Annotated in this window: 53 protein-coding genes, 1 tRNA gene and 3 pseudogenes (2 of these 57 cut by a window edge); 31 read left to right on the top strand and 26 right to left on the bottom strand. The window is 68.0% G+C overall.

The genetic code is table 11. The features are described from left to right. The 5 genes from scpB to C8258_RS32350 all read left to right on the top strand — a co-directional run. Window positions 1-551, top strand: the 3' portion of a protein-coding gene (gene scpB / locus C8258_RS20555; RefSeq protein WP_233225225.1) for an SMC-Scp complex subunit ScpB. 55 nt of this gene lie to the left of the window's left edge; the window shows 551 of its 606 coding nt (coding positions 56-606); its start codon lies off the left edge, out of view; the stop codon is at window positions 549-551. 755 nt (window positions 552-1,306) lie between these two features. Beyond that, window positions 1,307-2,116 (top strand): pseudouridine synthase, encoded by an 810-nt coding sequence (locus C8258_RS33685; RefSeq protein WP_369974784.1) that lies wholly within the window; start codon window positions 1,307-1,309, stop codon window positions 2,114-2,116. A 98-nt stretch (window positions 2,117-2,214) separates the two neighbouring features. After that, window positions 2,215-2,883: a (d)CMP kinase gene (cmk, locus tag C8258_RS20545; RefSeq protein ID WP_233225224.1), complete on the top strand. Its 669-nt coding sequence runs from the start codon at window positions 2,215-2,217 to the stop codon at window positions 2,881-2,883. Beyond that, window positions 2,880-4,322 (top strand): ribosome biogenesis GTPase Der, encoded by a 1,443-nt coding sequence (gene der / locus C8258_RS20540; protein WP_106956587.1) that lies wholly within the window; start codon window positions 2,880-2,882, stop codon window positions 4,320-4,322. Before cmk ends, der begins: the two co-directional genes overlap by 4 nt. Window positions 4,323-4,327: 5 nt before the next feature. Continuing rightward, window positions 4,328-4,777: a hypothetical protein gene (locus C8258_RS32350; RefSeq protein WP_146161288.1), complete on the top strand. Its 450-nt coding sequence runs from the start codon at window positions 4,328-4,330 to the stop codon at window positions 4,775-4,777. 199 nt (window positions 4,778-4,976) lie between these two features. On the opposite strand, the gene C8258_RS20535 is transcribed toward C8258_RS32350, so the two are convergent. Then, window positions 4,977-5,585, bottom strand: coding sequence for a TetR/AcrR family transcriptional regulator (locus C8258_RS20535; protein WP_106956586.1), 609 nt, complete (start codon window positions 5,583-5,585; stop codon window positions 4,977-4,979). 73 nt (window positions 5,586-5,658) lie between these two features. Between C8258_RS20535 and C8258_RS20530 the strand changes: the two genes are divergently transcribed. The 3 genes from C8258_RS20530 (at window position 5,659) to C8258_RS20520 (ending at window position 8,865) form a co-directional block, all read left to right on the top strand. Then, window positions 5,659-6,888: an FAD-dependent monooxygenase gene (locus C8258_RS20530; protein ID WP_106956585.1), complete on the top strand. Its 1,230-nt coding sequence runs from the start codon at window positions 5,659-5,661 to the stop codon at window positions 6,886-6,888. A 205-nt stretch (window positions 6,889-7,093) separates the two neighbouring features. After that, window positions 7,094-8,155, top strand: a complete 1,062-nt coding sequence (locus tag C8258_RS20525; RefSeq protein ID WP_106956584.1) for an alpha/beta hydrolase family protein — start codon at window positions 7,094-7,096, stop codon at window positions 8,153-8,155. 212 nt (window positions 8,156-8,367) lie between these two features. Further along, a complete protein-coding gene (locus tag C8258_RS20520) occupies window positions 8,368-8,865 on the top strand; it encodes a DoxX family protein (protein ID WP_369974783.1) in 498 nt (165 codons plus the stop codon). Window positions 8,866-8,890: 25 nt separating this feature from the next. Here the strand turns inward: C8258_RS20520 and C8258_RS20515 are convergent, their stop codons facing one another. Next, window positions 8,891-10,054 (bottom strand): MFS transporter, encoded by a 1,164-nt coding sequence (locus C8258_RS20515; RefSeq protein ID WP_106956583.1) that lies wholly within the window; start codon window positions 10,052-10,054, stop codon window positions 8,891-8,893. 63 nt (window positions 10,055-10,117) lie between these two features. On the opposite strand from C8258_RS20515, the gene C8258_RS20510 reads away from it, so the two are divergent. Further along, entirely contained in the window at window positions 10,118-10,453 is a 336-nt protein-coding gene (locus tag C8258_RS20510) for a MerR family transcriptional regulator (protein ID WP_036500823.1), read from the top strand. Here the strand turns inward: C8258_RS20510 and C8258_RS20505 are convergent. Next, window positions 10,450-10,650, bottom strand: a complete 201-nt coding sequence (locus tag C8258_RS20505; RefSeq protein ID WP_106956582.1) for a ferredoxin — start codon at window positions 10,648-10,650, stop codon at window positions 10,450-10,452. The two genes, C8258_RS20510 and C8258_RS20505, sit on opposite strands and share 4 nt — an antisense overlap. 24 nt (window positions 10,651-10,674) lie before the next feature. After that, window positions 10,675-10,764 (bottom strand): annotated as a pseudogene (locus C8258_RS20500) (SDR family mycofactocin-dependent oxidoreductase); the annotation flags it as partial. 409 nt (window positions 10,765-11,173) lie between these two features. On the opposite strand from C8258_RS20500, the gene C8258_RS20495 reads away from it, so the two are divergent. Then, complete coding sequence (locus C8258_RS20495) at window positions 11,174-12,787, top strand: MFS transporter (protein ID WP_106956581.1); 1,614 nt, start codon at window positions 11,174-11,176, stop codon at window positions 12,785-12,787. Window positions 12,788-12,853: 66 nt separating this feature from the next. On the opposite strand, the gene C8258_RS20490 is transcribed toward C8258_RS20495, so the two are convergent. After that, window positions 12,854-15,022 (bottom strand): bifunctional diguanylate cyclase/phosphodiesterase, encoded by a 2,169-nt coding sequence (locus C8258_RS20490; protein WP_063820357.1) that lies wholly within the window; start codon window positions 15,020-15,022, stop codon window positions 12,854-12,856. A gap of 116 nt (window positions 15,023-15,138) precedes the next feature. Between C8258_RS20490 and C8258_RS20485 the strand changes: the two genes are divergently transcribed. Continuing rightward, window positions 15,139-15,945 (top strand): SAM-dependent methyltransferase, encoded by an 807-nt coding sequence (locus tag C8258_RS20485; RefSeq protein ID WP_106956580.1) that lies wholly within the window; start codon window positions 15,139-15,141, stop codon window positions 15,943-15,945. Between the two features lie 47 nt (window positions 15,946-15,992). Then, window positions 15,993-16,427, top strand: a complete 435-nt coding sequence (locus C8258_RS20480) for a protease inhibitor I42 family protein (protein ID WP_146098785.1) — start codon at window positions 15,993-15,995, stop codon at window positions 16,425-16,427. Between the two features lie 78 nt (window positions 16,428-16,505). Here C8258_RS20480 and abc-f read toward each other — a convergent pair whose 3' ends face one another. Continuing rightward, complete coding sequence (gene abc-f / locus C8258_RS20475; protein WP_106956579.1) at window positions 16,506-18,164, bottom strand: ribosomal protection-like ABC-F family protein; 1,659 nt, start codon at window positions 18,162-18,164, stop codon at window positions 16,506-16,508. A gap of 306 nt (window positions 18,165-18,470) precedes the next feature. On the opposite strand from abc-f, the gene C8258_RS20470 reads away from it, so the two are divergent. From C8258_RS20470 to C8258_RS20460, 3 genes are all read left to right on the top strand, one after another. Beyond that, window positions 18,471-18,905: a DoxX family protein gene (locus C8258_RS20470; RefSeq protein WP_106956578.1), complete on the top strand. Its 435-nt coding sequence runs from the start codon at window positions 18,471-18,473 to the stop codon at window positions 18,903-18,905. A gap of 150 nt (window positions 18,906-19,055) precedes the next feature. Further along, the gene (locus tag C8258_RS20465) at window positions 19,056-21,767 is read left to right on the top strand and encodes an AAA family ATPase (protein WP_106956577.1); all 2,712 of its coding nucleotides are present in this window, start codon (window positions 19,056-19,058) and stop codon (window positions 21,765-21,767) included. Window positions 21,768-21,895: 128 nt separating this feature from the next. After that, on the top strand, window positions 21,896-22,927 hold the full coding sequence (locus C8258_RS20460) for an alpha/beta fold hydrolase (protein ID WP_106956613.1): 1,032 nt from the start codon (window positions 21,896-21,898) through the stop codon (window positions 22,925-22,927). An 80-nt stretch (window positions 22,928-23,007) separates the two neighbouring features. Here C8258_RS20460 and C8258_RS20455 read toward each other — a convergent pair whose 3' ends face one another. Next, window positions 23,008-23,649: a helix-turn-helix domain-containing protein gene (locus C8258_RS20455; protein ID WP_106956576.1), complete on the bottom strand. Its 642-nt coding sequence runs from the start codon at window positions 23,647-23,649 to the stop codon at window positions 23,008-23,010. Between the two features lie 132 nt (window positions 23,650-23,781). Between C8258_RS20455 and C8258_RS20450 the strand changes: the two genes are divergently transcribed. Then, a complete protein-coding gene (locus tag C8258_RS20450; protein ID WP_106956575.1) occupies window positions 23,782-24,591 on the top strand; it encodes a class I SAM-dependent methyltransferase in 810 nt (269 codons plus the stop codon). A gap of 4 nt (window positions 24,592-24,595) precedes the next feature. Here C8258_RS20450 and C8258_RS20445 read toward each other — a convergent pair whose 3' ends face one another. From C8258_RS20445 to C8258_RS20435, 3 genes are read right to left on the bottom strand one after another with little or no spacing between them, the layout of a single operon-like run. After that, entirely contained in the window at window positions 24,596-25,795 is a 1,200-nt protein-coding gene (locus C8258_RS20445) for an RNA polymerase sigma factor (protein ID WP_106956574.1), read from the bottom strand. Window positions 25,796-25,807: 12 nt separating this feature from the next. After that, the gene (locus C8258_RS20440; RefSeq protein ID WP_106956573.1) at window positions 25,808-26,152 is read right to left on the bottom strand and encodes a YciI family protein; all 345 of its coding nucleotides are present in this window, start codon (window positions 26,150-26,152) and stop codon (window positions 25,808-25,810) included. Between the two features lie 10 nt (window positions 26,153-26,162). Beyond that, on the bottom strand, window positions 26,163-26,744 hold the full coding sequence (locus C8258_RS20435) for a dihydrofolate reductase family protein (protein ID WP_106956572.1): 582 nt from the start codon (window positions 26,742-26,744) through the stop codon (window positions 26,163-26,165). A 213-nt stretch (window positions 26,745-26,957) separates the two neighbouring features. Between C8258_RS20435 and C8258_RS20430 the strand changes: the two genes are divergently transcribed. Beyond that, window positions 26,958-27,557, top strand: coding sequence for a helix-turn-helix domain-containing protein (locus C8258_RS20430; RefSeq protein WP_106956571.1), 600 nt, complete (start codon window positions 26,958-26,960; stop codon window positions 27,555-27,557). Window positions 27,558-27,572: 15 nt separating this feature from the next. On the opposite strand, the gene C8258_RS20425 is transcribed toward C8258_RS20430, so the two are convergent. Then, entirely contained in the window at window positions 27,573-28,940 is a 1,368-nt protein-coding gene (locus C8258_RS20425; RefSeq protein ID WP_106956570.1) for a DUF2254 domain-containing protein, read from the bottom strand. Window positions 28,941-29,102: 162 nt separating this feature from the next. Here C8258_RS20425 and C8258_RS20420 point away from each other — a divergent pair, with 162 nt between their 5' ends. The 4 genes from C8258_RS20420 to C8258_RS20400 all read left to right on the top strand — a co-directional run bounded on the left by C8258_RS20420 (window position 29,103) and on the right by C8258_RS20400 (window position 33,008). Further along, entirely contained in the window at window positions 29,103-30,377 is a 1,275-nt protein-coding gene (locus C8258_RS20420) for an MFS transporter (RefSeq protein ID WP_233225221.1), read from the top strand. Between the two features lie 8 nt (window positions 30,378-30,385). Further along, on the top strand, window positions 30,386-30,757 hold the full coding sequence (locus C8258_RS20415) for a metalloregulator ArsR/SmtB family transcription factor (protein WP_106956568.1): 372 nt from the start codon (window positions 30,386-30,388) through the stop codon (window positions 30,755-30,757). A gap of 142 nt (window positions 30,758-30,899) precedes the next feature. Then, window positions 30,900-32,297: a hypothetical protein gene (locus C8258_RS20410; RefSeq protein WP_199195781.1), complete on the top strand. Its 1,398-nt coding sequence runs from the start codon at window positions 30,900-30,902 to the stop codon at window positions 32,295-32,297. Between the two features lie 288 nt (window positions 32,298-32,585). Then, window positions 32,586-33,008 carry a hypothetical protein gene (locus tag C8258_RS20400; protein WP_106956566.1) on the top strand — a complete coding sequence of 141 codons (423 nt, stop codon included), beginning with the start codon at window positions 32,586-32,588 and terminating at the stop codon, window positions 33,006-33,008. A 423-nt stretch (window positions 33,009-33,431) separates the two neighbouring features. Here C8258_RS20400 and C8258_RS33305 read toward each other — a convergent pair. The 8 genes and pseudogenes from C8258_RS33305 to C8258_RS20360 all read right to left on the bottom strand — a co-directional run. Next, window positions 33,432-33,782, bottom strand: a pseudogene (locus tag C8258_RS33305) (class I SAM-dependent methyltransferase); the annotation flags it as partial. A gap of 171 nt (window positions 33,783-33,953) precedes the next feature. Beyond that, window positions 33,954-35,567: a SulP family inorganic anion transporter gene (locus C8258_RS20390; RefSeq protein WP_106956612.1), complete on the bottom strand. Its 1,614-nt coding sequence runs from the start codon at window positions 35,565-35,567 to the stop codon at window positions 33,954-33,956. 2 nt (window positions 35,568-35,569) lie between these two features. Beyond that, on the bottom strand, window positions 35,570-37,405 hold the full coding sequence (locus tag C8258_RS20385; RefSeq protein ID WP_199195780.1) for a phosphoenolpyruvate carboxykinase (GTP): 1,836 nt from the start codon (window positions 37,403-37,405) through the stop codon (window positions 35,570-35,572). A gap of 110 nt (window positions 37,406-37,515) precedes the next feature. After that, window positions 37,516-37,815, bottom strand: a complete 300-nt coding sequence (locus C8258_RS20380; protein WP_039782632.1) for a metalloregulator ArsR/SmtB family transcription factor — start codon at window positions 37,813-37,815, stop codon at window positions 37,516-37,518. A 131-nt stretch (window positions 37,816-37,946) separates the two neighbouring features. Then, complete coding sequence (locus C8258_RS20375) at window positions 37,947-38,324, bottom strand: VOC family protein (protein ID WP_106956564.1); 378 nt, start codon at window positions 38,322-38,324, stop codon at window positions 37,947-37,949. Between the two features lie 641 nt (window positions 38,325-38,965). Beyond that, the gene (locus C8258_RS20370; RefSeq protein WP_106956563.1) at window positions 38,966-39,664 is read right to left on the bottom strand and encodes a cutinase family protein; all 699 of its coding nucleotides are present in this window, start codon (window positions 39,662-39,664) and stop codon (window positions 38,966-38,968) included. A 202-nt stretch (window positions 39,665-39,866) separates the two neighbouring features. Further along, on the bottom strand, window positions 39,867-41,066 hold the full coding sequence (locus tag C8258_RS20365; protein WP_106956562.1) for a CdaR family transcriptional regulator: 1,200 nt from the start codon (window positions 41,064-41,066) through the stop codon (window positions 39,867-39,869). 82 nt (window positions 41,067-41,148) lie between these two features. Next, window positions 41,149-43,473, bottom strand: a complete 2,325-nt coding sequence (locus C8258_RS20360) for a LuxR C-terminal-related transcriptional regulator (RefSeq protein WP_199195779.1) — start codon at window positions 43,471-43,473, stop codon at window positions 41,149-41,151. A gap of 428 nt (window positions 43,474-43,901) precedes the next feature. Between C8258_RS20360 and C8258_RS20355 the strand changes: the two genes are divergently transcribed. Continuing rightward, window positions 43,902-43,975, top strand: a tRNA-Pro gene (locus C8258_RS20355). Here the strand turns inward: C8258_RS20355 and C8258_RS32345 are convergent. Beyond that, complete coding sequence (locus tag C8258_RS32345; RefSeq protein ID WP_146161287.1) at window positions 43,967-44,344, bottom strand: hypothetical protein; 378 nt, start codon at window positions 44,342-44,344, stop codon at window positions 43,967-43,969. The two genes, C8258_RS20355 and C8258_RS32345, sit on opposite strands and share 9 nt — an antisense overlap. Window positions 44,345-44,490: 146 nt before the next feature. Here C8258_RS32345 and C8258_RS20350 point away from each other — a divergent pair, with 146 nt between their 5' ends. Next, window positions 44,491-44,760 carry a hypothetical protein gene (locus C8258_RS20350; RefSeq protein WP_106956561.1) on the top strand — a complete coding sequence of 90 codons (270 nt, stop codon included), beginning with the start codon at window positions 44,491-44,493 and terminating at the stop codon, window positions 44,758-44,760. Window positions 44,761-45,209: 449 nt separating this feature from the next. Beyond that, window positions 45,210-46,517, top strand: coding sequence for a cytochrome P450 (locus C8258_RS33300; protein WP_233225219.1), 1,308 nt, complete (start codon window positions 45,210-45,212; stop codon window positions 46,515-46,517). Between the two features lie 233 nt (window positions 46,518-46,750). On the opposite strand, the pseudogene C8258_RS33515 reads toward C8258_RS33300, so the two are convergent. Beyond that, window positions 46,751-46,816 (bottom strand): annotated as a pseudogene (locus C8258_RS33515) (TetR family transcriptional regulator); the annotation flags it as partial. Between the two features lie 346 nt (window positions 46,817-47,162). On the opposite strand from C8258_RS33515, the gene C8258_RS20335 reads away from it, so the two are divergent. The 3 genes from C8258_RS20335 to C8258_RS20325 all read left to right on the top strand — a co-directional run bounded on the left by C8258_RS20335 (window position 47,163) and on the right by C8258_RS20325 (window position 48,877). Continuing rightward, entirely contained in the window at window positions 47,163-48,062 is a 900-nt protein-coding gene (locus C8258_RS20335; protein WP_106956560.1) for an alpha/beta fold hydrolase, read from the top strand. Between the two features lie 28 nt (window positions 48,063-48,090). Next, window positions 48,091-48,522 (top strand): pyridoxamine 5'-phosphate oxidase family protein, encoded by a 432-nt coding sequence (locus C8258_RS20330; protein WP_106956559.1) that lies wholly within the window; start codon window positions 48,091-48,093, stop codon window positions 48,520-48,522. A gap of 118 nt (window positions 48,523-48,640) precedes the next feature. Beyond that, window positions 48,641-48,877 carry a hypothetical protein gene (locus C8258_RS20325; RefSeq protein WP_106956558.1) on the top strand — a complete coding sequence of 79 codons (237 nt, stop codon included), beginning with the start codon at window positions 48,641-48,643 and terminating at the stop codon, window positions 48,875-48,877. 90 nt (window positions 48,878-48,967) lie between these two features. Here C8258_RS20325 and C8258_RS20320 read toward each other — a convergent pair whose 3' ends face one another. Further along, window positions 48,968-50,359 carry an MFS transporter gene (locus C8258_RS20320; RefSeq protein ID WP_106956557.1) on the bottom strand — a complete coding sequence of 464 codons (1,392 nt, stop codon included), beginning with the start codon at window positions 50,357-50,359 and terminating at the stop codon, window positions 48,968-48,970. 383 nt (window positions 50,360-50,742) lie between these two features. Between C8258_RS20320 and C8258_RS20315 the strand changes: the two genes are divergently transcribed. Both C8258_RS20315 and C8258_RS20310 read left to right on the top strand, forming a co-directional pair. Further along, a complete protein-coding gene (locus C8258_RS20315) occupies window positions 50,743-51,429 on the top strand; it encodes a hypothetical protein (protein WP_146161286.1) in 687 nt (228 codons plus the stop codon). 433 nt (window positions 51,430-51,862) lie between these two features. Beyond that, window positions 51,863-52,300 carry a low affinity iron permease family protein gene (locus C8258_RS20310; RefSeq protein ID WP_369974781.1) on the top strand — a complete coding sequence of 146 codons (438 nt, stop codon included), beginning with the start codon at window positions 51,863-51,865 and terminating at the stop codon, window positions 52,298-52,300. A 142-nt stretch (window positions 52,301-52,442) separates the two neighbouring features. On the opposite strand, the gene C8258_RS20305 is transcribed toward C8258_RS20310, so the two are convergent. After that, window positions 52,443-52,763, bottom strand: coding sequence for a multidrug efflux SMR transporter (locus tag C8258_RS20305; protein ID WP_106956555.1), 321 nt, complete (start codon window positions 52,761-52,763; stop codon window positions 52,443-52,445). Window position 52,764: 1 nt separating this feature from the next. Next, a complete protein-coding gene (locus C8258_RS20300) occupies window positions 52,765-53,412 on the bottom strand; it encodes an FMN-dependent NADH-azoreductase (RefSeq protein WP_106956554.1) in 648 nt (215 codons plus the stop codon). A 105-nt stretch (window positions 53,413-53,517) separates the two neighbouring features. On the opposite strand from C8258_RS20300, the gene C8258_RS20295 reads away from it, so the two are divergent. After that, window positions 53,518-54,123, top strand: coding sequence for a TetR/AcrR family transcriptional regulator (locus C8258_RS20295; protein WP_106956553.1), 606 nt, complete (start codon window positions 53,518-53,520; stop codon window positions 54,121-54,123). A 33-nt stretch (window positions 54,124-54,156) separates the two neighbouring features. Here the strand turns inward: C8258_RS20295 and C8258_RS20290 are convergent, their stop codons facing one another. Beyond that, window positions 54,157-54,381, bottom strand: coding sequence for an isochorismatase family protein (locus C8258_RS20290; RefSeq protein ID WP_106956552.1), 225 nt, complete (start codon window positions 54,379-54,381; stop codon window positions 54,157-54,159). A 272-nt stretch (window positions 54,382-54,653) separates the two neighbouring features. Between C8258_RS20290 and C8258_RS20285 the strand changes: the two genes are divergently transcribed. After that, the gene (locus tag C8258_RS20285) at window positions 54,654-55,589 is read left to right on the top strand and encodes a glycosyltransferase family 39 protein (RefSeq protein WP_106956551.1); all 936 of its coding nucleotides are present in this window, start codon (window positions 54,654-54,656) and stop codon (window positions 55,587-55,589) included. A gap of 113 nt (window positions 55,590-55,702) precedes the next feature. Here C8258_RS20285 and C8258_RS20280 read toward each other — a convergent pair whose 3' ends face one another. Beyond that, window positions 55,703-56,665, bottom strand: the 3' portion of a protein-coding gene (locus C8258_RS20280; RefSeq protein WP_233225218.1) for a CdaR family transcriptional regulator. The gene runs 309 nt beyond the window's last position; the window shows 963 of its 1,272 coding nt (coding positions 310-1,272); its start codon lies off the right edge, out of view — the gene reads right to left on this strand; it ends in the stop codon at window positions 55,703-55,705.

Below are 56,665 nucleotides of genomic sequence, written 5' to 3'. Positions count from 1 at the left end.
AACTGCTCGCGGCGGCGGTCGACGACGCACCCGCTCGGGTCGAGCAGGTTTTGCGGGAGATGTCGGCGGAATGGACTGCGCGGGGGAGCGGAATCGACCTGCGGTACGTGGGCGACGGGTGGCGTCTGTACACCCGGACCGAGTACGCGCCCTACGTCGAACGTATGCTGTTGGACGGGGCGCGGTCCAAGCTCACCAGGGCCGCTTTGGAAACGTTGGCGGTTATCGCCTATCGTCAACCGGTTACGCGAGCACGAGTGAGTGCCGTGCGCGGGGTGAACGTCGACGGCGTGATCCGCACCCTGGTGGCGCGGGGACTGATCGCCGAGGCGGGCGCCGACGTCGACACCAACGGCACCCTCTACGTCACCACCGAACTGTTCCTGGAACGGATCGGGCTCGCGTCGCTGGCGGAACTCCCGTCGCTGGCGCCCCTGCTACCGGGCGTCGACCTGATCGACGAGATCAACGAGAGCCTGGATACCGACCCCCGGTACACCAAGCTGAAGAAACCCGCCGAATCGGATATCGATCTCGGCACCGAGGATTGACCGGATCCGCAGCGGATCCTGTCGACTGATCAGAGGACCACGTGAATACACCCGCTCGCCGAGATGGCACACCGGACCGCAGGAAAAGACAGAGTGACCCGCCCCGCGGCGGCGGACGCACGGCACGAGGGGCGGCCGGCCGCTCCGACGACGGACGCGGCGGATCGCGCGGCGACCGGTACGGGCGCCGGGAGGACAGCTACGGCCGCGGCGGCGACACACGCGGAGCACGCTCCGGCCGTGCGGACGACCGTTACGGCCGTGGGGGCGACAGCTTCAGCCGGGGTGGTGACCGCCCAGGCCGAGGGGACGATCGTTACGGCCGTGGGGGTGACAGTTACGGGCGTGGCGGTGACCGCTCCGGCCGGGGAGAGGATCGATACGGCCGCGGAGGCGACAGCCACGGGCGTAGTGGCGATCGCTCCGGTCGTGGGGACGACCGTTATGGCCGCGGAGGCGACAGCTACGGGCGCGGTGGTGACCGCTCCGGCCGCGGAGACGATCGCTACAACCGCGGCGGCGAGAGCTACGGCCGCAGCGGCGACAGCGCCGGACGTGGTTCACGGCCCGAAGGTGGCTACGGCCGAGGCGATCGGTCCGCTCGCGGCCAAGCGGCCGGTGACTCGCGCTACGGCCGCGGCGATGCCCGCCCGTCGCGCGGCGATTCGCCCGCCGGATCGCGGGACCGCGGCGCCGCCGCCGGTCGCCCTCGTGCGGCCGCCCCGAAGCCGAAGAAGCGCAAGACTCCGCCGACCGTGCTGAGCTTCGCGAAACCCGCCCGCCATCAGCATGTCGAGGCCGAGCAATCCGGTCCGAAGAAGTTGCCGTGGGGTGAGGGCGAACGCCTGCAGAAGGTGCTAGCCAAGGCCGGCGTGGCCTCGCGGCGCGCGGCCGAAGAGCTCATCGAACAGGGCCGCGTCGAGGTCGACGGTGCCGTCGTGCGCGAACAGGGCCTGCGCATCGATCCCGATACCGCCGTGGTGCGGGTAGACGGGGTCCGCGTCGTGGTTCGTGACGAGCAGGTCTATCTGGCGCTGAACAAGCCCAAGGGTTTCCAGTCGACGATGTCGGACGAAATGGGCCGCCCCTGTGTCGGCGATATCGTCGCCGAGCGGGTCATGGCCGGTCAGCGGCTGTTCCACGTCGGCCGCCTCGACGCCGATACCGAGGGTCTGCTGCTGCTCACCAACGACGGCGACCTCGCGCATCGGCTGATGCACCCGTCGTTCCAGGTGTCGAAGACCTATCTCGCGACGGTGCAGGGTGAAATGCAGCGCGGCGTCGGCAAGCAGCTGCGCGACGGTGTCGAACTCGAGGACGGCCCGGCGAAGGTCGACAAATTCCAGGTGCTCGAGGTCGCCGAGGGCAAAACGCTGGTCCGCGTGATCCTGCACGAGGGCCGCAAGCACATCGTGCGGCGCTTGCTCGCGGAGGTCGGGTATCCGGTGATCGCGCTGGTTCGCACGCATATCGGGCCGGTCGCGCTGGGTGATCAACGGTCGGGCACCCTGCGAGTGCTGGGCCGCGACGAAATCGGGAAGTTGTACGAGGCGGTGGAGTTGTGAGTGGTGTGGACATGCTGGACGATCGGATCCGAGGAGGCCGTGACGTGGTGGAATCCGGCATCGACGACGGCATCCCCGGCGCGGAACTCGTCGTCGCCATGGACGGGCCTTCGGGCACCGGCAAGTCGAGTGTGTCGCGCCGGCTCGCGGCGCGGCTCGACGCACGCTATCTCGACACCGGCGCGATGTACCGCGTCGCGACGCTGCGGGTGCTGCGCAGCGGTGTCGAGCTGAGCGATCCGGCCGAGATCGCGGCCGCGGTCAAGGATCTGCCGCTCACCATCGGCACCGATCCCGGCCACGAGCTGATCGAACTCGACGGTGAGGACGTCTCGTCCGAGATTCGCGGCGACGCGGTGACCAAGGCGGTCTCCGCCGTCTCCGCCGTGGCCGAGGTGCGGACGCAACTCGTCGCGCTGCAGCGCGAGATCGCGGCCGCGGCCGGGCGCATCGTGGTCGAAGGCCGCGATATCGGCACGGTCGTGCTGCCCGACGCCGATGCCAAGATCTATCTGACCGCATCGGCGCAGGCCCGCGCCGCGCGGCGCAATCAGCAGAACATCGCCGAGGGCCGCGGCGACGATTTTGAGGCGGTGCTGGCCGATGTGCAGCGCCGCGACAATCTGGATTCCACCCGCGCGGTCTCGCCGCTGCGCCCGGCCGCGGACGCGGTGCAGGTCGACACCAGCGAGCTGAGCATGGACCAGGTCATCGACGAGCTGTACCGGGTTGTGGCGCAGCAGATTACGGTGGGAGAGCGTAGATGAGCCCGAGTGTGACACCGAGTTCGAACTCCGACACCCTCGCCGGCGACGGTATCTGGACCGACGAAACCGAGTGGGAGATCGCCGATTTCGAGGGCGACACGGACGCGCACGAGCATGTGCCGATGCCCACCGTGGCCGTCGTCGGCCGCCCGAATGTCGGCAAATCGACGCTGGTGAACCGGATCCTGGGCCGCCGCGAGGCCGTCGTGGAGGATATCCCGGGCGTCACCCGTGACCGGGTGTCGTACGAGGCGAGCTGGGCCGGCCGCCGATTCCTGGTGCAGGACACCGGCGGCTGGGAGCCCGACGCCAAGGGGCTGCAGCAGGCGGTGGCCCGGCAGGCCGAACTGGCGATGCAGACCGCCGATGCGATCCTGCTGGTCGTGGACGCCACCGTCGGTGCGACCGCGACCGACGAAGCGGCGGTGAAGGCGTTGCGGCGCTCCAAGACTCCGGTGATCCTGGTCGCCAACAAGGTCGACGGCGAGAAGGCCGAGGCCGATGCGGCCGTGCTGTGGTCGCTCGGTCTGGGGGAGCCGCGGATGGTGTCGGCGGCGCACGGTCGCGGTACCGGCGATCTGCTCGACGATGTACTGGCGGTGCTGCCGGAGACTCCGCGCGAGGGTTCCGGGGGAGGGGGCCCGCGGCGGGTGGCGCTGGTCGGCAAGCCGAATGTCGGCAAGTCCAGCCTGCTGAACAAGCTGTCCGGTGACGAGCGCTCGGTGGTGCACGATGTCGCCGGAACGACGGTCGATCCGGTCGACTCGCTGGTCGAATTGGGCGGCAAGCCATGGCGTTTCGTCGACACGGCGGGTCTGCGCCGCAAGGTCGGCACCGCCGACGGAACCGAGTTCTACGCCTCGTTGCGCACCAAGGCCGCCATCGAGGCCGCCGAGGTCGCGATCATGCTGATCGATGCCTCCGAACCGATCACCGAACAGGATCTGCGCGTCATCGGCATGGTCGCCGATGCCGGTCGCGCGCTGGTGCTCGCGTTCAACAAGTGGGATCTGGTCGACGAGGATCGCCGCTACCAGCTCGAGCGTGAGGTCGAGCGCGAATTGGTGCGGGTGCCGTGGGCGCAGCGGGTGAACATCTCCGCCCACACCGGCCGCGCGGTCCAAAAGCTCGTTCCGGCGATGGAAACCGCACTCGAGTCCTGGGACAAGCGGATTCCTACGGGCCGGCTCAACACCTGGCTCAAGGAGGTCATCGCGGCGACGCCGCCGCCGATGCGGGGCGGGCGTTTGCCGCGCGTGCTCTTCGCGACCCAGGCGACCACCCGGCCGCCGACGTTCGTGCTGTTCACCACCGGCTTCCTGGAGGCCGGCTACCGCCGTTTCCTGGAGCGCCGCCTGCGTGAGGAATTCGGTTTCGACGGTTCCCCGGTACGCATCTCGGTGCGTGTGCGGGAGAAGCGGGATCGTTCGAAGAAGTAGTGGAAGTGCCGGTGCGGGTGGGTTTTCCGTCCGCACCGGACATTCTGCCGGTCGTGTCGATGGAAGTTCGCCGTGCCTATCTGGACTGGGCATCCTTCATTGCCTCACGGACATATGCGCATTTCAACATGTATGTGCAGAATGTCGGGGCAAGCCCTGCTTCGCCACGGCGGCGACTTTCACAAGAAGGCATCGACCGGGTCGGTCCATCGCATCGCGCTCCTTACCTGCCGGTGAGGTGCGGCGAGTTGCGCTCTGGGTGGGGCAGACTCGGGGAGGCGGTCCGGCGTTTTCGAATGCGCCCGTTTCGGTCACGATGTGAACCGCGTCACGCTACGGTGAATCCGCTTGGCCCACAATCGAAGAGGTTTGCCATGTGGAGCATCGCCGTCCTGTCGGTCATCGCCGCCGCACTCATCGCCGCCGGATTTTCCGCCGGGTTCCCGGACAAGTAGTCCGCGGGGTCATGCGGGTTCGCGTCGGTCGCTGAGCATTTCGGACTCGAGAACCGAATCGATGCCCACCCTGTCGGCTGTGCGGGTGCGGAGGTGGGGCGCATGACGCCGATGATCCGATGCTGTGCGGCCAGTCGGATATCCGTCGGCCGCCTCGAATTACCCTATGGTGCAGGGGAATACATCAGCGCTCGGTTGATCACGCGCCAGGTGACTCCTCCGCATCGAGCCGGTCCGCGACGAACCGGATAGCGCGGGCGAGATCACGTCCGCGTGGCGTGCTTTCCGCGTCGATCAGCTGGTGCGCCGCCAATCCGGTGAGCAGCACCTGATACAGCGCGCCGACCGCTTCGGCATCGGTGGCCGGAGGTGTGGCGCGCGCGGCTTCCTCGGTGGGTTCGTCGAGTCCCTCGATCAGTCGTGCGAGGCCCGAGCGCGCCTCGCCGAGGTTCTCGGCGAGCCGGTCCCGGATCTCCGGGTGGGCGAGGGCGTCGAAGGTGGCCGACCAAAGGCCGCGGTGGGTGGCGAGGCTGTCGATCACCGCGTCCCACCGAGCCTCGAATCGCCCGGCCGAGAGCGATGTGGCCGGTGGTGAATCCGCCACGGCGCCGGCCAATTCCGTTCCCCAGTCGCGGGTAGCCTGGGCCAGCGCCTCGCCGAGCAACGCCTCCTTGGATCCGAAGTGGTAGCCGATCGCGGCCATGCTCACCCCAGCTGCCGTGGCGATATCGCGCACCGTCGTCCGGTCGTATCCCTTGTCGAAGAGGCATTGCCGGGCTCCGGCCAGCAGATCCTCGCGATTTCCCATGTCCGACAGAGTAGCGCATTCGCCTTAGACAAACGTCTTGCGCGTTTGCGCAAATTCGCTGTACGGTTCTGCCATGCAGCAGACGAGCAACACCACAGTCCTGATCAGCGGCGCGAGCATCGCGGGCCCGGCCCTCGCGTTCTGGCTGGCCCGGTACGGTTTCGCGCCGACGGTCGTGGAGAAGGCCCCGGCGTTGCGGGCCGGCGGTCAGGCCATCGACGTGCTGGGCACGGCCACCGAGGTGGTTCGCCGGATGGGTCTGCTGGACCGGGTGCACGAACGCAGCACCGGCAAGCGCGGTACGTCCTACGTCGACGCCGGCGGGCGGGTGCGCGCGAGTATCGACAGCGAGACCTTCAACGGCGTCGGCGCGGACGGCGATACCGAAATCCAGCGCGGCGACCTGGCGGAGGTGCTGTACGAGGCGACGCGCGGCGACGTCGAGTATCTGTTCGGCGATTCGATCGCCGCGCTCACGCAGGACGAGGGCGGCGTGCACGTGGTCTTCGAGAATGCGGCACCGCGCACGTTCGACCTGGTGATCGGCGCCGACGGCGTGCATTCGAACACTCGCAACCTGGTGTTCGGGCCGGAGTCGCAGTTCTTGCGCCACATGGGTTACTACATCTCGATCTACACGATCCCCAATGTGCTCGACCTGGACCCTTGGGAACTCGACTACAACTCGCCCGGCAAGATCGCCGGCAGCTACAGTGCGCGTTCGAACACCGAGGCGAAGGCGATCTTCGCGTGGGCCTCGGACCGGCTCGACTACGACTACCGCGACAACGCCCGTCAGCGCGAGATTCTCTCCGAAACCTTCGCCGGTGAGGGCTGGGAGGTGCCGACGCTGCTCGAGCATCTGCCCGCGGCGCCGGACTTCTACTTCGATGCGATGGCTCAGATCCGGATGCAGACGTGGTCGTCGGGCCGGGTCGCGCTGGTCGGCGACGCGGGCTACTGCGCGTCGCCGCTGTCGGGGCAGGGTGCGGATCTGTCGCTGGTCGGCGCCTATGTGCTGGCCGCCGAACTGGCCGCGGCTCGTGATGATCATCGGGCGGCGTTCGCGCGCTACGAGGAACGGATGCGACCGATGGTCGACGCCTGTCAGAAGTTCGCCGCGGGTGTCGGCGCGTGGTATGCGCCCAGCAGCAAGGCGATGATCGGGTTCCGCAACCTCAACGTGCGGATGCTGCGTTACCTGCCGTGGCGCGGACTGATCGGCGGGGCACCGCAGAAGGTCGCGCGCACGATCTCGCTGGACGATCCGGAAACGCGGACGCCGGACACCTCCGCCGCGTGACCGTCATGTCTGTTATGCGAAACCGATCGGTCGGAAATAAACATCACATTTCAGTAACGGTGCCGAACGGGGGGTCGATACGGGCGTGACACGCGCAGTGCGGCGGACCCCGGCGAGGCAGGGGGTCGGGGCGGCGGCACTGGGCACCGTCGCGGCCGGGCGGGGGCACGGCCTGCGGCGTTCGATCACGAAAGGTTGCTGTGACATGCGAAGATTGCGTCGGCAGAGATCCGGCCGCTCCGGTGCGACGCCGGGGCGGACTCTGCTCGCCCTGGCCCTGGCTCTGTTCGTACCGCTGACCGCGGCGGTATCGGGCCAGCTCCCGCGGGCCGCGGCGGCCTTCGATCCCTCGGGCTTCGACTTCTGGGTCGATTCGAGTATGGGGCCGGTCAAATCACGCGTCTTCCGCGCCGCCGACGGCAATACCGACCGCGTCGTCTACGCCCTCGACGGTATGCGCGCTCGCGAAGACCTCAACGGCTGGGAGATCGAGACCGATGTCGCCCGCCTGCTGACCTCATGGAATATCAACGTGGTGATGCCGGTCGGCGGTCAGTCCAGCTTCTACGCCGACTGGAACGCGCCGTCGAGCTTCCTCGGCGTCGCGCCGGGCTCGGGTTCCTCGTCCGGTTCGACATCGGGATCCGGTGCGCTGCAGGCGTTTTCGGCCGGGCCGGGTAAGTCCTACACCTACAAGTGGGAGACCTTCCTGACACAGAATCTGCGCGGTGCGCTGCGTGACCGCCTGGGATTCCGGGCCGACCGCAACGGCGTCTTCGGCCTCTCGATGGGCGGTAGTGCCGCGCTGACCCTGGCCGCCTACCATCCCGACCAGTTCAGCTTCGCCGGCTCCTTCTCCGGGTACCTCAACATCTCGGCGCCGGGTATGCGCGAGGCGATCCGCGTCGCGATGCTCGATGCCGGCGGTTACAACGTCGATGCGATGGCTCCGCCGTGGGGCCCGCAATGGCTGCGGATGGACCCGTTCGTCTTCGCGCCCAGGCTGATTCAGAACAACACGCGGCTGTGGATCTCGGCCGGCAGCGGCATCCCCACTGCCACCGACGGACCGAATATGGGCACCGTCAACGGCATGGGACTCGAGGCCCTGGCGCTGGTGAACACCCGTGCGTTCCAGGTGCGGATGGCATCCCTGGGCGCGCAGAACATCGCCTACGACTTCCCGGCCGCGGGCATCCACGCCTGGAACAACTGGCGTGACGAGGTGTACCGGATGGCTCCGGATTTGTCGGCGAACATCGGCTGACGCGGATTCGCCGGCGTTTCCCCTCTGCGGATCGTCGGCGGTCCGGTCGGGACCGCCACCCGGTGGCGTGTCGCTCGTGCGGCACGCCACCGGGTCTTCTTCGTCAGCGAGGGAATCGCGTGGAATGGCAGAGCCGTATCCACCGCCCGGGACATTGCCTCGCCGTATGGTCGGATGCTGTACCAGGTGGCGATGTCGGGAGGCGAAGGCCCATGGCGGACAGGCAGCGGTGGTCGTGGTCGACGATACTGGGCCCCGGTGGCCCGCCGGCGGTGATCTGTATCCGGTTGGCTGTGGGGCTGGTATTTCTCAGCGAGGGGATTCAGAAGTTCGTCTACCCGCATGCGCTGGGGCCGGGTCGCTTCGACAAGATCGGGATACCGGCGCCGACGTTCTTCGCCGACCTGGACGGTGTCGTCGAAATCGTCTGCGGCGCCCTGATCCTGCTCGGTCTGCTGACCAGACTGGCGGCGGTGCCGCTGCTGATCGACATCGGCCTGGCGATCGTGCTGACCAAAGTGCGTGAGCTGCGCCCCGGCGGATTCGGTGGCGTGCAAGGTTTCTGGGGAATGGCCCACGATGCCCGCACCGATATCGCGATGCTGCTCGGATTGATCTTCCTGCTGTGGGTCGGCCCCGGCGGCTGGTCGCTGGACGCGGTGATCACACAGCGCGAACGGGCAACGTCCGGCAGCTCCACCGACGGGTAGTCCATGGGCAGGCACGGCGGCGCGGTCACTCCGCCATCACGGCCGCGTCTTCGGGGTGGGACGCGCGGGTGGCAGTGACGGTCATGAGCAGGCCGCAGGCAGTAAGGCCGGCTGCGACCAGGTAGAGCGGGCGGGGGCCTGCGGGGGAGTCGGCGATCAGTCCGCCGACGAGGCCCGCAGTGGCGGCGGCGAGCTGGTAGCCGGAGGCGTTGACGGCCATGGCCAGGGTGGGGGCCGCGGCGGCGGTTCGCAGCACGCGCGCCTGCATGCCGGGGATGACGGCGAAGCCGAGCAGGCCGATCGCCACCACCGCGACCACGGTGAGCGCGGTGACGGTCGCGACGAACCACGCTGCCACGAAGGTCACGGCCAATAACCCGAGCAGCGCGGGCTGGGCGAACCGGGGGTTGCGGTCGTAGAGTGTGCCGCCGACGAGGTTGCCGATGGTCGCGCCGACACCGTAGGCGAGCAGCAGCAGTGGCAAGCGTCCGGCGGGATGGCCGCCCAGGTTCGTGAGCAGCGGGGCGAGGTAGCTGAACACCGTCAGCGCTCCGGCGTTGCCGACCGCGGTGATCGCCAGCGCCACCAGCACCGGCCCCCGCCGCAGGACCCGCAATTCGGCGACGGCTGAGGTCCGTTCCGCTGCGGCCGCGGAGGTGAATGTCCGGGCGATCGACACCAGTCCGATCAGGCATGCGACCGCGATCGTGGCGAAGGTCGCCCGCCACCCCCACTGACTGCCGATTCGGGTGCCGATCGGGGCGCCGAGGATCATCGCCAGGTTCATGCCGAATGCCAACCGCGCCACCATGGTTCCGGCGCGTTCGGGCGCAGCGGACTGCACCGCGATCACAACGGCCTGGGCGAAGAACGTCGAGGTCACCAGTGCGGTGAGCAACCGGGCCGCCAGCAGCAATCGGAAGTCGGGTGCGAGAGCGGAGACCGTGTTGCCGACGACCGCGACGGTCAGCAATGCCACCATCAACCGTTTCCGGTCGATGCCGGCCGTCACCGCGGTGAGGAGCGGACCGCCGACGATCATGCCGACCGCGTACGCGGTGACCAGCAGGCCGGCGGCGCCGACGGTGACGCCGAGATCGGCGGCGACCTCGGGCAGGATGCCGGCGACGACGAATTCGCCGGTGGTGACGCTGAATACGCAGAATATGAGGATGCCGAGTCGAAGCATGCTGGGACGCTAAACTCTCACGTCGACGTGAGAGTCAAGTCCGCACAGTGAACGGAGCGCTGGGTGAAGATCGGAGAGTTGGCCGAGCGAACCGGGGTGAGTGTGCGCGCACTGCGCTACTACGAGGAACGAGGTGTGCTGAAGCCGGAGCGAACCGCCACCGGATACCGCGTCTTCGGTGACTCCGACATCCGCACGGTGGCGCACATCCGCACCCTGCTCGCGGCCGGCCTGCACATGGATCTCATCGGCGAAATCCTCTCGTGTCTGTCCGGCGATTCCCTGCTGCTGGACGGCTGCCGCGAACGACTGGAGGTGGAGCGTCGCCGGATCACCGGTGATATCGACCGACTCGTCCACACCCGGTCGCTGCTGGACGACCTGCTCGCGACCACCTAGCGCGCCTCGATCACCCACTCCGGGCACACCTGCGCGGCGGCCCTGATCGCGTCCTCGAATTCCGCCGGTGCGTCCGGCCGCCGCACCTCGGCGTAGCCGTCGTCGTTCAGGGGAGAAGATCTGGGGCCCGGCGACGTACACACGCCGTGACCGCCGCAGCGGTCGGAATCGACGAATACCTTCGTATTCCAGCTCATTTCGGCGGCGTCGATACCGGGCGGTTACTTCAGGGTGCTGCCGGCGTCGACGGTGAGTGGCAGACCGGTGATGTAGCGGGCCTCATCCGTGGCCAGGAACAGCACCGCTGTCGAGCCTGCCGCGAATCCTGCTGATGGAGAACAACTTCGGCTTCTCACTGGGGCATGCGGAGCTGCCGGCTCTCATCGAGCACTATCTCGACATTCTGGAGCTGCCGGCAGCGAAGCCCGCCGGCGAGTGAGGGCCGCCCGGTGCCACGGCGCGGTGGTCGAACCCTCTCACCCGCACAGATTTCCGGAGTCGAGCGCTACTCCGAAGATGTGGCTCAGCCGCTCTCCTTCGAACAAGAGCAGGAACAAGCCGTAGTACACATCGAGCATCAGAGCATTGTGCACTGCCGCGGTGTCGTACGGCGTCGAGATGCGCGAGTTCGGTCCCACTGAGCGGGTTCGGTGATATTCGGACCACCCGGAATGTGACACGGTTCACGCCATCTTGTTCACCTGTCACTCCGGAGGGCACATGTCCACCTCCCTCGAAGCGACGACACCGTCGGAGCCGGTCGATACGACCGGCCGTCTCGACGGTGCGTCCAAACTTCGCATCTTCACCGTGCTCGCGGTGATCGTGCTGTTCACCGAGGTCGCCCCCATGCAATTCGTCATGGTGTCGGCGGCCCTGCGCCAGATCGCGCCGACCTTTCCCGACCAGGGCGCGAACATCAACTGGGCGATCATCATCTTCGGCGTCATCGGCGCCGCGGCCTCACCGCTCGTCGGCAAGATGAGCGACATCTGGGGCAAGAAGCGGATGTTCATGCTCTGCGGGGTGCTGTTCCTGATCGGCTGCGCGCTGTGCGCGATCACCAGCAACTGGATGCTCTTCCTGCTCGGCCGGGGTCTGCAGGCCACCGCGATCGCCACCGCGGTGATCTCCTACGGCCTGATCCGCGACCTCATGCCGCGCAAATATGTGCCGATCGGGCTGGGTGTCGCCTCCACCGGCCTGGGCGTTTCGGCCGTGGCCGGACCGCTGATCGGCGGCTACATCGTCGACCACCACAGCTGGCGGGCGATCTTCTGGTTCCTGTTCGTCTTCACCGTGATCATGCTGCCGCTGGTCGCGCTGATCGTGCCGGAGTCGCGGCTGCGCACGCCGCAGCGACTGGATGTGATCGGCGCGGTGCTGCTGGCCGCGGGTGCGGTGCTGACGCTGATCTACCTCGACAAGGGGCAGGATTGGGGCTGGTCGAAGCCGTCGACGCTGGCCTGGCTCGTCGTCGGGCTCGTGCTGCTCGCCGCTTTCCCGATTGTGGAAATGCGTGTGCGGCAACCGATCATGGATATGAAGCTGCTGTTCCATCCGCGAGTGAGCGTGGTGCTGTTCGTCTCGCTGCTGGCGTCGTTCACGATCGGTTACCAGGGCTATGCGGTGGGGTACATGACCCAGTCTCCGCCCGCCGCGGATGTCACCGCCGGGATCGTCCAAGGCACGCTCGCCGAGATCCACGCGCAGACCGGGCAGATGTTGCCGGCGCAAGCCGTGCAGGTGAGCCTGAATCCGGGCTACACCTACGGCGACAATCTGACGCTGCTCGGATATGCGGTGCACGTGGCGCTGGCGCAGGCGGTGATCGGCATGATCGCCGGCCTGATCGGCGGCTTCTGGATTCGCCGCTCCGGCGCCCGGATGCCGCTGATGTCGGCGCTGGTGGTGATGGTGCTCAGCGGGCTGGCCTATGCGGTCCTCGATCACGGCTGGAGTGTGATCGCGCTGATCAGCGCCGTGTACGGCCTCGCCTTCGGCCTGTACTACGCCTCGACGCCGAACCTCATCGTGGAGGGCGTCCCGGCCGAACAGCAGGGCATCAGCGCGGGCATGCTCGGGGTGATGCAGTCGATGGGCGCCGCGATCGGCATCGCGGTGGCGACCGCCTTCCTCAACGCCAATCCGGTGCGTGCCGATATCTCGGTGGCGGGAAATCATGTGGCCACCAAGGATATTCCGCTGTTGTTCGCCGACCGCGGATACGAGCTGGGCTTCTACTTCGTGGCCGTGTCCGCGGCGATCGCGCTCGTGGGTGTCGTGTTCATGAAGCACGGTCGCAGCGCGGCCACCGGTGGTACCGCGTACTGATTCCGGGCTGAACGCGGGCGGTGCGGTGACCGGCGACGGCCACCGCACCGCCCGCGTGGGTCATGCTCAGCGGCCGTGCGGATTGGGCAGCGAGCCAGGCAGTTCGAGCGGCAGCGACCCCGGCTCGACGAGTTCGCGGGCGAGCAGATCCGCGATCACGTCGGCGTGCACCGGATGGTGGAAGTACCAGCCCTGGGCGGTATCGCACTGCAGTCCGAGCAGCCGATCGGCCTGATGCCGGGTCTCCACACATTCGGCGGTCACGCTCAGGCCCAGATCGTGGCTGAGGTCGATGATCGTCTCCAGGATCAGCAGATCGCTGCGGCCGACCGTACCGGCATTGCGGATGCGATGGATGAACGGCCCGGCCAGTTTCACCACGTGCAGCGGAAGCTGGCCCAAATAGGCGAGATTGGAATAGCCGGTGCCGAAATCATCGATGGCGATGCGGATTCCGGATTCGGCGAGGGTGTGCAGCGCCTGCAGCGGCCGCCCGATCGCATGCATGAAGGTGCGCTCGGTCAGTTCCAATTGCAGCCGGTCCGGCGGGATTCCGGTATCGGCCACGATCTTCTGCACCCGCTCGAGCCAGGCCGGATCGGCGACCTCCTCCGCCGAGACGTTCACGCTGACCACCGGCGCCTTGTCGCCGAAGCGGTCGCACCAGCGCCGGCCCTCCCGGCACGCCTGCTCCAGCACCACCGTGCCGAGCGCGATGATGTGGCCGCCGCCCTCGGCCAGGTCGATGAACCGGGCGGGGCTGAGAATTCCCAGCTGGGGATGGTGCCAGCGCACCAGCGCCTCCACCGCGACCGGCCGATGGTCGCCGAGATCGACGATCGGCTGGTAGTCGAGGAAGAATTCGCCGCGGGCCAGCGCGCCCGGGAGATCGGCGAGCAGTTCGGCGCGGGTGTGCTCCCGGCGGCGCCGGCTGGGGTCGAAGACCGCGTAGCGGCCGCGGCCGTCGGTCTTGGCCCAGTACATGGTCGAATCGGCGGCCTGCAGCAGCTCTTCGGTGGTGGTTTCGGCGGCCTGTTCGGAGATGACGCCGATACTGACCCCGATCCGCAACCGGTGCCCGTCGATGTCGAACGGCACGGTGAACGCGTCGAGCACCGTGCGGGCCAGATCGATCAGTTCGCGCCGGCGTCGGGTGCGGGGCACCAGGATGACGAATTCGTCGCCGCCCATGCGGGCCACCAGATTGTTCTCCCCGACCGCGCACGCGCACAGCCGGGCCGCCGCACGGGTGAGCAGTTCGTCGCCGATGGAATGGCCGAAGGTGTCGTTGACGGCCTTGAAATGGTCGAGGTCGACGTAGCACAGGCCGACCCGCGCGTCCGGGTCGGCGAAGGCTTCGGTGAGGGCGTCGAAGAACCGGGACCGGTTGGCCAGCCCGGTGAGCGGATCGTGATGGGCGCGGTAGCTGAGCCGCTCGCGCAGCTCGCGCTGTTCGGAGATGTCCTCGACCAGCACCAGCGTGTACTGCGGCCGGCCGTGATCGTCACGGATCAGCGAGACGTTGATATTGGTCCACACGGTGTGCCCGTCGCGATGGCGATAGGCCTTCTCCATCTGCGCATGTTCGTGATCCCCGCGCAGCACCCCCGCGTACAGCTCCCACATGCCCGGCGGATCGTCGGGATGGGTGAGGTCGGTGACCTCGAGTTCGTACATCTGTTCCGGTTCGTAGCCGAGCATGGCGGCGAACGCGTTGTTGACCTCGATGATCCGGCCGGTCATATCCGACAGCCCCGTGCCGATCCCGGCCTGGGAGAACACGGCCCGCAATCGGGCCTCACTGGCACGCAACTGTTCCTCCACCACACTGCGCGCCGCGATATCGGCGGTGCGCACACTTTCCTGTTCGCTGAGCAGCCATGCCCGGAACGCTCGAACGTAACCGCCGGCGAACGCGCCGATCAGTTCCGCGGCCCGTCCGGAGCCGATGTCGAGTTCGGCGAAGTAGGTGGCCAGCACCGTCATGGTGCGGCCGAGAACTTCGTCGCCGACGAAATGAGCGCGGGCCAGATCGCCGCCCAGTTCGGCGACCCGCGCGGTACCGCCGGAGTCGGCGGCGTCGGTCAACCCCCGGGCGAGGGTGAGCAGCAACTGGTGGGCCTCGGAAACGCTCATGGGTACGACGTGATCGCGGACCCCGCCGCCGAGCGCCGCTGCCCATCGGTGCGCCAGGTCGGCGTGCGGACCGTCGTGTTCGGACCCATCCCACGCCATGTCGATGATGGTAGCCGGGGCGTGGACTTCATGTGAACCGCGGGAGTTTCGCACGTGTGTCGAATACGATTGCGTGGCTTCGCCTTCCGGCGGGGTTCAGTTCCAGAGAGGTTGCGATGACCAGACCTAGTTGGGCGCCGGAAGGCATCGACCTGGATCGGCCCAGCGCATCCCGGGTGTACGACTATTTCGTCGGCGGGATGCACAATTTCGAGATCGATCGCACACTGGCACGCCAGATCGAATCGTTCACTCCGAATGTCGCCGAAACCATGCGCGCCAACCGAGATCTGTTGCGTCGCTGCGTGCGTCATCTGGTCGACGCCGGTATCACGCAATTCCTGGATCTGGGCTCGGGCATTCCGACCGTCGGCAATGTGCACGAGGTGGCGCAGGCGCGCAATCCGCAGGCGCGGGTCGTCTACGTCGATATCGACCCGGTGGCGGTGGCGCACAGCCGGGCGATTCTGAACGGCAACCCGCATGCGGCGGTCGTGCAGGCCGATGTCGCCGAGCCGGACACGATCCTGAACGATCCGCTGGTGCGGGAGGTGCTGGACTTCGACCGGCCGATCGCCGTATTGCTTTTGGGAGTGCTGCATTTCGTCCCGGACGAGGCCGATCCGGCGGGATGTGTGGCACGGCTGCAGCAGGCCGTCGCCCCGGGCAGCTATCTGGCGATCACCCATGCCACCGCCGACGGGCAGCCGGTCGAAGTGCTGGAGGCGCAGAAGCTCTCGGGGCGCACCTCGACCGAGATCGTGCTGCGCGACAGAAACCATATCGCGGGATTCTTCCACGACTGGCCGTTGCTGGAACCAGGACTGGTGCATCTGCCGTTGTGGCGGCCGGACAATCCGGCCGACGTGGGGGAGCATCCCGAATTCTCCGGTGCCTATGGCGGTTTGGCGTTGCTGAGCTGAGCACGACTGTAGGGTGTGGACGCCCGTTTGAATATGGAAGGAATGCGGTGCGTACACCTTTGCTGATGGTTGTGTTCGGTCTGGCGCTGACGGCCGGTGGGGCGAATGCGGTTGCCGGGGCCGACCCGATTCCCGCGGTGCCCGGTGCCGTGCAGGCGGTATCGGAGCCGATCATCGTCGGTACCGACGGCGACGGCGGGACCACGACCCTCGACGTCGGTCAGGAACTGGCGGTGGCCCTGCCCGACAACCCGACGACCGGTTACGTCTGGCAGATCGGTGAGGTCGACCGCGGGGTGCTCGCCCAGGAGGGCGACCCGGTGTTCCGGCCGGGCAGCTCGATGCCGGGCGCGCCCGGTACCAGTGTGTGGACCTTCACCGCTGCCCGCGCCGGCAGCACCCGGCTGAGCCTGGTGTCGGTGCGGCCGTGGGATCAGGCCAACCCGGGCCAGCGGTTCTCGATGACCGTCACCGTGCGGTAATACCGCCGGTATCGATACGGCCCGTCACCGGAAGGGACGGGCCGTTCGCGTGTCCGGAGGCGCCGTAGCGGCCGTGTATTACCAGTGAGGCGATTCGGGTCCTGGTGTCGCGGTGGCGTTGTCGTCGAGCAGGCGGCCGTCCGCGAGTCGCAGCCGGCGGCTCACCCGTACTTCGGCGAGGAACCGTTCGTCGTGACTGACGACCACGATCGCGCCCTGATAGGACTCCAGGGCGCCGACCAGCTGCCCAACGCTCACCAGATCGAGGTTGTTGGTGGGTTCGTCGAGCAGCAACAGCTGCGGCGCGGGTTCGGCGAACAGGACACAGGCCAGGGTGGCCCGCAGTCGCTCCCCGCCGGAGAGGACACCGACCGGCAGGTGGGCGCGGGAGCCGCGGAACAGGAAGCGCGCCAACAGGTTCATCCGCTGCGCGGCTGGCAGGTGCGGCGCGGCGGCGGCCAGATTCTCCGCCACGGTCCGGTCGGGGTCGAGCAGGTCCAGCCGCTGGGACAGGTAGGCGATGCGACCGTCGGCGCGGGTGACTGTCCCGCTGTCAGGGGTGAGGTCGCCGTGCACGATGCGCAGCAGCGTGGATTTGCCCGCGCCGTTGGGACCGGTCAGGGCGATGCGCTCGGGTCCGCGGATGGCCAGATCGGCGCCCTCGCCGGCGAACAATTCGCGGTCGCCGAAGCGGAACCGGATGTGCTCGGCGGCGAACAGGGTGCGCCCGGCCGGGACCTCGGTATCGGGCAGGTTCAGCACGATGCGCTGCTCCTCGCGCAACGCCCGCCCGGCTTCGTCGAGGCGGTTCTTCGCGGCGTCGAGACGGGCGCCGTGGGTTTCGTTCGCGCGTCCCGCCGACTGCTGGGCGTTGCGTTTCATGGTGCCGGCGAAGATCTTCGGCAGTCCGGCGTTGCCGAGATTGCGTTGCGCGTTGCTCGCCCGGCGCGCGGCGCGTTCGCGGGCCTGCTGCAATTCCCGCTTCTCGCGCTTGACCTCCTGCTCGGCGGTGCGGATGTTCTTTTCCGCCACCGCCTGCTCGGCCTGCACCGCCTGTTCGTAGTCGGTGAAACTACCACCGTAATAACGGATTTCGCCGTCGTGGAGTTCGGCGATGCGATCGGTGCGGTCGAGCAGGGCGCGGTCGTGGCTGACCAGCAGCAGGCAGCCGTTCCAGTCGGTGAGCACGTCGTAGAGCTGGTGACGGGCCTCCAGGTCGAGATTGTTGGTCGGTTCGTCGAGCAGCAGCACGTCCGGTCGCCGCAGCAGCTGGGCGGCCAGTCCGAGTGAGACGATCTGCCCGCCGCTGAGGGTGTGCAGCCGCCGGTCGAACGGCAGCTCGCCCAGCCCGAGCCGGTCGAGTTGGGCGCGCGTGCGTTCCTCGATGTCCCAGTCGGCGCCGATGGTGGTGAAGTGCCGCTCGTCGGTGTCGCCGGATTCGACGGCGGCCAGCGCGGCCAGCACCGGTGCGATGCCGAGGACTTCGGCGACGGTCAGCTCTCCGGTCAGCGGCAGATTCTGCGGCAGGTATCCGAGGACGCCGTCGACGGTGATGCTGCCCGCCGAGGGGGTCAGCTCGCCGGCGATCAGCCGCAGCAGGGTGGTCTTTCCGGCGCCGTTGGGTGCGACCAGGCCGGTCCGCCCGCCCGGCACGGAGAAGGACAGATCCCGCAACACCGGAGTGTCGTCGGGCCAGGTGAACGACAGATTCGAACAGACGATGTAGGCATCGGACATGAGTGAGACCTCGAAAGTCGTTGTGGCACGGTGCGACCGCGCCACGAGGTGATCGGGTGAACGACGACATGGCCACGTCGGCGGCGCCGCGTGCGCCTACCGGTGGCCGTGACTTCCGGGTCTATCCGGAGATGTCGAGTTCACCAACCATGTCTGGTCTCCTTGATCTACCGACTCCGCCCGACGATAACAGCCGGACCGTATCTCGCGGAAAAGGCGAGGTCGGATTGCCCTGGTCCGTTGACAGGTCGCCGCGACAGCTTTAATCTTGACAGTGTCAAGATGGACCGATCTGGAGGGTGTCTCATGGCCCCGCTCGTCGTACTCGCCGTCGTCACCGCGCTGGCCCGGCTCGCCGGTGCGATCGACCTCGCCGACTGGCTCGATTCGTGGCCGCACGCCCTGCGCGTCGGACTGGCCGCGATGTTCTTGCTGACCGCGTCGGCGCACTTCCAGCAGCCGCGGCGCGACGCGCTGATCGCGATGGTCCCGCCCGGGCTGCCGTCGGCCGCCGCGCTGGTGACGCTGACCGGTGTGCTCGAGGCAGCGGGCGCGGTCGGACTGCTGATACCGCAGGTCGCGCCCGTCGCCGCCGCCGGTCTGGTCGTGCTGCTGATCGCGATGTTCCCGGCGAATGTGCGGGCCGCCCGGGCCGATCTGGGGATCAAGACCATGCCGCTGCCGTTGCGCACGGCCGTGCAGGTGGTGTTCATCGCCGCTGCCGTCGCGGCGGCGTTCTGATCGTTCCCGGCCGGTGGTCGCGCCCGGAGTCCGCTCGGCCATCCGGAGAACCGATAGTGTCGACAGTGTGCCGAGGTCACTCGGCGTGTTGCTATCGCCCAGCGGTGACCGGCGTCGCCGGGCGCCGGGACCGGACAGGAGTGTTCACGGATGTCGCTGGTCGGCCGGGAATCGGAACTCAAATATCTGGACGAAGCGATCGCCGGCATCGAGGAGCGCGGCGGCGGCGTCGTCATCGCGGGCGAAGCGGGGATCGGTAAAACCGCACTGCTGCAGGAAGTTACGGCGATGGCCACGCTGGCCGGTGTCCGGACCGTGGCCGTGACCGCGACCGAGGCCGAACAGCAACTGCCGTATGCGGGATTGCACCAGATCGTCTTCCCGCTGCGGTCCGGTCTCGATGCGCTACCACCCACCCACGCCGCGGCGCTGAACACCGCGCTCGGATTCGTGGACGCGGCCGCGCCGAACGAATATCTGATCGGTTCGGCGCTGCTGACCCTGCTGAGCGATCGGGCGGCCGAACAACCCCTGCTGCTGGTGGTGGAGGACCTGCACTGGCTCGATGCCGCCACCGCCAGGGTGCTCGCCTTCCTCGCGCGCCGACTGGAATCCGAGCCGATTCTGCTGATCGCCTCCACCCGGGACGCAGATACGGCGCTGACGCCGGCCGGACATGCGACGCTGGCGCTGTCGCGGCTGGCCGAGGAGGAGGCGCGGCAGCTGCTCGACAGCGTCGCGCCCGGCCTCGACGATCAGCTGCGGGAACGGGTACTGGCGGCAGCGGCCGGAAACCCGTTGGCGCTGAAGGAATTACCGTCGGCCGCTGACCGGCCGGACGCGCCCCTGCCGCTCACCGAGCGACTGGAACGTGCCTTCGGTCTGCGGGCCGATCAGCTGCCCGAGACGACCCGCGCCGCCCTCCTGCTCGCCGCTCTCGACGAACTCTCGGTGGCCGAAACCCTGGCGGCCGCCGCAGTGCTGACCGACGGCCCGGTCGAGGACGCGGAGCTGACCCCCGCCGTCGCCGCCGGGCTGATCGAAACCGATTCCGGCGCAGTGCGATTCCGGCATCCGCTGATGCGTTCCGCGATCCCCGCCGCGGCGCAACCGGCCGCCCGGCGCGCCGCCCACCGAGCCCTGGCCTCGACCCTGCGCGAGCAGCCGGATCGTGCCGCGCGCCATCACGCGGCCGCCGTCGTCGGACCGGACGACACCGCCGCCGCGGAACTCGAGGCCGCGGCCGAGCGGGCGCTGCGCCGGGGCGGCGTCGCGGCGGCGATCACGACCCTGGAACACGCCGCGCGCCTGACCGAAACACCGGCGGTGCGGGTGGGGAGACTGTTGCGCGCGGCCGAACTGGCAGTGGAATCCGGTGGGCGCGAAACGGTCGATCGGCTGCTGCGAGAAGCGGGACGCCAGGATCTGGACTCGCGCGGGCGCGCCTTGGCGACATGGCTGGTGAGCGGATTCGACGACGGCGTCGGAGAGGATCCGGCCCGCACCACCGAACTCGCGACGCTGGCCGAAACGGTTGCGGCGGAAGGTGATCGGGACCTCGCGATGCGCATTCTGTGGGGAACCGCCATGCGCTGCTTCTGGTCCGAGCCCGGTCCGGACGCGCGCCGCGCGCTGCTGGCGGTCGCCGACGGCATGGGCCTGCCCGCCGGCGATCCGCGGATCGTCGCGATCACCGCCTACGTGGCCCCGTTCGAGCGCGGCGCGACGGTCTTCGACGAACTGCGCGCACTGGCCGGGCGAACCGGCGCCGATCCGGAGGTCGACCGATACCTCGGCAGCGCGGCGCTGCAGATCGGCGCCTTCGCGCTGGCGGGCCGCTTCTCCGCCACGGCGATCACCGGTCTGCGGGAACAGGGCAGGCTCGGCCTGCTGACCAGGGCGCTGGCGGTGCGGGCCTGGAGTTGTGCGCGCACCGGCGATCTGGCGGGCGGTGCGGCGGCCGCGGCCGAGGCCGGGCGCCTCGGACCGGAAACCGGACAGCACTTCATGTACGGTCTCGCCGTCGCCGTCGCGGCCGAAATCGCCGCGCTGCGAGGCGATTTCGACGAGGCGGTGCAACGCGCGGAGGAGGCCGAACGGATCGGCGCGGCCGCCGGCGCGCGACCGGTGCTGGCGACCGTACAACGGGCCCGCGCCCTCGTGGCGCTCGGACAGGGCCGCTACGACGACGCGCTCGCCGATCTGCGCCGGATTCTCGACCCCGCCGACCCGGCCTACCAGCTCGCCCTGCGCGCCTATATCGTCGGCGATTTGGTCGAAGCCGCGGTGCGCGCCGGGCGCGCCGAGGAGGCGGAGGAGATCGTGCGCGAGTTCGAGCAGCAGGCGCCGCGCACTCCGTCGCCGGCTCTGCACGTCGGCCTGCGCTATGCCCGCGCTCTGCTCGCCTCCGCCGAGTCCGCGGAGGAATTGTTCGCCGCCGCACTCGACGCCGATCCGGACGGGTGGCCGCTCGAACGCGCCCGCGTCCAGCTCGCGTTCGGGGAGTGGTTGCGCCGGCAGCGGCGCATCGTCGAGTCGCGCGCACATCTGCGCGCGGCCCGCGACACCTTCGACGCCCTGGGCGCGCGGCCGTGGGGCGACCGGGCGCGCCGCGAACTGCGGGGTGCGGGGGAGACCAGCCCGCGCCGCGACCCCGACGCGCGCGACAGCCTGACCCCGCACGAACTGGGTATCGCGCAGCTGGCCGCCGAAGGGCTCACCAATCGCGAGATCGGGCAGCGACTGTATCTGTCGCATCGCACCGTCAGCACCCACCTGCACCGCATCTTCCCGAAACTCGGCGTCACCTCCCGCGCCGAACTGGCCGACGCGCTGCGCACCACGGCGGATCCGGTGACGTAGTCCGGGTGCGATGACGTACGCACATACCGTCATCCGACGGGCGCGACCGCACACCCGTGCCGCCTACCGTTTGTTTCATCGAAGCCGTGGCACCGGGCGCGGCGGACGAGGACACGGGAGACGAGCAGATGTTCACCAAGAAGCGGTTCGCGCAGATCATCGCGGCGGCGGCGGTAGTCGCGTCACTGGCGGCGTGCTCGTCGGGGACGGATGCGCAGGCTCCCGCCGCTCCGGCGAGCGCCGCGGGCGTCGGCGCCGGTGAACACACCGCCCTCGGCCCGATCAAGCACATCGACGCCGGTGTCCTCGACACCGCCTACGTCGAATACGGTCCGGAGAACGGGCCGGCGGTGGTGCTGATCCACGGCTGGCCCTACGACCCGGCGAGCTACATCGACGTCGGCCCGCGGCTGGCCGCTCAGGGCTACCGGGTGATCGTGCCGTATCTGCGCGGCTACGGTCCGACGCGATTCCTGTCCCCGGACACCGCACGCAACGGCGAGCAGGCGGCGGTGGCGCACGACGTCATCGCGCTCATGGACGCCCTGCACATCGACAAGGCGGTCTTCGGTGGATACGACTGGGGCGCAAGGACTGCCGACGTGATCGCGGCGCTGTGGCCGCAGCGGGTGAAGGCGCTGGTGGCCGTGAGCGGATATCTGATCACCGATGTCGCGGCCAATCAGCAGCCGCTCGCGCCGGCGGCGGAGGCCGGCTGGTGGTACCAGTACTACTTCGCCACCGACCGCGGTGTGCTCGGCTACCGCCGCAACGTCCACGACTTCGACAAGTACATCTGGAAGACCGCCTCGCCGAAGTGGAACTTCGACGACGCCACCTACGACCGCAGCGCCGCCTCGTTCGACAATCCCGACCATGTCGACGTCGTGATCTCCAACTACCGCTGGCGCCTGGGCCTGGTCCCCGGCGAACCGCAGTACGCCGCGGAGGAGACCACCCTCGCTCAGGGCCCGGCGATCACCGTCCCGACCGTCACCATCGGCAGCGATTTCGACGGCGCCAATGCCGACGGCAAGAGCTACCGCGCGAAGTTCACCGGTAAGTACGAGCACCGCACGCTGCCCGGGGTCGGCCACGACGTCCCGCAGGAAGCGCCCGCGGCCTTCGCGCAGGCCGTGATCGACGCCGATCATCTCTGAAATCCGCTCGCAGACAGCAGAACACCCGCGCCGCGATGATGCGGCGCGGGCGTTCGCGCGTGGTCCGGCCTGTGCGGCGGCTATGACTGTGCCGCGAGCGGCCGCAGACGGGTGAGCACCTCACGGTCGCCGCATACGGTGAGGCCGATCCGCTGCGCCACCTCGAGATCGATGACGCCGGTGAGCAGGCCGAGCACCGCATTGGCAGGTCCGTCGAGGACCAGATCGGCGGCGTCGATGCTGCCGACGCGGGTCTCGACGCTGCCCGCGCCGATGTCGACGACGGCGTGTACGTCGCCGACGACCAGCTGAATCACCACCGGTGCGGCCGCGGGGTCGGCGTCGGCGGTGAACCAGGTGGGTACGTAGGCCAGCCACTGCGGGAGGAATGTGTCCGTCGGGGCGACCGTATCCATATACCTCAGCCCCCAGCGCCCGAGTGCGCGCAGTGCGGGTTCCAGTTCCCGCCCCGTCTCGGTGAGCCGGTAGAGCGCCGTCGCGACGGGCGGCGGCGCATCCTCGTGGTCGATCAGCCCGGCGTCCTCCAGTTCGCGGAGGCGGGTGGACAGCAGATTCGCGGCGATGCCGGGCAGCCCGTTCTTCAGGTCGGTGAATCGGCACGGCCCCTGGATCAGCAGTTCGCGCACGATCAGCAGAGTCCAGCGATCGCCGACCACATCCAGGGCGCGAGCGATCGAACAGTACTGGCCGTAGCTTCGCATACGTCCATCATATCGGGTTCAAATAGATTTTTTGAATTTGTTAGTTGAAAAACTCTACTTTGCAGTTCTAGCATGAAAAAGGCAAGGTCGGTCGCCGAGTGGCCGGGAAGTCCTCTGTATCGGAGTAAGCGCATGACTCGCACCCAGATCCCCGCCCAGTACGCCACCGGCGCGGCGCGAACCGATATCGAACGGGCGCTGCTCGCCGCCGGCAAGAATCTCGACCGCCTGCGGCTCGGCGATCTGGCGATGCTCGAGGACTTTCACACCAGCGGCCGCATCGCCACCGGCGAGCTGGCCGACCTTGTCGAAATAACCTCTGCCACAGAGGTTCTCGACGCCGGGACCGGCATCGGCGGCACCGCCCGATATCTGGCGGACCGATTCGGATGCCGGGTCACCGGCGTCGACATGGTGGAGGAGTACTGCGAGATCGCCCGCTGGCTCGACCGGCTCGTCGGCCTGGACGATCACATCGCCGTGCGGCGCGCCGATGTCACCGCACTGCCGTTCCCGGACGGCGCCTTCCAGGTCGTATTCAGCCAGCACGTCCAGATGAATATCGCCGACAAGGACGGCCTCTACCGCGAAATGCGCCGGGTGCTGGTGCATGGGGGACAGCTCGCACTCTGGGATATCACCGCCTCCGGCACCGGTGAACCCGACTATCCGCTCCCGTGGGCCGACAGTCCCGGCTTCGGGCATCTCGTCACCCCCGCCGCCCTGCGCGCGACGATCGAGGCGACCGGATTCGCCGTCGAACGGTGGGACGACCGCACCGACGAGGCCGTGGCCGTGATGCGCATGGTGCGGGAGCTGCCGCCGAGCCCGCTCGGCCTGCACGCCTTCGTACCGGACTTCGCTAAGCGCGCGGCGCATCTCACCGACGCGCTGGCCGACGGGCGACTACGGGCGATACGGGCGGTCGCGCGGGCGCGGTGACCGGTCAACGCGTCAGCGCCGCACTGCGAGCGGCCAGGTAGTCGCGTTCGCGCTGGTTGTCGGTGAGGCGGGCGGCGGTCCCGAAGCTGCGTCTCGCCTCGTCCGCCCGGCCCAGCCGGGCGAGCAGATCCGCGCGGACGGCATGGAACAGGTAGTGCTCGGTCAGATCCAGGCCGTCGACGAGGCTCAGCGCCGCCCCCGGTCCGTCGACCTCGGCCACCGCCACCGCTCGATGAAGGGCCACAACGGGATTCGGGTCGAGGTGCGTCAACCGGTCGTAGAGCGCGAGGATCTGCCTCCAGTCGGTGACCGGATCGGTGTGCGCGGCATTGATCGCGGCGAGCAGTTGGTAGCGGCCGGGCCGGTTGCGCCGCAGGCAGGCGCGGACGATGGCCCGGCCCTCCGCGACCAGAGCGGCATCCCAGCGGCCCCGGTCCTGGTCGCCGAGCCGGACGAAAGCACCGGAAGCATCGGTGCGGGCGTCACGGCGAGCGTGGATGAGCAGCATGAGGGCGAGCAGGCCCGCAGCCTCCGGTTCGTCGGGCATCGACGCGACCAGCGCGCGGGTGAGCCGGACGGCCTCCTCGCACAGGTCCGCGCGCAGCAGTTCCGCGCCCGACGAGGCGACATATCCCTCGTTGAAGATGAGGAACAGGGTGGCGAGAACGGAGTCGAGCCGTTCGGGCAGATCGGCCTCGCCGGGCACCCGGTAGGGGATCCGGGCGTCGCGAATCTTGGCCTTCGCGCGGGCCAGTCGCTGCGCCATCGTCGTCTCCCGGACCAGGAACGCGCGAGCGATTTCGGGGGTCGTCAGCCCGCCCAGCAGCCGCAGGGTGAGCGCGACCTGCGCGGGCCGGTTCAGCGCCGGATGGCAGCAGGTGAAGATCAGCCGGAGTCGCTCGTCGGGCACGGCGCTCTCCTCGATGTCGTCGGGCGGGGCATGCACGATCGCCGCCTCGGCGTACTTGCCGGCCCTCGCCGATTCGCGGCGCAACTGGTCGATGGCTCGCCGCCGAGCCGTGGTGATGATCCACCCGGCCGGACTCGGCGGCGGCCCGTCCTGCGGCCAGCGGTGCAGCGCGATGGCGAAGGCGTCGGCGACCGCGTCCTCGGCCAGGTCGATATCGCCGAGCACGCGAATCAGCACGGCGACGGCCCGGCCGTATTCGGCACGGAAGACGGCGGCGATCTGCTCCGTTGTCATCGCGTCATCGCGTCAGGTTGGCGGAACATCCTGGAACGGGCGGATTTCGATCGGCAACGTGGTGGCCGCCGCGGCCTTGCGTCCCCATGCCAGCGCCGCATCCAGATCGGGCGCGGTGATCACCCAGATCCCGCCGATATGTTCCTTGCCCTCCAGATAGGGCCCGTCGGTGATCAACCCGTCGGCTCGCACCACGGTCGCGCTGCCGGGCCCGTGCAGGCCGCCGGTGAACACCCACGACCCGCTGTCGCGCAGTTCCTCGTTGAGCCGGTGCAGGTCGGCCATGATCCGGTCCATGGTCTCGGCATCTGGCGCACCGGTGTCGGGTTGGTAGATCGAGAGCAGATACTCGGGCACGGCCCTCTCCTCAGCGCCGGGCGTAGCGAGCGATGATCACGCCCGTGGTGGTCGCGACGCTACCGAGGAGCTGAAATTCGGTCAACGGCGCGGCACCCTCGAACAACCTGGTCCCCGTACCGAGGGTGAGCGGGTGGATCACCAGCGTGTATCGATCGATCAACCCGGCGGCGTGCAGGCTGCGTACCAGGGCCGCACTGCCGATGATCGACAGGTTCTTCCCGGGACGCGATTTCACGTCGCGCACGGTCCGAGTCGCATCGCCGCGCAACAGGATCGAGTTCTGCCACGCGTCGACGTCGTCCAGGCCGGTCGATGCGACATACTTCGTCGCCGCGTTCATATGCGTGCTGTACGGATTGTCGTCGGCCCGCCCCCACACGGTGGTGAAGTCCTCCCAGGTGCGACGCCCGAACAGCATGTCGCCGGGCTCGGCCATATCTCTGCTCATCTCCCGAGTGAGCACGTCGTCGTGAAATCGCTGCCCCCAGCCGCCGAACGGGAAACCACCCCGGGTGTCCTCGTCCGCGCGGCCCAGCCCCTGGACGACACCGTCGAGCGTGACATTCATCGTCACCGTGATCGTTCGCATCGCGCTGCTCCTCTCGATTCCGGGGACGCGCACGATCGCGACCCTCACCTCCCATACGAACGGCGGTCGCCGAAATCGACATCGAGCACGAGAATCGTCACCGCGCGGGATCCGATGCCGCGGTGGCCGTCCGCTGCTGATCGCGGCGGGCCCACCGGTCGCGGGGTTCGCCCACGCGCCGCCCTTCGCCCGCGTCCCGGTCCCAACATCGGGGTGAGGCCGCATGCGGCGGCCGTCGACGTGCTGAACGTGGGCGTGGACGGGCCGCTGATCTTCGAATCTCCGGGAGTCGGCTCGATGCGCCCGGGCAGTGTCTACGCTCCCGCGCGAGTTCTCCATCGGGTACTGGTTCCCGAGGGGCGAGTGTTGCTGTTGTTCGCCGATCCGGCGCGCCGGCCGGTATCAGATGCGTCGGGCACGGTGCGAGAGTCCTTCGGGCCCTTCGGTTTCGGTTATCGGTCCGAGGCCGGGATCGCCGCGGCCTGCCGCGACGGCGCCGCACCCGATGTGATCGCCGGCTACACCGGGCTGCGGGCCGTGGGGCCGACGACCGGCCCGGCCGCCGATCCGCGGATCGCCCGGGACACCGGCACCACCTTCCGCCGATACCAGCAGTGGGCGCGCCTGCTCCGGGTCGTGCACGGCCTCGCCTCCGGATACGACCTGACCCGCAGCGCGGTCGATGCCGGCTTCGCCTCACCGTCGCATTTCAGCGACACCTTCCGGCACACCTTCGGGCTCTCCGCGACCGACCTGCTGCGAACCGGGGTGCGGTTCGACGTCTCGGATTCCGAACCGCACGCGCCGATCTGAGCACCGCCGGCGCGGTCACGGTGCCGGATTCGATGCGGGCGTGGAGTGTCGCGGTCGAGTGGCGAGCGCTGAGCGTTCCGCCGAGATCTGGGCGTGCAGGGCGTGGCATCGGCGCAGGACGTCGGCGCGGTCGGGTTCCTCCGGTATGAGCGGCACCGCATGCTCGATCATCGTCGCCTGTTCGAGGATCACCCGGAGCCGATCGGGATCGGTGACCCGGTCGGCGATCTGTGCCAGCGCGTCGAGCTGGCGGATCATCACGGCCGGTTGCCCGGCACCGGCCTGGCGGATCTTCTCGAAGGCGCGCTGGACCAGTCGCTCGTAGCTGACCTGTGCGGCGAGCACCCGGATGTGACCGTCCTTGTCGCGGCGCACCGGATTCGGTTCCCAGGTGACCGCGATCCGCGACAGGCAGTCGCCGAGCCAGTCGATACACGTCAGGACCGTGAACGTGTCGTTGGTCGCGGAGGCGAGCGCGCGCAGTGCGATCTCGACGATCTGATCGACACCGAAGGACACGTCCTGCACCAGGCTGCGCATCGAGCCGGTGACGTGGCCGCGGGAGAACTTCTTCTCGATCCCCTTCGCGGCCTGCGCCGGCCACACTCGCGCGATCACCTGCCCCTCGGTCACGAAATGGCCTGGGCGATAAGGCAAATGGATAACCGCATCCGCCTCGGCGGCCAGCCGGACCAGCCGCTCGTAGCGGATGTACTGGAGATATCCGCTGTTGGAGGTGCGCACCTCGCCGCCGGACCGGGCCAGCAGATCGCGAAGTTCACGCGCCGACGGACCGTGTTTCGCCCCGCTCGCGGTGGTGTCGGCATTGGCGTCGACCGCGGTACGCACTTCGCGCGCGATGTCGGCGACCACATTCGGCAGTTGGATCTGCCCGCCGATGTGATTGATGAAATAGATGAGCACCGCCAGATCGACCACCAGCGAACCGATCGACACCGTGGCGCTGATGTGCGGGACGAAATCCTCGCCGACCGACACCAGCGCCGCGATCGCGTAGACGAAGGTCGCGACGAAGGTGCCGAGGGTCAGCTGGGTGCCGCGGTCGCGGATGAAATTGCGCAGCATGCGCGGCCCGAACTGGGTGGAGGCCAGCGTCAGCGCCAGGATCGTGATCGAGAAGACCACACCGACCACGGTGATGATCGCGGCGGCGATGGAGGTCAGTACCTGGCGTGCGGCATCGGGCGTACCGCCCAGCACCCAGGTGGGCAGGTTCGTTCCGCGGTGGTAGGCCGCGCGGTCGAGGGTGAAGGTCAGTGCGAACAGAGCTACCGCGGCCAGGACTTCCAGCGTCGGGACGAACCAGAGATTGGTGCGTAGCCGTTCCCGCCAGCGGTCCGCCTCGAGCGAGATCCCGTGCACGCTGGACCTCCTTGCGCTCTCGCCGACGGTGACTCTCCGGCCTGTCGTCCCGAACCTACCTCCAGTTCTCGGCGGAGATCGAATCGTGGCGCGGTGCCATCGAACCGGAGAAGACAATAGGTTCGCAATTGCGCACCTATTGTCCTAAACTGGCGGTGTTCGATGCGTACCGCGGATTCCGGAGGTCCCGAAGTGCTGGAGGTCTTGCGGCACGACCGTTTCCGGCGCTTGTTCACCGCGCAGGTGGTGGCGCTGGTCGGGACCGGTCTGCTGACGGTCGCGCTGGGTTTGGCGGCCTACGATCTGGCCGGAACCGATGCCGGTGCGGTGCTGGGCACGGCACTGGCGATCAAGATGGTCGCCTATGTCTTCGTGGCGCCGGTGATCTCGGCGCTGACCGACCGGGTGCCGCGGCGGGTGCTGCTGGTGTCGGCCGATGTGGTCCGGCTGGTCATCGCATTGCTGTTGCCGCTGGTCACGCACGTCTGGCAGATCTATGTTCTGATCTTCGTGCTGCAGGCGGCCTCGGCCACGTTCACTCCTGCCTTCCAGGCGGTCATCCCGTCGATCCTGCCGGATGAGGAGGACTACACCCGCGGGCTGTCGCTCTCGCGGCTGGCCTACGACCTGGAATCGCTGCTCAGCCCCGTCGTGGCGGCGGCACTGCTGACCGTGGTCGGCTACCACCTGCTGTTCGTCGGCACCGCAGCGGGTTTCGCGACCTCGGCGATCATGGTCGTGCGCACCACGCTGCCTCGATCGGTGCCGGCCGATCGGACCGGTTCGCTGCCCGCCCGGATCACCTGGGGCGCACGCCTGATGGCGGCGAGCCCGGTGCTGCGCGGGCTGCTGGCGATGAACGTCGCCGTCGCCGCGGCGACCGCGCTGGTCGTCGTCAACACTGTGGTCTACGTCCGCGGCCTGCTGCACGGGCCGACGCCCGCGGTCGCGGTGGCGCTGGGCTGCTTCGGCGGTGGTTCGATGATCGTCGCGCTGGCGATTCCGCGGCTGCTCACCGGCATTCCCGATCGCCGCCTCATGCTGACCGGCTGCGCGATCCTGCCCGTGGGCCTCGCCGGCGCCGCGATGCTTGCCGCGCTCGAGCCCGGACCGCGGGCGGGCTGGATGCTGCTGGCGGTGGCATGGACGACCATGGGCGCGGGCACCTCGCTGATCAACACGCCCTCGGCGCGACTGTTGCGCGCCCAATCCGACAGCGGCACCCGCACCGCCGTGTTCACCGCGCAATTCTCGCTGTCGCACGCCTGTTTCCTGGTGACCTATCCGATCGCCGGCTGGCTGGGAGCCACCGCCGGACAAGCCTGGGCGGCGGTGACTTCGACGGTCCTGGCCGCGGTCGCCGCCGTGGTAGCCGCGCGGATGTGGCCGGTCCACGTATCGTCGGGTGCGCAGATGGCCACAGCAGGAAGTCGGTGAACCAGCCCATGACCGGTGAGGAAACCCCCGCAGTCGGCGCCCTGCCGCCCAGCCTGGTGCACCTCGTCGCACCCGACCCGGCCCGTCTCGAGGCCGCCACCTCGGTGTTCCGGATGCTCGCCGATCCGACTCGGCTGCACATCCTCTGGGTCCTCGCCGACGGCGAGGCCGACGTCACCGCCCTCACCGAGGCCTGCGGCGGCTCCCGCACCGCGGTCAGCCAGCACCTGGCCAAACTGCGCTTCACCGGCATGGTCGAGACCCGCCGCGAAGGCCGCCGCATCATCTACCGCATCCGCGACGGCCACCTCGCCCGCCTCGCCCGCGAAGGGCTCAACCTCGCCGACCACATCGTCACCGGCGAACTGCCGCACGAATAGCAGCGCCCGGGCGTAGCGGACAACGATCGGTCACGGAGTGGGATCGATCCGGGGACGGCGTTGAATGCGTTGTCCTTTCGAGGGCAACGGCGCCGAATCAGTTCTGGGCCGTGCCGATCGGCCCGGAAGGGTATGAGCCGTCATGTCCGCCGATGATCGAGATGCCCGCCCACCGGAGTCGAATGCGGAACTGTCCTCCGACGATCGTGCCGAACTCGAGCGATTGCGCGCCTATGTCGCGGCGCATCCGTCTCGCCGGCACGCGTGGCGCTGGACCGGAGTCGTGCTGCTGCTGATCCTGACCGCGGTGCTGATCATCGGGTCGGTGACGACGCGGTTCGTGCGCAGCCAGATCTTCGATACCGACCGCTACGTCACGACCGTGGCGCCGCTGGCGACCGATCCGGCGATCCAGAAGGAGTTGGCCGACAAGATCACCGATGCGATCGTCACTCGCGTCGACATCAAGGCGTACACGGCCGACGCGGTCGACGCCCTCACTCGCAACGCCGGGCAATTGTCGGATCGCCCCCGCGCGGTCGCGGCGCTCAACAGTCTGCCCGCGCTGGTTGCCGACCAGGCCGAGAACTACATCCACCAGGCCGCGACGGCCGTGGTTACCAGCGATCAATTCGTCGAGGCATGGGATACCGCCAACCGCCGCGCGCACGACGCGCTCGTCCACGTGGTCAAGGGCGAGACCCGGCCCGGGATCGAGGTCAGCGACGACGGCACCGTGAGCATCTCGCTGAAGCCGATCCTGGCGACGGTGCGCGAGCGCCTGGATGCCCGCGGAGTGAGCCTCGCCGACCGGATCCCGGATGTCGACGCGCAATTCGTCCTCTTCCACGCGACCGAGCTGCCCAAGTACCAGTCGTGGATGCGCACGCTCGATCGATCGGCGAACATCCTGCCGTGGGTGGGATTGGCCACCGCGGCGGGCGCGGTGTGGCTGGCTCCCCGGGGGCGGCGGCTGCGGACCCTCGCGCTGGTCGGCGTCGCCGGCGCGGTCGCGATGGTGCTGCTGGCCATCGGGGTCGTGATCGCGCGCAGCATCTACCTCGATTCCGTTCCGCCCGATGCGTTGTCACCACCGGCCGCCAGCGCACTGTTCGACACCGTGATCCACCCGCTGCGGGTGTCGCTGCGCGCGGTCGCGGTCGTGAGCCTGGTCGTGGCCGCGGTGGGATATCTGGCCGGGTCGTCGCACTCGGCGCAGTCGGTGCGTTCCGGTTTCGGGCGGGCCATGGTCGCCGCCCGCGGCCGGCGTCGGCGTCCGCCCAATGTGGTCGAGACGTTCGTGGCGCGCTATCGGACACCGCTGCGCCTCGCGGTACTGGCCGGCGCTGTGCTCGTCCTGGTGTTGTGGCCCTACGCGACCGGCCTGGTCGTGATCGGCATCGTGCTGGTCGCGGGCGCGCTGCTGCTGGTCATCGAAGTTCTCGCGCGGCCCGCAGCACCGGAAACCACTGCCGGTCCGGAGACCACTGCCTCACCGGAAACCAGTGCCGGTCCGGAGCACTCGTCGACTGCCGGGTGACGCCGGAACCGGCAATTCGGTTACGTTTCGGGGTCGATCGACCGGTCCACCGGTTCGTGATTATCCGCGACGTTTTCCGCGACGAATCGTTAGATGCCCGGTTGGCTCGCCGAATTCGTCCATCGAGGGATGTACCAGGTCGGTGAGCGAACCGGGACCATCATCCGCCGCGGCGGCTGGTCAGGAGGCAGCGCAGGGCCGCATGTCACAACCCACCAGGACCGACACATGTCGGTGCACGCCGGCGGATGGCCCGCCGGCGAGGTTCACGAAAAGGGGTGAGCCGTCGTGACGGCTACGGAACACGGAACACCGAACGGGCGATCCGACACCCGGCACGCGGTAGCGGCCGGTACGTCGCTGGCCGCGGCGGCCCTGTTGGCCGTCACCGGAGTGGTGTCCATTCTGCAAGGCATCTCGGCCATCGCGAAGGACGACGTCTACGTCTCCGGACCGGAATACATCTACAAGTTCGACATCAGCGGATGGGGCTGGATACACCTCATCCTCGGCATCCTGATGGTGGCGGCGGCCGCCGGGCTGTTCACCCGTTCGACGTGGGGACAGATGCTGGCGATCGCGCTACTGGGCTTGTCCATCATCGCCAATTTCCTGTGGCTGCCGCACTATCCGTGGTGGTCGATTCTGGTCATCGCCCTCGACATCGTGGTGATCTGGGCGATCGCCACGTGGGATCCGCACCGAATCTGACATCTCGCGCCGGCCGGACCGCGTCTCGGGGACGCGGTCCGGCCGCCGCGCTGTCATCTGCAGCCAGCGCATCGGCGCGTCGAATTCGTCGCTCCCGTATCGGCCGCGCAGTGCCTCGGCCGTGATCGCGGTAGCGGATTCGAGATCGAGCGACGAGTGTCGTTCGATCTCGCCGCGCAGCGGGGTGCCCTGGCAGAACGCCATCGCAGCGGTCTGGGCAGTCGACCGGCTCGACCCGTCGAGGTATTCACCGGTGATCTGTTCGAAGCCGGCTTCGGCGAGTTCACCGCGAATCCGATCGATGTCGAAGTATCCGTGGGGCGTGCGGCGGAAGAATTCGAGCGGCTCGTCGGGTGCCGCCGCGCACAGCGCCTGGGTGACGACCAGAGCCACGGCATTGGTCTCGAGCCGATCCCAGACGTTGAAGGCGAACACGCCGCCCGGGCGCAACACGCGCAGGGTCTCGGCGTATCCGGCGACCTTGTCGGGCAGGAACATGACGCCGAACTGGCAGGCCACCAGGTCGAACGAACATGCGGCGAACGGCAGATGCCGGGCGTCGGCCACCTGCCACCGCACCCGATCCGACGACGAGCGGTTCGCGGCGGTCGTCAGCATGGGTTCGTTCAGATCGGTCGCCACGATGTCGCGACCCTCCAGCCGGGCCAGCGCTCTGGTCAGCACCCCGGTCCCCGCCGCCGTTTCGAGAATGTCGACCGCGCCCGTCGCGGCCACCGCCTGGACGAGCAGCCGAGCGGGTTCGGCGAAGATCATCGGAACCAGCACCGTGTCGTAGATCTGCGGGATCGATCCGGTGAACGACGTGTCCCCACCTCCGGGCGGTGAGCCCGGCCTCGGATCACGCATCACAGCAGGTGATGCTACGCGCGCCGCCCCGCTTGCCGGGCGAGATCGCCGCAGAGCCGCAACGTTTCGGCTAGGCGATCACATGGCGCGTGCGTACGCGAGGGCGTCGGGCGTCTGCTCGAAGATCTGCGTCTCTCCGCCCGCGGGCAGGGCCCCGAGCATCGCGAGCCGACGGCGGTGGTCGTCGCGCAGGCCCGACATCAGAACCGTGATGTGGCGGTGCTGCAGTTTCGTGACGGCGTCCTTGAGCACCAGTGCGCCGGTGGTGTCGAGTGCGGTGACATGCGACATGCGCAGCACCACCACGTGGACGTCGGCGACCTCGGTCAGTTCCAGCAGGAAGCGGTGCGCGGCCGCGAAGAACAACGGCCCGTCGATGCGGTATGCCACGATGCGGTCGTTGAGGAGGCCGTGTTCCTCGGTGAGGTGATCGGTCTCGTCGAGCGGAACCTGGTGCAGCCGAGCCTCTTTCGCTACCGAACGCAGGGCGAGCACGACGGCGATCGCGACGCCGACACCGACCGCGGTCACCAGGTCCAGGGCGACCGTGACCAGGAATGTCGCGGCCATGATGAGTGCGTCGCCGCGCGAGGCGCGTGCGATGGCGGTCAGGGACGCGGTTTCCACCATGCGAACCGTCGTGGCCAGCAGCACACCGGCCAGCGCGGCGACCGGAATATCGGCGACCAGTGGTGCGGCCAGATAGATGATCGCGGCCAGGACCACCGCATGCGCCAGCGCGGCCAGCCGGGTACGGGCGCCGGAGCGGACGTTGACGGCGGTGCGAGCGATCGCGCCGGTTGCGGGCACCCCGCCGAACAGCGGTGCGGCGATATTGGCCAACCCCTGTCCGAACAGTTCGCGGTCGGGATCGTGGCGGGTGCCGACGGCCATGGCGTCCGCGGCGGTTGCCGACAGCAGTGATTCGAGGGCGCCCAGTGCGGCGACCGCCAGCGCCGGTGCCACCAGCGATCCGAGGCTGCCCCAATCGAGGAAGTCCAGGGTCGGTGCGCTCAGCCCCGCAGGCAGGGTGCCGATGGCCGCGGTCCGGATGTCGAAGACCGCGACCATGACGGTCGCACCGGCGACGGCCAGCAACGCGAACGGCAGCTTCGGCAGGAATCGACCGCCCACCAGCATCACCGCGGCCACCGCCAGAGCGATCACGACCGGCGCGAGATGCGGATGCGAAATATATTGGCGCACAGCATCATAGGCCGACTGCCAGACCTTGTCCCCGTGCGCGTGCGCGATTCCCAGGGCGTTGGGGAACTGCTGCAACGCGATCACCACGGCGATGCCGGCGGTGAAGCCCTCGATCACCGGGGCCGGCATGTATCGCACCGCACGCCCGGCCCCGGCGACCGCGAGCGCCACCAGCACGATGCCGGCCATCAGGCCCACGGCCAGCACCCCGCCCCCGCCGTGCTGGTGGACGATCGGAACCAGCACGACGGTCATCGCCCCGGTCGGCCCCGACACCTGGAAACGGGAGCCGCCGAATATCGCGGCCACGATGCCCGCAACGACGGCGGTGGTCAATCCGGCCGCGGCGCCGAGGCCGGAGCTGATGCCGAAGCCCAGTGCCAGCGGCAACGCCACCAGCGCGACGATCAGCCCCGACAACAGATCGGCGCCCGGGGCGCGCACCGCCGGACGCCAATCGGACCAGCGGGGGAGCAGTGCGGCGATGTTCACAACCGTGCTGCCAGACGCAGTTTCAGCGCGGCGAGTTGTTCCCGCAACGATTCGGGCAGTCGATTGCCGCCGATGGTGGCGTACCAGTGGTCGATGTCGGCCACCTCGGCCACCCACTCGTCGATGTCGACCGCGAGCGAGGCTGCCGCCCGGGCGCGTTGCCGGTCGTCGAGACCGGTGAGATCGAGCGCCTCGGCTTCCGGGAGGTAGCCGATCGGCGTCTCGATGGCCTCGGCGGTGCCGTCGAGACGGTCCAGTGCCCACTTCAGCACGCGCACGTTGTCGCCGAACCCGGGCCACAGGAATTCGCCTTCCGGACTCCGGCGAAACCAGTTGACCTGGAAGATCTTCGGCAGTTTCGCCGGGTCGGCGGCGGCGCCGAGCCGGAGCCAGTGGGCGAAGTAGTCGCCGACGTGATAGCCGAGGAACGGCAGCATCGCCATCGGGTCGCGCCGCACGACGCCGACCGTCCCGGCCGCGGCGGCGGTGGTCTCCGAGGACAGCACCGAGGCGGTGAATACGCCGTGCGCCCAGTCGAAGGTTTCGGTGACCAGGGGGACGGTGGTCGCGCGGCGGCCGCCGAAGAAGATCGCCGAAATGGGCACACCGTTCGGATCGTCCCATTCCGGAGCTACCGACGGGCACTGGCGGATCGGCGTGCAGTACCGCGAATTCGGATGCGCGGCAGGCGTTCCCGATGCGGGCGTCCAATCCTTGCCGTGCCAGTCGACGAGATGGGCGGGCGCCTCGGCGGTCAATCCCTCCCACCACACGTCCCCGTCGTCGGTGCGGGCGGTGTTGGTGAAGATCGAATTGCCCTTCGCGATGGTGGCGATCGCGTTGGGGTTGGTCGTGGCGCCGGTGCCGGGGGCGACACCGAAGAATCCGGCCTCGGGATTGACCGCGTAGAGCCGGCCGTCGGCACCGAAGCGCAGCCACGCGATATCGTCGCCGACCGTCTCGGCGGTCCAGCCGTCGAGCGCGGGTTCTAGCATGGCCAGGTTCGTCTTGCCGCACGACGACGGGAACGCCGCCGCGACGTAGTGCGTCTTCCCTTGCGGGGAGGTCAGTTTCAGGATCAGCATGTGCTCGGCCAGCCAACCTTCGTCCCGGCCGAGCACCGAGGCGATGCGCAGTGCGAAACACTTCTTGCCCAGCAGAGCGTTGCCGCCGTAGCCGGATCCGTAACTCCAGATCTCGCGCCGCTCGGGAAAGTGCGAGATGTATTTGGTGGTATCGCACGGCCACGCGGCATCCGGCTCACCGGCGCCCAGCGGCGCCCCGACCGAATGCAGGCACTTGACGAAGTCCGTTGCGGCAGTGAGCTTTTCCCACACTACGTCGCCGGACCGCGTCATGATCTGCATCGACACCGCCACATACTCCGAATCGGTGATCTGCACACCGAATTCGGGATCCTCCGCATCCAACGGCCCCATGCAGAACGCGATGACATACATGGTTCGACCGGCCATCGCGCCGCGATAGTGCTCGGTCATCACCGTGCGCATATCCACCGGGTCGACCCAGTTGTTGGTAGGGCCGGCGTCGGTCTCGCGTTCGGAACAGATGAACGTGCGATCCTCCACCCGTGCGACGTCCTCGGGATCGGAGACGCACCAGAACGAGTTCGGCTTCCCGGTCAGCGGCACGAAGGTGCCCTTCTCGACCAATTGTCCGGTCAGCCGATCCCACTCCGCGCGGGAGCCGTCGCACAGGACGATGTGTTCGGGGGCCGTCAGCTCGGCCACCTCGGCGATCCACGCCAGAACGCTCTCGTGAGCCACCGGAACCTCGTCGAGCCGTGCGATGACACGTGAACTGTCGGACACGAGACCTGCCTCCTTGATAAAGCTGCAATGTAGTTAGTTTAGAAAACCTGCAATCAGCAGCGGCACCCGGGGTCCCTGCGCCGATGAATTCGGCCGCTACCGCAGGATCGTCAGGCGGGCTCTTCCAGTGCCTCCGCTTGGCCCGCGACCACGCCGGTCAGGATCGCCCGTGCGACCGCCAGCAATTCCGCGACCTGCGGTGAGGTGAGCTCGTAGGTGACCGACAGCCCCTCGCGCCGGGCCACGACCAGGCCGGCTCGGCGCAGAATCGCAAGCTGCTGCGACAGATTCGCCGGTTCGATGCCGATTTCGGTCAGCATCTCGGAGACCGCGTGTTCGCGCTCGCTGAGCAGTTCGAGAACGCGAATCCGGATCGGATGTCCCAGTGTTTTGAAGAACTCCGCTTTCATCTGATAGAGGGGCCTGCTCAGTCCGGGCACGTAATCACTCCCTATGGTTCGCGGCCGCGCGGCCTGCCCCGTCGCTCTTGATTGCAAAGTTTAGCAAGCAAGGAAAGTGTCGAGTTGTCGGCGCCCGCCGATCAGTCGGGCAGCCGCCACGGCGGATTGCGCCTGTTGCCGGCGGCGTGGAACAAGCACAGCCGGTGGCCGTCGGGGTCACGTAGCTGGGCCTCGCGCCACAGCCACGGCATATCGGCGGGGGGTTGATCGAATGTGATGCCGGCCTCGGACAGGCGCCGATATTCGCCGTCGAGGTCGTCGGTCTCGAAATACAGGGTGATCTCCTCGCCGGCCGGTACGGCGTCGACGCGGTCGACCGAGAAGGTGCTCTCACCGGCGGGACATTCGAACCGCAGATAGTGATCGTTCTCGACGATCAGTCGCAGGCCGAGCAGCCGGTAGAAACGCTCGGAGCGATCGAGGTCCGTGCTGCCGACGGTGACCTGGTTCAAACGCATACCGTCCAGTGTCGCCGCCGGGGTGCCGGATCGGCTAGCCCTCCTCGGGGGAGAGCGGCGGTGGGCGAGTCCCGTAAATCTGCACTGGCCCGTGGCCGCACCGGCGTGGTTCACGAGTGCCGCCGGGGCGGTCACTTCGCCTCGGTCGACTTCGAAACGGTTTGTCATGCAAACATTTCCGGCTCGACATGGAAGTGGTTGTTTCCGAGCGGTTTTGTCGGCTACCGTCCGGGGCCTCGGCGGTCGGTGGGGATGCTGGTGATCGAATGTCCAACGGCCGTCCGGTCGTTTCCGCGATACGGCGTGAAACCCGCCCTGACCGGCGAGGGGCAGAAGATGTTAATTCTCGGATCTGCCGGGTATGACGAAATACGCAGTCCGCAAATGTTATCGAAAGGAGGAACCCGATGATTATCGGTGATTTGTCTCAGGTCGTGAACATGGTCGTGGACTGGTTCGATCAGATGCGCGGCGTGATCGGCATCTGACTCCGGTCCCTCACCCACCCGCCGAACCGCACCGGATGCGGTTGGGCGGGTGGTTCTATCTGAAAAGCTTTCCAGCACATCACCCTTTTCGGATTCTGCGACGTTTCCTGACGGGCACAACACCTTCCGCTTTTCACAGAGGGGCGGCGTTCCTCACAGATGCGCAACGGCGAAGTCCGCCGCCTCGCCCGCCTTGGCGGTGTAGCTGGTCCGGTGCACTTTCCAGCTCGTGCCCTTCGGGTCGCAGACCGGATCGTCCGCGGTGCAGGTGTCGTAGGTGCGGCTCGCGTAGGGGCCGGTGACGCTGTGACCGACGCCGCGAATGGGGTTGCCGAACAACAGAATCGCGGCGATCTTCGGCGCCACCGACGCGGGCAGGGTGGCAACGATCGGCCCGCCGACCTTCGCGCCCACACTGCTGATGCCGATCGAATTGTCGACCACGTTCGCGCCTTGCGAGTACCCGACCAGTACGAAGCGCTGGTTCGGGCAGGCCTTCGCCGCGTCGGTCACATGGTTCACCAGGTCGCGATTGCCCTGCTGCACCGACCACGGTTCGACCAGGCTCGCCGGGTACTCGACGCGATAGGCACTGTGCGAGCTCGACAAGCGCTGTGCGAGTGCGTGATACACCGGGTTGCCGACGACCGCGCCGAGACCGGGATCGGCGCCGAGCGGTTCGCCGGTGCCGCGAGCGACGACGACGTCGACATCGGTGCACGCCGTCTGCGCCGCCGCGGGGGTGGCCGCCGAGATCCCGGCCACGGCGAAGGTAGCGGCGATCGACGCGACCGCGGAGGCCGCAGCTATCTCGCGGACGTGGCGCGGCCTCTGCCTGTCGAACAGTGCCATCGGCAAGTCTCCTCTGCTGATCGACCCGGTACCCGAGCGGCACCGATGCTGGTCAAACGCTAGAACCGCGAACGAGGTCAGGAGAGTCGAGGAGACGGTCTCCGTGATTGTCACCAAGACCCTCCGGCCTCGCTGGTCGGGTGCACAGGGGGCCGCAACTACCGAGCAGTCGGGCCCGGACGGTCGCGGCGCCGGCGATGTCTCAGTCTCGGTGCGGCCGGACGCTGTGCACGACCAGCGCGGACCGCAGGTACCACAGGTCCGGATAGCGGTGCGCGTGGAAGCCGGTGAGTTCGGCGATGCGTCGCAAGCGGTAGTCGACGGTGTTGGGGTGCAGGTTCAGCGTCTTCCCGGTGCGGCGCCGGTTGAGGCCGGCGGCGATATGGCAGCGCAACGTCGCCAGCAGTTCGGGGTGCCCGTCGAGCGGTGCGAGCAGAGCCCGCAGATGCGCCAGCGCCGGTCCGGGACGGGTGAGCTGGTATTCCAGTGCGAGCTCGTCGAATCCGTACAGCCCGCAGGGCAGTTCCAGCCGCTGCACGATATCCAGAAGTTCGTGTGCCCGCTCGGCGGCGTCGGCGATGTCGGTGATGGATGCCTCCACCACCGTGGCGGCGATCGAAAGATGTGCTGCCCGACCGATTTCGGCGACCAGGTGCTCGAGACCGGTGGCGGCCACCTCCGCTGCCGGAAGCAGAACCGTGCCGCCGGTCGCGGACAACGTCGACAGCGTCGCGCCGCCGGTCCGTTCCGCCAATGCGTGCCGAAGTCGTTGCGCCCGAATGTCTTTGCCGTCGTCGCCGTCGCAGTGCCGGTCGGGTTGCGTTGCCAGCGCGAGGACTCGATAGCGCTCGGCGATCGTCACGCCGTACCGAGCCACGATCTCGGACACCGGTTGACCCTCCAGCAGAGCCGAGAGCGCGGCCTCGTGGTCGTCTTCGGCTCGGTCGAACTGCCGGACGCAGGCACCGATGATCGTGGTGCTCATGGTGTCCAACAGATCCCCGACCAGCGTGGCGGCGGCGACAACGACGTCGTAGTGCCGGTGGGCCGTTGTCGCATCGCCCTGGCCGATCCGGTTCAGCACCTCCTGCACCGCGGCGTGCAGAGCGTTCACGACGTCGATCGACAGCCCATCGCGTGCCCAGGTCCGCGCGGCATCCTCGAGTCGCGTGGTGCAGTCGTGGGAAGAGGATGCGTGCAGGATCTCGACCGCGAGCCGCAGACAGTGCCGCTCGGCATCGCCGGCTCGCGTCGCGTCTGCCGCGACGCGCGCGAGAAGTCGGCCGATCATCGCCCGCGCTGTGTCACGAGCGTCGGCGGGTGCGGCCGGAGCCGGACGGTCCTCGACGGCGAGGACGCCCTGCGGCCGTCGGGCCGGGTGGTCGGTGGTCGGTTCGGACATAGGCTCACTCCCATCTGCCGGGAGTGCCAGCGTGCACAGCGTGCGGGGTCGCCCACATCGGCGAAACGACGTATATCGCGCCTTACGGGTGTGCTCTGGCGGCGATCCACGCGGCGATCTGCGCGCGTTTGCCGAAGCCGAGCTTGGTGAGGATGTGGCGAACGTGGGTATCGGCGGTGCGTGGGGCGATGACCAGCCGGACAGCGATCTCGCGGTTGGTCAGCCCCTCGGCGACCAGCCGGGCGACTTGCAGTTCACGCGCCGTCAGGGGTGACTGCGGCTCCCGGACCGCGGAGTCCTCGGCCTCTTCACGCAGGGCGTATCGGCGCGCCCGCTCGCGGGGCAAGGCGCGCCCGGCGGCATGGGCGCTGTCGAACGCGTCGGCGCCCAGCGCGGTGGCGGCCAGATCCCGGAATCTGCCGTGCGGCCGCGGCATGATCGCCGCCGGGTCGGCGCCCAGCAGGTCCCACGCTGTCGCCGCGGCACCGAACAATGTCGCCGCCCGTTCGGATTCGCCGCGCCGGGCCGCACACCAGGCCAGCGTCTCGAGATGGTAGGCGTCGCCGAAACGGCTGTCGCGCAAACGAGTCGAGGCCAGCGCGGTACGGGCAGCGGCTTCGGCGGCGTCCAGGCTGCCGGCCATCACCTCGATCATGGCGATACCGAACAGCGCCATATCGCGGTAGTAGGTGTCGCCCAGTTCGTCACTGCGCGCCGTCATATCCCGCAGGAGCCGAAGACCTTCCGCGGGAGAGCTCGCGGTGTTGGCGATCCCGTGGTGCAACCGGGCGCGTAGTTCGTTGCGTCGATCGCCGTGGGCGCGGAAAACCGGCACCGCCGCGCCGGCCAGCTCGGCCGAGAGCCGGTCCTCGAGGCGGATCTTCGCCACTTGCGCGCGCACCACATCGGACAACGCGGCGGCCACCCGATCGCCGCGGTCCGCGGCGATCTTGTCGGCCTCGTCCAGCCTGGTGAGCGTGCCGGGAATGTCCGACAGCCATATCGAGAACTGGGCGCTGGTCGCCAGGCCGTAGGCCCGGGCGGGATGGTCCGGTGAGGTGGCGGCCAGCGCGCGGTCGAGCCGGGTGCGCGCCTCGCGGTTCGCGCCCCGCAACGTCCAGTATTCGACGATCCGCTGCGCCATCGGCAGCGCGATATCCGCCTCGCCGGGCTCGGTGAGCGAATACTCCAGTGCCGCACGGAGATTCGCGTGGTCGTGCCGCAACCGCCACACCCACGACGACTGCGAGGGGCCGATCCACTCGGCATCCGCCCGCGCCGTCAGCCGGTCGAACCAGTCGCGATGTCTGCGGGCGATCCGATTGTCGTCGCCGGCCGAGTGGAGTTCTTCCTGCCCGAATTCCCGGAGGGTCTCCAGCATGCGGTACCGGGCGTCGTCGGTGCCGTCCCGCTCCAGCACGGACTTGTCGACCAGCGCGTCGATCACGTCGAGCACGGCCGCAGGATCCACTCCATTACCGCCGCAGACGAATTCCGCGGCCTCGAGGTCGAAGGAGCCGGTGAACACCGACGCCCGGCACCAGACGAGTTGTTCGGCGCGCGAACACAACTCGTAACTCCACACGATCGTGGCACGCAGGGTCTGCTGCCGTTCGGGCGAGATCGGCGAACCGGTGGTCAGCAGCGTCAGCCTCCGGTCCAGGCGCCGGCAGATCTGGTGCAGTGGCAGCGAACGCATGCGCGCCGCGGCCAACTCGATCGCCAGCGGCACTCCATCCAACTGCCGGCACAGGCGTGCCACCTCGGCGGCGTTGTGCGGGGTGATGTCGAAATCGATCTGCGCGGCGACGGCCCGGTCGGCGAACAGGCGACTGCTGTCGTACCGCAGCAGTTCCGTCGGTCCGGCGGTATCCGGTGGTACCGGCAGCGGCGGCACCCGGAACGTCCTCTCCCCGGGGACCGCCAGCGATTGCCTGCTCGTCGTCAGAACCGTGACCTTGCCGCACTGAGTGAGCAGCGCCGCAACGAATTCCGCGCACGCACCGAGCACGTGCTCGCAGTTGTCCAGCACGAGCAGGACCTCGCGCTCGCGCAGATAGTCCAGCACCCGGTCGATCGCCGGCTGTTCGGAGCGGATCTGAAGATCGAGCCGATCGGCGACGACGTCGGCCAGGAGCGCCGGCTCGCGCAGCTCGGCCAGTTCGACGAAGTACACCCCGTCGCGATACGCGCGTGCGATATCCGCGGCGACCCGGAACGCCAGCCGCGTCTTGCCCACCCCGCCCGGCCCGGTCAGCGAGACCAGGCGCGCCGACCCGAGCAATCGGCGGACATCCGCGGACTCGCCGCGCCGGCCGACATAGCTGGTCAGCTCCGACACCAGCCCGGTACGCACCATCCGGTCGTCCACTTTCGTCCACGCACCCGCACTGTCAGGTCTCGGCAATCCTACTGAGCACCTTTGTCACCGTGCCCATGATTGCGGGAGGACCGAGCGAAGCGCCGACCGAACCAGGCCGCCTTGGCAGTCAGAGGCAGCTCGCCAGCCCACGCCGGAGAAAGACCAGGGCGACGAACCAGTAGCCCACGACAGAGTCCGCGCCGCTGATGGAACGAACTTCAAAACTGCCATAGGACGAGTTCGAAAGGACCGCAGATTGATTCGGCTCGTCGTTGTGCCGGCGGAGCGGCGAAGGCGCTCCCATTGTCGCCGACTCATGGTCGCCGTCCGCCCTGGCAGCCGTTGGTCAGACGAGCCGCGTCACGGACTCTCGCTCCGCCTGCGCCTCCGGGACGAGATTGCCGCACGCAGCCGATTTGGTCCAACAAGGGGGTAGTGAGGTAATCTCTTCGAGCACCCGCAAGCGGGAGCCACGGGCTGTGGCGCAGCTTGGTAGCGCACTTGACTGGGGGTCAAGTGGTCGCAGGTTCAAATCCTGTCAGCCCGACCGAGAAAATCCCCTCCGACCAGGGTCGGAGGGGATTTTCGTGAGTGCGGTTATGTCCGGAATTCGAGCCGATCTCACAGAAATCTCACGTTTTCGAGCCGTCCCCGCGCGCCCACCGCTCGAGGACCTCCGGTTGTCGGGGAAGGTCTCGGGGATGTCGATGTAGTGGGCTTTGGCCACCGCCTCGGTGTTGCCGAGCTGTCGCGCGGCCCGCTCGGGGTCACCGTAGGCGTTGTCGACCACCGTGGCGACCACCCGGCGGAACGTCCGTGGCGTCACCCAGACGTACTTCTCACCCCGTGCGGCCCGCCACACCCGCCCGAAGTTGTTCAGATTGCGCAGCGAGCCGTTGCGTGCCGGAAACAGCACCGCGTGGGGTGGCTAACCGGTTACCTCGAGGTCCTTCATCGCCTCCCGGCAGGCATGCATCGAATGCTCCGGTAGCAGCATCCTGCGCCAGCCGTGCACCGAGGTCGCCCCCTCGACCCTGCGCACCCCCGTTTTGACGGCTGCACGTGCGTCAGCTGCGCAACCGGTTCACCGACGTCTGGGACGGCCACGAGAACGAGATGCAGCCCTACCCGGTGCAGCGCATGATCACCATCCCGCTCCGCGATGCCGCCACCACCGAGAATTCGGTGGCCGGCCACATGAATCTTGCCGCCGGCCAGGCCGTCGGCCTGAACAACGACCTGTCCAGCGCGGGCGACATCCCCCGCCGCCCGACCGAGGAAGCGGTCGCGACGCTCGAGAGCTCGGCCGAGCGAAGCATGCTGTCCGGCTGAACTATCGCCGCCGAATTCGCCGACGCCCGCGTACCACCGGCGTCTGCAGTGTTGAACGCCGAGGACTGCGTGCGTCGTGATGTTTCGCCACGAATCCGTGATCACACCGTGCTGATCGAAGGTAGCGGCTAGGAGGCGTTCGCCGATGACGCTGAGCTACCATCGGTTTCGCTCTCTGGCTCCGAATAAGACTCCGCTTCAACGACTTCCGAACAGCCCTGGCGTGCGAGCAGCGCATGTCGATGCGATGTTCACGCGGAAGCCACTCGGGCACTCGGAGGTTTACTGGACGGTAGCCATGGCTAATCCGTGGCCGGGGCCTCCCTGTTTCACCCGATCGAAACTGCTCGACCTCTCACCGATGCACCCCTGATCGATTACTCGCTCCGGACCGCATCGGCCGCAAGTCAGAATGTTCGTCGAAAGGACTGAGGGACAGTGCATCACCTATGTTCGAGCTCGGCCATGGTTTCGTCGGCCGGTGGTGGCCGGTGACAGCCGAGATGGAGATCCTCGAACTGACAGACGAGTTCTACCAGGATCCGCATGCGACCTATCGGGCGCTGCGCGAGCGCGGTCCCCTCCATCGCATTCGATTGGACGGTGCGGTCGGCTGGTTGATCGTCGATCACGACGTGGCCAAGCAAGCCTTCGCGGAACCGACCATCAGCAAGCGCATCGGGTCGCCCGAAGGACAGGCCGTGCTGGCCAAAAACGGTGCGGCCGAGATGTTCAACACCGCCATCAGCGACAACATGCTGTTCGCCGATCCACCACAGCACACGCGTCTGCGCCGCCTCGTGGCGAAGGCGTTCGCGGGTCCCGCCATCCGCGATCTGCAACCGAGAATCACCTCGATCGCCGACAGCCTGCTCGACGAGATCAGCGCGCGAACGACTGTCGACCTCATCGACAGCTACGCGTTCCGGCTGCCGATCGCGGTGATCTGCGAGCTGCTCGGGGTGCCCGACGACGACAAGGCAGACTTCCGCTCGTGGACCGCCGTCGTCGTCAGCGACACGGCCACGAACGAGGAGCGCGCCGCCGCCGGGGTCGAATACTTCACCTACCTGACCAAGTTGATCGCCGAACGCACCGAGGATCCTCGTGACGACCTACTCTCCCAACTGATCGTCGCGAAAGACCACGAAGACCGGCTGGACCAGCAGGAGCTCATCGCCATGCTGCTCTTGCTGCTGATAGCGGGGCATGAGACCACGGTCAATCTGATCGGCAACTCAGTACTCGAGCTACTCCGCGAGCCCGCAATGGCCGAGCGGTTGCGGGCAGACCCCGAAGCCATACCCGCCTACGTCGAGGAGATCCTCCGCTGCCAGGGGTCGCTGCATTTGGCCACGGCTCGCTACACCACCGCTCCGATCACGTTGGGTGATAGAGACATCGACGCGGACCAATTCATCCTCATCTCGCTCGCCGCCGCCAACCGCGACCCCGCCCGGTTCGCCGAGCCGGACCGCATCGACCTCGAACGACCCGGGAGCCGGCACATCGCCTTCGGGCACGGCATCCATCACTGTCTCGGTGCCGCCCTGGCACGCATGGAGGCCACGACCGCGATCTCGAGGCTGCTGGCCACTTTCCCGGAGCTGTCGCTCGACGGCGAATTCAGCGATCTGACGTGGCGAAAGAGCCTGTTGATTCGCGGCTTGACCAGCCTGCCGGTCCGGCTGGCCGCACGCACAGATTCTCGCACCGGGCCCATTACCGACACGGACCGCGTCTCCGTCATGGCCTGACCCGGCCATCGACACGACGAGTGGTACATCGCGGCAAACCCATTCGGGCTCGGCCCCAACGATGTACCACTCACGAGTGAAGGAGCCAGGAGAGCGACGGGCACGGGTTCGGTGCAGATGTCGAGGAAGGTGTCCATCGCACGTTCGACGCGCTCGACCGGGTCGGCGGAAGCGTTCATCGCCACTCGAATAGGTTGGGCCGCTTGGGGTTCCAGGACTTCGATGACTGCCTCGAACAGGCCCTTCTTGTCGCCGAAGTGGTGGTAGAGCGCAGTGCGGGGCAGACCGGCTGCGCGCACCGACCGGATGTCATATCGCCGAGCTGGGTCGCGCTCGGCCGAGTACACCGGTCGTATTCCCCTGGTGAACCACCGGCGTTCATCGATATCGCCCAGACGCTATTGAGTCTGGACCGGCTCGTTCCACTGCACAGAGAAGTCTAGTTGCGGGGCGAACTGTCGGAGTGTGCTCTTTCTGCGGCTCGGGATCGCTCCCGCAGCTTTCGCACGTCAGCGCCGATCCGTCTCGGACATGGCGGGATATGGTGCTCGGGATCGAGCAAACCCTTGTTGCACCACCGCTGGCGCCACCGCCACGTACACCCGCCGATATGGTCCGAGGAGGGCCCGGGCGAAGGAGGCGGCGATGGTAGTGACGGCGGAGGCGGGTGTTGCGGCACCAGGATGGTTTAGGCGGGCCATTGCGGCACTGCCCGAACATCGCGAGGTCGACGTCGCGGGCGGTGTTGTTCATCTGCGGTGCTGGGGCAGGGCGGGGACGGCCGGTGTGGTGCTGGTGCACGGCGGATCGGCGCATTCGGGCTGGTGGGACCACATCGCTCCGCTGTTGGCGGGTACGCATCGTGTGGTGGCGCTGGATTTGTCCGGTCACGGTGACAGCGCTGTGCGATCCCGATATCCGATCGAGGGCTGGGCGGACGAGGTGATGGCCGCTGCCGCGGCCGGCGGGATAGCCGGACGGCCGTATGTCGTCGGGCACAGCATGGGTGGGCGAGTGAGCGCCGTGGCGGCTGCTCGGCATCGGGAATCGCTCGCGGGCCTGGTCGTCATCGATTCTCCGTTTCAGGAGCCGGCGGCAGAGTCCATCGTCGCGCAGTTGCTCCGCCGGCCGAAGACGTACCCGACGCGGGATGAGATCTGTGGCCGGTTTCGAACCGTCCCGGACCAGGAGGTTCTCCTTCCTTACGTCGCGCGGCACGTGGCGGAGGAATCGGTGCGAGACACCGGTGCCGGGTGGGGCTGGAAGTTCGATCCCGAGATGTTGCGCAAGCGCCTCGAAGACGGGCGTATCCCACCGCTGGGCTCGCTGCGGGCTGTGGACGCCTCCGTGCTCTACATCCGATGCGAACGCGGGTTGGTGACCCGGGAGCGGGCGCTGGAGATCGCGCGCATGTTCGGGCGACCCGCGACGGTGGTCGAATTGGCCGAGGCCGGTCATCACCCGATGATGGATCAACCGCTTTCCCTGGTGGCGACCTTGCGGACCGTCCTCGCCCAGTGGGATTCGCGCGATCGACCGGAATAATGGCGCGGCCCGCTCCGTTCGACGTCTTATGCCGAAACCTTTCTCGGAAGCCGAGCGTCAAGAGTTCCTGGCGGGCAAGCACATCGGAGTGCTGTCGGTCGCGGCTACCGACGGGCGTCCGCCCGCGGCCGCACCGATCTGGTACGACTACACCCCGGGCGGCGATATTCGCATCAACACCGGCGCGGCACGCCGCAAGGCCAGGCTGGTGCGGGAAGCCGGCGTGGTGACACTGACGGTGCAGCGCGAAGAGTTGCCCTATCAGTACGTCATCGTCGAGGGCACGGTCGTCGAGGCCGTTACCCCCTCACCCCGGGACGCGCGGGTGAGTATCGCCAGCCGCTATCTCGGTCCGGAGGAGGGCCGCGCCTTCGCGGACCGGATGGACGGCAACGACTCCGTACTGTTCACCATCCGCCCCGACCGCTGGATCAGCCAGGACTACTCGGGTGATCTCTGACAGCAATTCGAACACCTCGCGCCGGGCCGTGACCGATCGGAAGGTGAGCCGATCGACGAACGCCGTAGAGTTGAGTCAGGCGGTCGGTGGCCGCGCGAGCAGACGGTGGAGGCGAAGTATGACCGATGAGGAGATCGTCGTCGAGTTCGCCCTGACCAGGTTGGACAGCAGGAACGGCGACTTCGATCTGGAAGATGTTGCCGCCGCTGTGGTACGCCGCCTGACAGCTGACCAGAGGCTCGACCTCGCGACCCGTAACCTCGCCGCACGAGATGAGTTGCGGGGAGCGGTGTTCGAGTCGGCGGTTGAGCACGTGCTCAGGACTGTCTTGATTGCCCGAGGCCCTGTCGATTGACGCGCGCGGGGGCGCTGACAATGCTGATCGAATTGCGGCGAACGGCCGGTCGACCGGCGCTGTCGTGGTGTCCGACGGCGAGCGGGTTCGTCAGCCGACGGGCACCGGCGGATGCTCGGAAGGCGGAGTTTGAGCGGCGTAGTCGATGTCGCGGGTCTCGCGGACGCCCAGCAATGCGATCAGTGACAGCAGACCGGCCGCCGACAGATACAGGCCGACTGTGGCGATGTTGCCGTCGGGCCGCCATAACGCGACCGCGATGATCGGCGCCAGTGAGGCGCCGAGTACGCCCGCGAGGTTGTAGACGACCGCGGACCCGGTGTACCGGACGTCGGCGGGAAACAGTTCCGGCAGTAGCGATCCCATCGGCCCGTAGCTCAGACCCATCAGGGCCAGGCCCACGATGACGAACGAGACACTGAGCGAAACCGATCCCGGGACGGTGAACCACGGCTGGAACAACAACCCGAACACCGTGACCGCGGCGAGGGTCGCCAGCAGTGTCCGCCGTCGGCCGATCCGGTCGACCAGGAGACCGGCCACGGTGGTGAACAGGGCGAAGAACACCACGCCGATCAGCAGAATTGTCAGGAATCCGGTGCGGCTGAACCCCAGGCCTGCCTTCGCGTCCGAGGCCGGGTGCGCGGCCGCGGTGCCGTAGGTGAGGGTGAACGTGGTCATGAGATAGAACAGCACGTACGTCGACACGCACAGCAGGGTGCCGAGGACGAGATGGCGCCAGTGGGTGCGTACGAGCCGGGCGGCGGGCACCCGCGCGATATTGTCGGCGGCCGCGACATCGGTGAATACTCGGCTTTCCACGATCTGCAACCGTACGTAGAGGCCGACGACGACCAGGATCGCGCTGAGCAGGAACGGGATTCGCCAGCCGACGTTGTCGAAGGCGATCGTGCCCGTGCCGTCGGAGTGCGCGGGCATGATCGCGGTGAGCAGCAGGAACACCCCGTTCGCGAGGAAGAACCCGATGGGTGCGCCCAGTTGTGGCAGGCTCCCGAACAGCCCCCGCCTACCTGCCGGTGCGTTCTCGGTGGCCAGCAACGTGGCGCCGCTCCATTCACCACCGAGTCCGACACCCTGCACGAAGCGCAGCACCGCCAGCAGCACGGGCGCCCACAGTCCGGCGACGGCGTAGGTCGGCAGGCATCCGATCAGCACGGTCGCGGTGCCCATGATCAGCAACGAGGAGACCAGTGTGCGTTTACGTCCGATCCGGTCGCCGAAGTGTCCGAACACGACCGAACCGATCGGGCGCGCGAAGAATGCGAGCGCGAAGGTGACGAACGACGACAACTGTGCCGCGGTCGGACTTTCGTGTGGAAAGAACAACTTCGGGAACACGAGCACCGCTGCTGTGCCGTAGATGTAGAAGTCGTAGAACTCGATCGACGTGCCGATCAAACTCGCGACCACCACTTGTGATCGCCGATTGCCCGGGACGGAGTCGGTCCGGAGTTCGGTCATACGGTAGTTCCTTCAATTCATACCCGAGAGGCGCGCGGGCCAATTGTCCCAGTCCGGCTCACGCGGCATGCACGACCTGTAGGTGTCGCCGTTCTTGATTCGCATGAGGGGATTCTTGCGGAGGTGGTCCGTTCTGGCTCCGCTGGGGGTCGAGATGATCACAGGTCAGCCGTCCAGGGTGCCGCCTTCGCAGCCGCCGGTCCTCTCGTACGAGGCGACCTGAACGCGGACCCGGCCGATCGGACTGGGTAGGTAGTCGGCGTCCCGGCGGTCGGGGCCGGTCGACGGGTGCAGTCAGATCACGATGTCGGAGTACACCTTTGGATACAAGGTACCCGCCTCGGGTGTGGTCGAGTGATCCGGGTGGGGTCATGCAGTCGGTTGTGGGCGTGCTGCTGCACAATCAGGGGGCTATGGATTCGTTGTTCTCGATCGTTCCGCTGGCGGTGGTGGACTCCGCGAATATCCTTGCGTTGCTTGCGGTCTCCTTTGTGTGGATATCGAGCGCTTCGCGGTGGACGTATGCGAGGACTGCCGTGTCGTTCATGATCGGTGGGATCTGCGGGCTGGCGCTGACCCTGGTGTTCTCGTTCACGGTGATCCTGCAGCTTGTGCACCGAGCCCTCGGCTCGCTGTCTCCGGCGGCCGTTGCCGTGATCGTGGTGGTAATCGCGCTGCTGGTCATCGGTATGTCGGTGCACGGATTTCTCCGCCCACCGATGTCGCTGCCGGTGCATCGCGATCTGCACCCGGTCGCGGCCGTCGCGCTCGGTCTGATCATCTGGACGGCCCAGTCGCTGACCTCGGCACCGTTCTACGGGGCCGTTGCCGTCATGGCCGACGAGACCCTTGCCTCGCGCCTGAGACTGTCCACGGTCTTCGTCGTGATCGCGGTTGCGCCCGTCATCGCACTCGTCATCGCGCTCTTGCTCTGTCCCACCGAGGCCGGACATCGCGTGCTCGCCCACCTGCAGGCAGCACTGCCGATGACATCGCGGGTCGTCGCGGCAATCCTCATCGTCGCCGCCGTTGTCGCAGCCGCCATCGGACTCAGGATCATCCTCGGATAGCTGCGCGGGATGCGTCGATGGCCTCGCTCGCCGAGGTCGAGGCGCTCGTCGCGGAAGATCGGCCGACGCGGACACTGACCGCCGGCCGGGCGCGGTGGCAGACTCCTGCGGCCGCAGCCAGGTGGCAACAGCGGCGCGGTAGCGCTCGTCCTCGGTCGCAGAGAAATATCGGCGACGAGATCGTCCCGGCTCGCCGCAACTTTGTTCCGAGGCACATCTGTGCTCGTGAGCGGGTTGGTCGGTTGCGTCCGCGTCGGGCGGGTATGCGTGCGTACAGGGCGGCCAGTGGCGGGTGCCGGCGCCTCGCAGGTTGTGTCCTCGCCGCCGACGCCGAATCCGACGTTTCAGAGTGAGGACACCACCACCTGCCCTTCCCCTTGTGCCGGCCGTGGCGTCGGCGATGGCGGGGCTCGTGGCGATGAAAGGATCGACAGTGACAATCGACGACGGGCGCACTCCGAGAGTGGCGCCGCCGACAGCGAAGAGACCGTCGCAGGTCGTGGGCCGTTTATCGGGCTTCGATCGTTTTGCCACCGTCGTGTGCGGGGTGGCTTCGCGGGCGACGTTCTTCGCCTTCTGCGTGCTGCTGGTGGTGGTGTGGGTGCCCAGTTTCGTGTGGTTGCCGAGCCTGGATTCCTGGCAGCTGGTGATCAACACCGTGACCACGATCATCACCTTCATTCTGGTTGCGCTGCTGCAGAATACGCAGGCCCGCGCGAACGCGGCGGTGCAGCACAAACTCAATGCCGTCGCCGACGCGCTGGCGGATCTGATGGGCGAACTCGGCGACGAACATCCCCGACTGTGCCGCCACCGCGCCGAACTGACCGCCGCGGTCGGCCTCGAACACCACGTCTCGGCGTCGGAATAGCCCTGGAGCAGCGGCCGGAGCCCGCCTGACCTTTTCGGTACGGGCACGGTGCATACCGGCCGATCCGGTGTGGTCCATCGCGCGGCCGATCCGTTCCGGCCACCACGACAGCGCGGAACCTCCTCGGCCGCAGCCTGTTCGCTCACTCGGGATTGGTGATCCGAGCCAGGATGATGCCGCCGATGATCATGGACAGTGCCAGCATCCGGCCCGCGCTCACCGGGTCCTTCTGTACGACGATGCCGAGCACGATCGCGCCGGCCGCGCCGATGCCGGTGAAGATGGCGTACGCGGTGCCCACCGGCAGTGACTGCATGGCGTGGGACAGCAGGTACACCGCGATCGCCGCGAGCACGAAGCACAGCAGGGTGGGCAGCGGCTTGGTGAAATTCTGGGTCGGCTTGATGGACTGGGACCACGCGATCTCCACCACGCCTGCCAAACTCAGGACGAGCCAGTTCATTTCAGTACTCCTTGCCCAGGGTGCGGGCGGTGACGAGCGCGGCGGCGTAGGAGGCGTCGTGCTTGTCGCGTAGGTGGGCAAGAGCCGGGTCCTGGCGCGAGTTCACCAGTTCGGAATTGACGAAAACTGTGTCCTCGACGGCGAAATGGCCGGCGAAGAAGTCGCGCAGATAGCGCTCCTGATAGTCGTAGATCGCCTTCGGCGTGCCCGGCGAGTACGCGCCGCCGCGCGCGGTGACGACCACGAATCGGGTGGGGGCCAGCGACATTCGCGGGAAGGTGATCTGGTCCAGCCATGCCTTGAGGCTGGCCGGGATCGAGTAGTTGTACATCGGCGTGCCGATCAGCACGACATCGGCGGCTCGGAGTTCGGCCAGCAGCGGCTCGACGATCTCCCAGGCCCGCTGCTGGGCGGGGGAATCGACCAGCTCGCCCAGGCGGTCGAGGTCGGTGGCGCCGTGGGCCAGCACGCGGTCGCACAGTTCGGTCCAGCCCTCGTCGATGAACGGGATCGGATCGGCGGCCAGGTCGCGGTGGGTGTAGGTGGCGTCGGGGTGTTCGGCACGCCAGGCGGCGGCGAAGGCGGCGCTCAGTTCGCGGCTGATCGAGGTGCGGCGGGCGCTGGCGTCGAGGTGCAGCAGGGTGGTCATTGTCGAGTCTCCGATCAAATGGACAGCATGTCCGTTTACTGTGTCGATGCTAGAACCCAACTGGACAGATTGTCCAGTTGAATTCTCGGGGCTACAGTGAGCTGCATGGACAGCTCCGGCCTCCCACTGCTCAACGACCCGTCCGCGCCCGCCGAGCGCGCCGACGCCGCTCGTAATCGGGCCAAGGTGCTGGCCGCCGCAGCGGCGCTGTTCGCCGGGCGCGACCCGCGCACGGTCACCATGGACGACATCGCCAAGGCTGCCGGGGTCGGGCGGGGGACGCTGTATCGGCGCTATCCGGACGTGAGATCCATTGCCGTCGCCCTGCTCGACGAGCATGAGCGGGCACTGCAGGAGCAGCTGCTGCGCGGCGAACCGCCGCTCGGGCCGGGCGCACCCCCCGGTGCACGGCTGGCCGCGTTCTACGCTGCGATGGTCGAATTGCTGGACACCCACGCCCATCTGGTCCTCGGCGCGGAGACCGGCGGCGCGCGGTTCCGCACCGGGGCCTATCAATTCTGGGCGCTGCACGTACGCGCGCTGCTCACCGAAGCCGGTGTGGCCGAACCTGATTCACTCGTGGACGCGCTGCTCGCACCGCTCGCTGCCGAGGTGTACCGCCATCAGCGTGAGCGCGGGCTCGGCTCCGAGCAGATCGCCGCGGGGCTGGCGAAACTCGCGCACGGCATCCTGGAGGTGCGGGTGCCGTAGGTCGGTGTGGAGGGCGAATTCACTGCCCGAAGCTCACTCGATGACGGTGATCCCGGCATCTCGCAACTCGGCCAGTGCTGCCCGGTCGCCCTCGGGATGAGCGTGTACGAACGCACCGGCTCGGACGAGTACCGTCGCCTCGTAGCCGAGGCGTACCGCATCGCGCGCCGTTGCCGCCACGCACACATCGGTGGCGATACCGACGACGGTCACCGGGCCGACCCCGCTGTCGCGGAGCACCCCGGCCAGCGGTCCCAAGCTGCCGCCTCCGTTAGGCCTGTTGCGGTTCCAGGACCGGCCCGAGGACGAAGCCGTCGTCGGTGCGACTCATCCGAGCATGACGACCGGCGGCCACAGGTCCGGCGGGTGACCGACGTGTGTTGGGGGACTTCGGAAGTCGTCACGAACGGCAACGGGGGGCTTTGTGACGAGCCGTAGTCGCTGCGTCGAAAGACATTGTCTGCCATAGGATTTACTTCACAGGGCGGCGAATGTGAGCCCGTCGTGTCTGCACTGTCGGAGGGTCGCCCGTGAGCGCCGCCATTGATGCCGCCGGTTCCCGCACCTCGGAAAACCTGCCCCCGTTCGCATTACGTGAACTGACCATCCTCGCCGGCGGCCTGCTCGTGCTGTTGACCGCGCGATTGGGGCGGTATCCGTTGTGGGGCGACGAGTTGTACATGGTGCCGGCGGGACGGCGGCCGGCGTGGAGTTATGCCGATCAGGGACCGTTGGTGCCGTTGCAGGCTTATCTGTCGGATCTGGTGGCTCCCGGCTCGGCGGTGGTGTTGCGACTGCCGGTGGTGGTGTTGACGGTTGCGACGGTTCTGCTCGCCGCGGTGATCGCCCGGGAACTGGGTGGAGGACGGGCCACGCAGGTGACGGCGGCGCTCGATTATACGTGCACGCCGTTCGCGGTGCAGCAGTCGGCCGCGCTGAGCACCTTCGCCTATGACGCCGCGCTGACGACGCTCGTCTGCTGGCTGGTGATCCGGTGGGTGCGCACGCGCCGGGATGCGTTGCTGATCGCGGCCGCGCTCGCTTCCGCTGTCGATTTCCAGGTCAAATGGCTGATCCTGGCGGTCTGGGCGTTGCTCGGGCTGGGGGTGCTCGCGTGGGGACCGCGGCAGGTGTTGCGTCGGCCCGCTCTCTGGATCGGCGTTGCGATCGTGGCGGTGTCCATGGTGCCGGCGCTGGTGTGGCAGGCGCGGCACGGCTGGCCGCAGCTCGCCATGGGGGCGGCGATCGAGGGGGAGCAGACGACGATGGTCGACGGGCGATTCGCCTCCGCGGTGCGTGAACTCGTGCTGACCACGGGGCCGGGCGGGATTGCGCTGCTGATCGGGATCTGGGCAGTCTGGTGCTGTACGTCGGCGGTGCCGATCTGCAGCGGGAGTTGCCGGCTCGCTTCACGACCGTTGTCCCGGTGGCTCGTCTCGACGATCCGAGCGGATTCCAAGGGGTGAACTACGGCATCCGGTTGTCGTTGTGTGCCAACCCGATTCGTCCCTGGTCGCAGATATGGCCCGAACTGATGACGCTTCGCATCGACCACGGCGCCTGAGCCGCGCGTCGCGGCTCAGGCGGAGCGGCGTGACTGTCCCGCCCGATCCGGGAACGGCGATGTGGCCGTCGACGAGGTGCCGCCGCGAGCGATGAGTGCGGAGCGCAGATACCACAGACCTTGGCTTCGGGAAGGGTCGAAGCCGGTCAATTGCCCGATGCGCCGGAGCCGGTAATCGATGGTATTCGGGTGGATATTCAATTGCCGTGCGGTACGCCGGCGATTCATATCGGTGTGGAAGAAGATGTGCAGCGTCCGCAGAAGTTCGGGGTGATCGTCGAGCGGCGCGATACGCGTTTCCAATATCCGGCGTCCGATTCCCGGGCGGGTCAATTGGTATTGCAGCGCGAGGTCGTCGAATTTGTGTAATCCGGGGCCGATTCCGATCGATTCGGTGGTGTCGAGAAGTTCGTGAGTTCGTCGGGCGGCCGCGGGGACGGCGTCGGTGGCGCATCGGGTCATGACCGCGGTGACCGGAGCCGCGGCGTAGTCGGCCACCACCTCGACGGCGTGGTCGAGTTCGGGCTCGCCGCAGACGTCGGCGGGCAGCAGGATCGTTCCGCCGTCGACCGACAGCATCGCCAGTCCGCGGTCCTGGAATTGGCGGGTCAGCGCCGATTGGATGCGGCGCAGCTTGCGCCCGGCAACCACGTGCCGATCGAGACCGGGACGGTTCTCGTCGGGATGTGCGCCCACGTGGACGGCGAGCACGTAGTACTCGTCGGCGATCGGAATGCCGCATTCCCGAGCCACTTTCGAGCTCGCCTGCCCGGCGAGCAGCGCCGAGGTGAGGGTGTGGACGGCGGTGTGGTGGTCGCCGGAGGTGGCTTTCAGTTCGCGCACGTACGCCCTGCTGATGGCGCCGGTGCACAGGTCCGACAGCTCCACCGCGGCGCTCGCCCACGCGATGAGGCGGCCGCAACTCGGCTCGCCCGAGCGCGCGACGACGACCTCGAGGGCTTCGCCGAAGCCGACATG

This window comes from Nocardia sp. MDA0666, assembly GCF_003023875.1.
GTDB lineage: Bacteria > Actinomycetota > Actinomycetes > Mycobacteriales > Mycobacteriaceae > Nocardia > Nocardia aobensis.
This window is presented reverse-complemented; position numbering and strand designations above follow the sequence as displayed.

Bases quoted from the DNA above. Each gene is read 5' to 3' on its own strand.
- C8258_RS20470 (WP_106956578.1), top strand. From the start codon at position 18,471: ATGGCCCCGCTCGTCGTACTCGCCGTCGTCACCGCGCTGGCCCGGCTC.
- C8258_RS20295 (WP_106956553.1), top strand. From the start codon at position 53,518: ATGGACAGCTCCGGCCTCCCACTGCTCAACGACCCGTCCGCGCCCGCC.
- C8258_RS20420 (WP_233225221.1), top strand. From the start codon at position 29,103: ATGCGTACCGCGGATTCCGGAGGTCCCGAAGTGCTGGAGGTCTTGCGG.
- C8258_RS20410 (WP_199195781.1), top strand. From the start codon at position 30,900: ATGTCCGCCGATGATCGAGATGCCCGCCCACCGGAGTCGAATGCGGAA.
- C8258_RS20320 (WP_106956557.1), bottom strand. From the start codon at position 50,359: ATGACCGAACTCCGGACCGACTCCGTCCCGGGCAATCGGCGATCACAA.
- C8258_RS20465 (WP_106956577.1), top strand. From the start codon at position 19,056: ATGTCGCTGGTCGGCCGGGAATCGGAACTCAAATATCTGGACGAAGCG.
- C8258_RS20305 (WP_106956555.1), bottom strand. From the start codon at position 52,763: ATGAACTGGCTCGTCCTGAGTTTGGCAGGCGTGGTGGAGATCGCGTGG.
- C8258_RS20495 (WP_106956581.1), top strand. From the start codon at position 11,174: ATGTCCACCTCCCTCGAAGCGACGACACCGTCGGAGCCGGTCGATACG.
- C8258_RS20485 (WP_106956580.1), top strand. From the start codon at position 15,139: ATGACCAGACCTAGTTGGGCGCCGGAAGGCATCGACCTGGATCGGCCC.
- C8258_RS20505 (WP_106956582.1), bottom strand. From the start codon at position 10,650: ATGAGCTGGAATACGAAGGTATTCGTCGATTCCGACCGCTGCGGCGGT.
- C8258_RS33300 (WP_233225219.1), top strand. From the start codon at position 45,210: ATGTTCGAGCTCGGCCATGGTTTCGTCGGCCGGTGGTGGCCGGTGACA.
- C8258_RS20435 (WP_106956572.1), bottom strand. From the start codon at position 26,744: ATGCGAACGATCACGGTGACGATGAATGTCACGCTCGACGGTGTCGTC.
- cmk (WP_233225224.1), top strand. From the start codon at position 2,215: ATGGACGGGCCTTCGGGCACCGGCAAGTCGAGTGTGTCGCGCCGGCTC.
- C8258_RS20490 (WP_063820357.1), bottom strand. From the start codon at position 15,022: ATGGCGTGGGATGGGTCCGAACACGACGGTCCGCACGCCGACCTGGCG.
- C8258_RS20380 (WP_039782632.1), bottom strand. From the start codon at position 37,815: ATGAAAGCGGAGTTCTTCAAAACACTGGGACATCCGATCCGGATTCGC.
- C8258_RS20530 (WP_106956585.1), top strand. From the start codon at position 5,659: ATGCAGCAGACGAGCAACACCACAGTCCTGATCAGCGGCGCGAGCATC.
- C8258_RS20535 (WP_106956586.1), bottom strand. From the start codon at position 5,585: ATGGGAAATCGCGAGGATCTGCTGGCCGGAGCCCGGCAATGCCTCTTC.
- C8258_RS20415 (WP_106956568.1), top strand. From the start codon at position 30,386: ATGACCGGTGAGGAAACCCCCGCAGTCGGCGCCCTGCCGCCCAGCCTG.
- C8258_RS20455 (WP_106956576.1), bottom strand. From the start codon at position 23,649: ATGCGAAGCTACGGCCAGTACTGTTCGATCGCTCGCGCCCTGGATGTG.
- C8258_RS20325 (WP_106956558.1), top strand. From the start codon at position 48,641: ATGACCGATGAGGAGATCGTCGTCGAGTTCGCCCTGACCAGGTTGGAC.
- C8258_RS20370 (WP_106956563.1), bottom strand. From the start codon at position 39,664: ATGGCACTGTTCGACAGGCAGAGGCCGCGCCACGTCCGCGAGATAGCT.
- C8258_RS20460 (WP_106956613.1), top strand. From the start codon at position 21,896: ATGTTCACCAAGAAGCGGTTCGCGCAGATCATCGCGGCGGCGGCGGTA.
- C8258_RS20335 (WP_106956560.1), top strand. From the start codon at position 47,163: ATGGTAGTGACGGCGGAGGCGGGTGTTGCGGCACCAGGATGGTTTAGG.
- C8258_RS20330 (WP_106956559.1), top strand. From the start codon at position 48,091: ATGCCGAAACCTTTCTCGGAAGCCGAGCGTCAAGAGTTCCTGGCGGGC.
- C8258_RS20520 (WP_369974783.1), top strand. From the start codon at position 8,368: ATGGCGGACAGGCAGCGGTGGTCGTGGTCGACGATACTGGGCCCCGGT.
- C8258_RS20450 (WP_106956575.1), top strand. From the start codon at position 23,782: ATGACTCGCACCCAGATCCCCGCCCAGTACGCCACCGGCGCGGCGCGA.
- C8258_RS20365 (WP_106956562.1), bottom strand. From the start codon at position 41,066: ATGTCCGAACCGACCACCGACCACCCGGCCCGACGGCCGCAGGGCGTC.
- C8258_RS20445 (WP_106956574.1), bottom strand. From the start codon at position 25,795: ATGACAACGGAGCAGATCGCCGCCGTCTTCCGTGCCGAATACGGCCGG.
- C8258_RS20525 (WP_106956584.1), top strand. From the start codon at position 7,094: ATGCGAAGATTGCGTCGGCAGAGATCCGGCCGCTCCGGTGCGACGCCG.
- der (WP_106956587.1), top strand. From the start codon at position 2,880: ATGAGCCCGAGTGTGACACCGAGTTCGAACTCCGACACCCTCGCCGGC.
- C8258_RS20515 (WP_106956583.1), bottom strand. From the start codon at position 10,054: ATGCTTCGACTCGGCATCCTCATATTCTGCGTATTCAGCGTCACCACC.
- C8258_RS20375 (WP_106956564.1), bottom strand. From the start codon at position 38,324: ATGCGTTTGAACCAGGTCACCGTCGGCAGCACGGACCTCGATCGCTCC.
- C8258_RS20300 (WP_106956554.1), bottom strand. From the start codon at position 53,412: ATGACCACCCTGCTGCACCTCGACGCCAGCGCCCGCCGCACCTCGATC.
- abc-f (WP_106956579.1), bottom strand. From the start codon at position 18,164: ATGTCCGATGCCTACATCGTCTGTTCGAATCTGTCGTTCACCTGGCCC.